The organism is Methylobacter sp. BBA5.1, from assembly GCF_000746145.1.
Classification (GTDB): Bacteria; Pseudomonadota; Gammaproteobacteria; order Methylococcales; family Methylomonadaceae; genus Methylobacter; species Methylobacter marinus.
This window is the reverse complement of record NZ_JQKS01000016.1, coordinates 1-56704: the sequence shown is the minus strand read 5'-3', so window position 1 is coordinate 56704 and position 56704 is coordinate 1. Positions and strand designations below refer to the sequence as shown.

61 protein-coding genes and 1 pseudogene (1 of these 62 cut by a window edge) are annotated in these 56704 nt (G+C 51.1%); 37 read left to right on the top strand and 25 right to left on the bottom strand.

Annotated features, from left to right (window positions below):
- The 13 genes from bioH to EK22_RS11005 all read left to right on the top strand — a co-directional run.
- Positions 1 to 464, top strand: the 3' portion of a protein-coding gene (gene bioH / locus EK22_RS11065; RefSeq protein WP_036250930.1) for a pimeloyl-ACP methyl ester esterase BioH. It extends 307 nt beyond the left edge of the window; the window shows 464 of its 771 coding nt (coding positions 308-771); the start codon falls outside the window, past its left edge; it ends in the stop codon at positions 462 to 464.
- The gene (bioC, locus tag EK22_RS11060; protein WP_036250928.1) at positions 461 to 1255 is read left to right on the top strand and encodes a malonyl-ACP O-methyltransferase BioC; all 795 of its coding nucleotides are present in this window, start codon (positions 461 to 463) and stop codon (positions 1253 to 1255) included. The genes bioH and bioC overlap by 4 nt, the downstream gene beginning before the upstream one ends.
- Positions 1256 to 1259: 4 nt before the next feature.
- Positions 1260 to 1934 carry a dethiobiotin synthase gene (gene bioD, locus EK22_RS11055; RefSeq protein ID WP_036250925.1) on the top strand — a complete coding sequence of 225 codons (675 nt, stop codon included), beginning with the start codon at positions 1260 to 1262 and terminating at the stop codon, positions 1932 to 1934.
- Between the two features lie 77 nt (positions 1935 to 2011).
- On the top strand, positions 2012 to 2410 hold the full coding sequence (locus EK22_RS11050) for a bacteriohemerythrin (protein ID WP_020159773.1): 399 nt from the start codon (positions 2012 to 2014) through the stop codon (positions 2408 to 2410).
- A 251-nt stretch (positions 2411 to 2661) separates the two neighbouring features.
- Entirely contained in the window at positions 2662 to 3396 is a 735-nt protein-coding gene (locus EK22_RS11045) for a type IV pilus assembly protein FimV (RefSeq protein ID WP_036250922.1), read from the top strand.
- The gene (locus tag EK22_RS11040) at positions 3386 to 4531 is read left to right on the top strand and encodes a hypothetical protein (protein WP_020159775.1); all 1146 of its coding nucleotides are present in this window, start codon (positions 3386 to 3388) and stop codon (positions 4529 to 4531) included. The genes EK22_RS11045 and EK22_RS11040 overlap by 11 nt, the downstream gene beginning before the upstream one ends.
- A 21-nt stretch (positions 4532 to 4552) precedes the next feature.
- Positions 4553 to 5089 carry a GTP-binding protein gene (locus tag EK22_RS11035; protein WP_027147346.1) on the top strand — a complete coding sequence of 179 codons (537 nt, stop codon included), beginning with the start codon at positions 4553 to 4555 and terminating at the stop codon, positions 5087 to 5089.
- Positions 5090 to 5092: 3 nt separating this feature from the next.
- On the top strand, positions 5093 to 5731 hold the full coding sequence (locus EK22_RS11030; RefSeq protein ID WP_020159777.1) for a hypothetical protein: 639 nt from the start codon (positions 5093 to 5095) through the stop codon (positions 5729 to 5731).
- Positions 5732 to 5788: 57 nt separating this feature from the next.
- Positions 5789 to 6151: a roadblock/LC7 domain-containing protein gene (locus EK22_RS11025; RefSeq protein ID WP_020159778.1), complete on the top strand. Its 363-nt coding sequence runs from the start codon at positions 5789 to 5791 to the stop codon at positions 6149 to 6151.
- Positions 6152 to 6314: 163 nt separating this feature from the next.
- Positions 6315 to 6872: a protoglobin domain-containing protein gene (locus EK22_RS11020; protein ID WP_020159779.1), complete on the top strand. Its 558-nt coding sequence runs from the start codon at positions 6315 to 6317 to the stop codon at positions 6870 to 6872.
- A 214-nt stretch (positions 6873 to 7086) separates the two neighbouring features.
- Positions 7087 to 7563, top strand: coding sequence for a PAS domain-containing protein (locus tag EK22_RS11015; protein ID WP_020159781.1), 477 nt, complete (start codon positions 7087 to 7089; stop codon positions 7561 to 7563).
- An 18-nt stretch (positions 7564 to 7581) separates the two neighbouring features.
- Complete coding sequence (locus EK22_RS11010; RefSeq protein WP_020159782.1) at positions 7582 to 8328, top strand: phosphate/phosphite/phosphonate ABC transporter substrate-binding protein; 747 nt, start codon at positions 7582 to 7584, stop codon at positions 8326 to 8328.
- Positions 8329 to 8499: 171 nt separating this feature from the next.
- A complete protein-coding gene (locus tag EK22_RS11005; RefSeq protein ID WP_020159783.1) occupies positions 8500 to 9264 on the top strand; it encodes an inositol monophosphatase family protein in 765 nt (254 codons plus the stop codon).
- A 12-nt stretch (positions 9265 to 9276) separates the two neighbouring features.
- Here the strand turns inward: EK22_RS11005 and rpe are convergent, their stop codons facing one another.
- Complete coding sequence (gene rpe / locus EK22_RS11000; RefSeq protein ID WP_020159784.1) at positions 9277 to 9948, bottom strand: ribulose-phosphate 3-epimerase; 672 nt, start codon at positions 9946 to 9948, stop codon at positions 9277 to 9279.
- A gap of 128 nt (positions 9949 to 10076) precedes the next feature.
- Complete coding sequence (gene rpiA / locus EK22_RS10995) at positions 10077 to 10730, bottom strand: ribose-5-phosphate isomerase RpiA (protein WP_020159785.1); 654 nt, start codon at positions 10728 to 10730, stop codon at positions 10077 to 10079.
- A gap of 266 nt (positions 10731 to 10996) precedes the next feature.
- Between rpiA and EK22_RS10990 the strand changes: the two genes are divergently transcribed.
- On the top strand, positions 10997 to 11560 hold the full coding sequence (locus tag EK22_RS10990; protein ID WP_027147348.1) for a thioredoxin family protein: 564 nt from the start codon (positions 10997 to 10999) through the stop codon (positions 11558 to 11560).
- A 54-nt stretch (positions 11561 to 11614) separates the two neighbouring features.
- Here the strand turns inward: EK22_RS10990 and EK22_RS10985 are convergent, their stop codons facing one another.
- The 5 genes from EK22_RS10985 to EK22_RS10960 form a co-directional block, all read right to left on the bottom strand.
- Positions 11615 to 12244 (bottom strand): bifunctional 4-hydroxy-2-oxoglutarate aldolase/2-dehydro-3-deoxy-phosphogluconate aldolase, encoded by a 630-nt coding sequence (locus tag EK22_RS10985; protein ID WP_020159787.1) that lies wholly within the window; start codon positions 12242 to 12244, stop codon positions 11615 to 11617.
- Between the two features lie 97 nt (positions 12245 to 12341).
- Positions 12342 to 14162, bottom strand: a complete 1821-nt coding sequence (edd, locus tag EK22_RS10980; RefSeq protein ID WP_020159788.1) for a phosphogluconate dehydratase — start codon at positions 14160 to 14162, stop codon at positions 12342 to 12344.
- 55 nt (positions 14163 to 14217) lie between these two features.
- Positions 14218 to 14928, bottom strand: a complete 711-nt coding sequence (gene pgl, locus EK22_RS10975; protein ID WP_020159789.1) for a 6-phosphogluconolactonase — start codon at positions 14926 to 14928, stop codon at positions 14218 to 14220.
- Positions 14929 to 14992: 64 nt separating this feature from the next.
- A complete protein-coding gene (gene zwf, locus EK22_RS10970; protein ID WP_027147349.1) occupies positions 14993 to 16471 on the bottom strand; it encodes a glucose-6-phosphate dehydrogenase in 1479 nt (492 codons plus the stop codon).
- Positions 16472 to 16877: 406 nt separating this feature from the next.
- Positions 16878 to 17774 (bottom strand): carbohydrate kinase family protein, encoded by an 897-nt coding sequence (locus tag EK22_RS10960; RefSeq protein WP_020159792.1) that lies wholly within the window; start codon positions 17772 to 17774, stop codon positions 16878 to 16880.
- 310 nt (positions 17775 to 18084) lie between these two features.
- On the opposite strand from EK22_RS10960, the gene dhaL reads away from it, so the two are divergent.
- Complete coding sequence (gene dhaL / locus EK22_RS10955) at positions 18085 to 18732, top strand: dihydroxyacetone kinase subunit DhaL (protein WP_027147350.1); 648 nt, start codon at positions 18085 to 18087, stop codon at positions 18730 to 18732.
- On the opposite strand, the gene dhaK is transcribed toward dhaL, so the two are convergent.
- Both dhaK and EK22_RS10945 read right to left on the bottom strand, forming a co-directional pair.
- The gene (dhaK, locus tag EK22_RS10950; protein WP_020159794.1) at positions 18715 to 19704 is read right to left on the bottom strand and encodes a dihydroxyacetone kinase subunit DhaK; all 990 of its coding nucleotides are present in this window, start codon (positions 19702 to 19704) and stop codon (positions 18715 to 18717) included. The genes dhaL and dhaK overlap by 18 nt on opposite strands.
- 101 nt (positions 19705 to 19805) lie before the next feature.
- Positions 19806 to 20639, bottom strand: a complete 834-nt coding sequence (locus EK22_RS10945) for an HAD-IIA family hydrolase (RefSeq protein ID WP_020159795.1) — start codon at positions 20637 to 20639, stop codon at positions 19806 to 19808.
- Between the two features lie 528 nt (positions 20640 to 21167).
- Here EK22_RS10945 and hxlA point away from each other — a divergent pair.
- The 5 genes from hxlA to EK22_RS10920 all read left to right on the top strand — a co-directional run bounded on the left by hxlA (position 21168) and on the right by EK22_RS10920 (position 26885).
- Entirely contained in the window at positions 21168 to 21815 is a 648-nt protein-coding gene (gene hxlA, locus EK22_RS10940; protein WP_020159796.1) for a 3-hexulose-6-phosphate synthase, read from the top strand.
- Between the two features lie 2 nt (positions 21816 to 21817).
- Entirely contained in the window at positions 21818 to 22351 is a 534-nt protein-coding gene (gene hxlB, locus EK22_RS10935) for a 6-phospho-3-hexuloisomerase (RefSeq protein ID WP_020159797.1), read from the top strand.
- Between the two features lie 239 nt (positions 22352 to 22590).
- On the top strand, positions 22591 to 24585 hold the full coding sequence (gene tkt / locus EK22_RS10930; protein ID WP_027147351.1) for a transketolase: 1995 nt from the start codon (positions 22591 to 22593) through the stop codon (positions 24583 to 24585).
- A 107-nt stretch (positions 24586 to 24692) separates the two neighbouring features.
- Positions 24693 to 25394, top strand: a complete 702-nt coding sequence (locus EK22_RS10925; RefSeq protein ID WP_027147352.1) for a hypothetical protein — start codon at positions 24693 to 24695, stop codon at positions 25392 to 25394.
- A 504-nt stretch (positions 25395 to 25898) separates the two neighbouring features.
- Positions 25899 to 26885 carry a transaldolase gene (locus EK22_RS10920; protein WP_020159800.1) on the top strand — a complete coding sequence of 329 codons (987 nt, stop codon included), beginning with the start codon at positions 25899 to 25901 and terminating at the stop codon, positions 26883 to 26885.
- Between the two features lie 368 nt (positions 26886 to 27253).
- Here EK22_RS10920 and EK22_RS23650 read toward each other — a convergent pair whose 3' ends face one another.
- Genes EK22_RS23650 through rsxA form a run of 8 tightly spaced genes read right to left on the bottom strand, consistent with a single transcriptional unit; the run spans position 27254 to position 32921 of the window.
- Positions 27254 to 27478 carry a (2Fe-2S)-binding protein gene (locus EK22_RS23650; protein WP_081917851.1) on the bottom strand — a complete coding sequence of 75 codons (225 nt, stop codon included), beginning with the start codon at positions 27476 to 27478 and terminating at the stop codon, positions 27254 to 27256.
- Positions 27479 to 27508: 30 nt separating this feature from the next.
- Positions 27509 to 27787, bottom strand: coding sequence for an RnfH family protein (locus EK22_RS10915; RefSeq protein WP_020159801.1), 279 nt, complete (start codon positions 27785 to 27787; stop codon positions 27509 to 27511).
- Positions 27784 to 28485, bottom strand: a complete 702-nt coding sequence (locus EK22_RS10910; protein ID WP_020159802.1) for an electron transport complex subunit E — start codon at positions 28483 to 28485, stop codon at positions 27784 to 27786. The genes EK22_RS10915 and EK22_RS10910 overlap by 4 nt, the downstream gene beginning before the upstream one ends.
- 11 nt (positions 28486 to 28496) lie before the next feature.
- Complete coding sequence (gene rsxG, locus EK22_RS10905) at positions 28497 to 29195, bottom strand: electron transport complex subunit RsxG (protein WP_020159803.1); 699 nt, start codon at positions 29193 to 29195, stop codon at positions 28497 to 28499.
- Positions 29192 to 30292 (bottom strand): RnfABCDGE type electron transport complex subunit D, encoded by a 1101-nt coding sequence (locus tag EK22_RS10900; RefSeq protein ID WP_020159804.1) that lies wholly within the window; start codon positions 30290 to 30292, stop codon positions 29192 to 29194. Before EK22_RS10900 ends, rsxG begins: the two co-directional genes overlap by 4 nt.
- The gene (rsxC, locus tag EK22_RS10895) at positions 30289 to 31776 is read right to left on the bottom strand and encodes an electron transport complex subunit RsxC (protein WP_020159805.1); all 1488 of its coding nucleotides are present in this window, start codon (positions 31774 to 31776) and stop codon (positions 30289 to 30291) included. The genes EK22_RS10900 and rsxC overlap by 4 nt, the downstream gene beginning before the upstream one ends.
- Positions 31770 to 32321: an electron transport complex subunit RsxB gene (rsxB, locus tag EK22_RS10890; protein ID WP_027147353.1), complete on the bottom strand. Its 552-nt coding sequence runs from the start codon at positions 32319 to 32321 to the stop codon at positions 31770 to 31772. The genes rsxC and rsxB overlap by 7 nt, the downstream gene beginning before the upstream one ends.
- Positions 32322 to 32339: 18 nt before the next feature.
- Positions 32340 to 32921: an electron transport complex subunit RsxA gene (rsxA, locus tag EK22_RS10885; RefSeq protein ID WP_020159807.1), complete on the bottom strand. Its 582-nt coding sequence runs from the start codon at positions 32919 to 32921 to the stop codon at positions 32340 to 32342.
- Positions 32922 to 33234: 313 nt separating this feature from the next.
- Here rsxA and nifL point away from each other — a divergent pair, with 313 nt between their 5' ends.
- From nifL to EK22_RS10825, 12 genes and pseudogenes are all read left to right on the top strand, one after another.
- The gene (nifL, locus tag EK22_RS10880) at positions 33235 to 34836 is read left to right on the top strand and encodes a nitrogen fixation negative regulator NifL (protein WP_020159808.1); all 1602 of its coding nucleotides are present in this window, start codon (positions 33235 to 33237) and stop codon (positions 34834 to 34836) included.
- Positions 34837 to 34848: 12 nt separating this feature from the next.
- Complete coding sequence (nifA, locus tag EK22_RS10875) at positions 34849 to 36390, top strand: nif-specific transcriptional activator NifA (RefSeq protein ID WP_020159809.1); 1542 nt, start codon at positions 34849 to 34851, stop codon at positions 36388 to 36390.
- Between the two features lie 59 nt (positions 36391 to 36449).
- Positions 36450 to 36710, top strand: coding sequence for a hypothetical protein (locus EK22_RS10870; RefSeq protein ID WP_036250912.1), 261 nt, complete (start codon positions 36450 to 36452; stop codon positions 36708 to 36710).
- Between the two features lie 161 nt (positions 36711 to 36871).
- Entirely contained in the window at positions 36872 to 37696 is an 825-nt protein-coding gene (locus EK22_RS10865; protein WP_020159811.1) for a CheR family methyltransferase, read from the top strand.
- A gap of 251 nt (positions 37697 to 37947) precedes the next feature.
- Positions 37948 to 39438: a nitrogenase cofactor biosynthesis protein NifB gene (nifB, locus tag EK22_RS10860; protein WP_036250909.1), complete on the top strand. Its 1491-nt coding sequence runs from the start codon at positions 37948 to 37950 to the stop codon at positions 39436 to 39438.
- Positions 39439 to 39575: 137 nt separating this feature from the next.
- Positions 39576 to 39830 (top strand): annotated as a pseudogene (locus EK22_RS25505) (4Fe-4S dicluster domain-containing protein); the annotation flags it as partial.
- Positions 39831 to 39846: 16 nt separating this feature from the next.
- Positions 39847 to 40275 (top strand): ArsC/Spx/MgsR family protein, encoded by a 429-nt coding sequence (locus tag EK22_RS10850; protein ID WP_036250905.1) that lies wholly within the window; start codon positions 39847 to 39849, stop codon positions 40273 to 40275.
- Positions 40272 to 41555 (top strand): FprA family A-type flavoprotein, encoded by a 1284-nt coding sequence (locus EK22_RS10845; protein WP_036250902.1) that lies wholly within the window; start codon positions 40272 to 40274, stop codon positions 41553 to 41555. Before EK22_RS10850 ends, EK22_RS10845 begins: the two co-directional genes overlap by 4 nt.
- 86 nt (positions 41556 to 41641) lie before the next feature.
- The gene (locus EK22_RS10840) at positions 41642 to 41929 is read left to right on the top strand and encodes a 2Fe-2S iron-sulfur cluster-binding protein (protein ID WP_020159816.1); all 288 of its coding nucleotides are present in this window, start codon (positions 41642 to 41644) and stop codon (positions 41927 to 41929) included.
- Positions 41930 to 41982: 53 nt separating this feature from the next.
- Complete coding sequence (locus EK22_RS10835) at positions 41983 to 42333, top strand: 2Fe-2S iron-sulfur cluster-binding protein (RefSeq protein ID WP_036250900.1); 351 nt, start codon at positions 41983 to 41985, stop codon at positions 42331 to 42333.
- Between the two features lie 11 nt (positions 42334 to 42344).
- Positions 42345 to 42911 (top strand): nitrogen fixation protein NifQ, encoded by a 567-nt coding sequence (locus tag EK22_RS10830; RefSeq protein WP_369798210.1) that lies wholly within the window; start codon positions 42345 to 42347, stop codon positions 42909 to 42911.
- A gap of 406 nt (positions 42912 to 43317) precedes the next feature.
- Entirely contained in the window at positions 43318 to 43500 is a 183-nt protein-coding gene (locus EK22_RS10825) for a hypothetical protein (protein WP_036250897.1), read from the top strand.
- 73 nt (positions 43501 to 43573) lie between these two features.
- Here EK22_RS10825 and EK22_RS10820 read toward each other — a convergent pair whose 3' ends face one another.
- The 4 genes from EK22_RS10820 to EK22_RS10805 form a co-directional block, all read right to left on the bottom strand.
- Positions 43574 to 45016, bottom strand: coding sequence for an aspartate kinase (locus EK22_RS10820; RefSeq protein WP_020159820.1), 1443 nt, complete (start codon positions 45014 to 45016; stop codon positions 43574 to 43576).
- 212 nt (positions 45017 to 45228) lie between these two features.
- On the bottom strand, positions 45229 to 45444 hold the full coding sequence (locus EK22_RS10815; RefSeq protein ID WP_152565079.1) for a hypothetical protein: 216 nt from the start codon (positions 45442 to 45444) through the stop codon (positions 45229 to 45231).
- Between the two features lie 239 nt (positions 45445 to 45683).
- On the bottom strand, positions 45684 to 46121 hold the full coding sequence (locus EK22_RS10810; RefSeq protein ID WP_020159823.1) for an NUDIX domain-containing protein: 438 nt from the start codon (positions 46119 to 46121) through the stop codon (positions 45684 to 45686).
- Positions 46122 to 46558: 437 nt separating this feature from the next.
- Positions 46559 to 47590 carry a DUF3053 family protein gene (locus EK22_RS10805; RefSeq protein WP_020159824.1) on the bottom strand — a complete coding sequence of 344 codons (1032 nt, stop codon included), beginning with the start codon at positions 47588 to 47590 and terminating at the stop codon, positions 46559 to 46561.
- A 776-nt stretch (positions 47591 to 48366) separates the two neighbouring features.
- On the opposite strand from EK22_RS10805, the gene EK22_RS10795 reads away from it, so the two are divergent.
- The 3 genes from EK22_RS10795 (at position 48367) to EK22_RS10785 (ending at position 52178) form a co-directional block, all read left to right on the top strand.
- On the top strand, positions 48367 to 50229 hold the full coding sequence (locus EK22_RS10795) for a M48 family metallopeptidase (RefSeq protein WP_036250892.1): 1863 nt from the start codon (positions 48367 to 48369) through the stop codon (positions 50227 to 50229).
- 392 nt (positions 50230 to 50621) lie between these two features.
- Entirely contained in the window at positions 50622 to 50963 is a 342-nt protein-coding gene (locus EK22_RS10790) for a hypothetical protein (protein WP_036250889.1), read from the top strand.
- 216 nt (positions 50964 to 51179) lie between these two features.
- Positions 51180 to 52178 (top strand): hypothetical protein, encoded by a 999-nt coding sequence (locus EK22_RS10785; protein WP_036250886.1) that lies wholly within the window; start codon positions 51180 to 51182, stop codon positions 52176 to 52178.
- Between the two features lie 22 nt (positions 52179 to 52200).
- Here the strand turns inward: EK22_RS10785 and EK22_RS10780 are convergent, their stop codons facing one another.
- The 3 genes from EK22_RS10780 to EK22_RS10770 are packed head-to-tail and all read right to left on the bottom strand — an operon-like array spanning position 52201 to position 54520.
- The gene (locus EK22_RS10780) at positions 52201 to 53166 is read right to left on the bottom strand and encodes a ribose-phosphate diphosphokinase (protein WP_235209292.1); all 966 of its coding nucleotides are present in this window, start codon (positions 53164 to 53166) and stop codon (positions 52201 to 52203) included.
- 11 nt (positions 53167 to 53177) lie between these two features.
- Complete coding sequence (locus tag EK22_RS10775; protein ID WP_036250881.1) at positions 53178 to 53846, bottom strand: dienelactone hydrolase family protein; 669 nt, start codon at positions 53844 to 53846, stop codon at positions 53178 to 53180.
- Entirely contained in the window at positions 53843 to 54520 is a 678-nt protein-coding gene (locus tag EK22_RS10770; RefSeq protein WP_036250879.1) for a phosphoribosyltransferase, read from the bottom strand. The genes EK22_RS10775 and EK22_RS10770 overlap by 4 nt, the downstream gene beginning before the upstream one ends.
- 166 nt (positions 54521 to 54686) lie before the next feature.
- On the opposite strand from EK22_RS10770, the gene EK22_RS10765 reads away from it, so the two are divergent.
- The gene (locus EK22_RS10765; protein WP_081917849.1) at positions 54687 to 55964 is read left to right on the top strand and encodes a CapA family protein; all 1278 of its coding nucleotides are present in this window, start codon (positions 54687 to 54689) and stop codon (positions 55962 to 55964) included.
- Positions 55965 to 56111: 147 nt separating this feature from the next.
- Positions 56112 to 56330, top strand: coding sequence for a TraR/DksA C4-type zinc finger protein (locus EK22_RS10760; RefSeq protein WP_036250877.1), 219 nt, complete (start codon positions 56112 to 56114; stop codon positions 56328 to 56330).
- A gap of 98 nt (positions 56331 to 56428) precedes the next feature.
- Here the strand turns inward: EK22_RS10760 and EK22_RS10755 are convergent.
- Positions 56429 to 56704, bottom strand: a 276-nt coding sequence (locus EK22_RS10755; protein WP_036250874.1) for a hypothetical protein, incomplete at its 5' end; no start/stop codon positions are given.

Genomic DNA, 56704 nt, shown 5'->3' with positions numbered 1-56704 from the left:
TATTGCTGGCGGGTAATCCGCTATTCGTGCAAGCGGAAACCTGGCCGGGCATGGAGGCTTATCAGCTGGATGCATTCATCGATGGCTTAAAGGCCAACTGTCAGGCAACTTTGTCACGTTTTCTGGCGCTACAGGTGAAGGGCTTGGTGGACTGTAAAACAGTATTGAAAGATCTGAAAGAAGCCGTATCCGAGTATGATGTGCCGGATCGGCAGACATTGCTGGATGGCCTGAATATCTTGAAACAGTCGGATTTGCGCCCGTCCTTGTCCAGACTGAAGTGCCCGGTATCGGTCATATTGGGCGGCAGGGATAAATTGATTCCCGTTTCTGTCGGGCAACAGCTGCCGCAGTTGAATGCCGGTTGCGAAGTCAACATTCTCGATCAGGCCGGGCACGTGCCGTTTTTATCGCATCAGCAGGAAGTTCTGGCGGTTATCGCCCGTTTTCTGGAGCAGAGATGAGCGCTGGTTTCGTGTTAGAAAAAAGCAAAATCAGACAATCTTTTTCAGCGGCCTGTGCGTCCTACGATGCTGTCGCCGAATTACAGCGCACAGTTGGCAGGGACTTGCTTGGTCGTATCGAAACGGACAGGCTGGCCGGTACTGTGCTGGATATCGGTTGCGGCACCGGTTTTCTAACCGCGGAGTTATTATCATGGCCGGGCGCTAAACATATGCTGGCGCTGGACCTCGCGCTGCCTATGCTGCAAATCACGCGCGGGAAGCTGGCCGATGCCGGCAATGTCTGGTATTTATGTGCCGACGCGGAAGCGTTACCGGTTGCGGATCATGCCGTTGATCATGTGTTCTCGAATCTGGCTCTGCAATGGTGTGAGGATCTGGAGCTTGTTTTCAATGACATCAGGCGCATTCTAAAGCCCGGGTGTCAGCTGATTTTTTCGACATTTGGGCCGCGTACTTTGCGGGAACTGAAAAGCGCCTGGGCGGAAGTTGACGATTATAGCCATGTTAACGAGTTTTTCAGCCAAGAACAGCACGGTTGTTTTCTTGAACGAGCCGGCTTTCATCGGATAAGGGCGGAAAGTCAACTGCATAGGCCGACTTATGACTCCGTCCAGGACTTGATGAAGGAACTGAAGCATATCGGCGCGCATAACGTGACTGCGGGGCGAAACAGAAGGATCACGACCAAAGCGCAGATGCAGGGCATGATTGCGGCTTATGAAGCGTTTAGAAACGGCGGACGGATTCCTGCCTCCTTCGAGGTTATCATGATTACCGCACGGGCATAATCGCATGAAAAAAGGCTATTTCATTACCGGCACCGATACTAATGTCGGAAAAACCTGGACTACTATTGCGCTGATGCGCTACTTCAAAAAGCAGGGCCAATCCGTGGTCGGCATGAAACCGGTCGCATCGGGCTGTCTGTTAACTAACCGCATCCTGAAAAACGAAGACGCGTTGTTGATTCAGGAGAATGCTTCATTGCCCGTTGATTATGAGCTGATCAATCCCTATGCCTATGAAGCCCCTGTTTCGCCCCATATCGCCGGCGCCGATAATCCGGTGCAACTGGATAAAATCGTTGGCAGCTTTAATCGCCTCAAAGAATTGGCCGATATCGTTCTGGTTGAGGGGGCGGGCGGCTGGCTGTCGCCAATTAATGCCACGGAGGATGTCTCCGATCTGGCAAAAGCACTGAACCTGCCAGTTATTATCGTGGTGGCTATCAAGCTGGGCTGCATTAATCAGGCGAAATTAACCGATCGGGCCGTCCGCTGGTCAAATCTTTCTTGTGTGGGCTGGATCGCTACATGCTCCGATCCTGATCTGTTGAACCGGGAGGAAACCATTCTAGCTGTCAAAGCTGCTCTGGATGCGCCTTTGTTAGGCGTATTGCCGTATTCTGCCCGGGCTGATTTTGATGAGCTGTCAGCGAATATATCGGGTGATCTGAATAAAAATTGATCTAGGTCAACATTTGGACAGGTGTAAAAACTATAATTTTTGTGCGGTTATTATAAAAATTATTGAGGAGAACGTATATGGCTTTAATTACTTGGACTGCTAGTCAATTTGGTACTAATGTAGGATTCGCCGATGACGAACACAAAACGTTATTTGATAAGCTGAATAAGTTGTATGATCTGGCAACCGGCGGGGCAGAACGTTCTGCTGTAGGAAATCAGTTGGATGACCTGATTTCTTATGTTGTCGAGCATTTCGCACATGAAGAGAGGGAAATGCAGGCAAAAGATTTTAATGGTTATACGGCTCACAAAGCCGAGCATGACGCTTTAGTCAGCATTTGCGCCGGGCTGCAAACAAAATTTCATGCCGGCGAGGCAGATGTTACGGAGGAAGTCGGTCAAATGGTGAAAGGATGGCTGGATCATCATATTCCTACATTCGATATGGCTTATGCTGATGCATTGAATAGTTAAGCAATAATTCAATAATCAAAAAAAAGGCTTGTGAAACACGGCTTCACAAGCCTTTTTTATGTCAACAGTAAAAAGTTATGAGATACATCTTGTTGCATGCTCTAATAATTAATTGCTTCAACAAAATAATATAAAGCTCAGTTTAATCGAATTATATTTTAAGTTTTGTGGCTCTTGTATCTGTTTTTTTAAAGAAAAGCAGCTAAAATTCATATAGAAAATCTTTCGCATGAATATTTGAGAGTTAATGCATGATTATTTGCCGGAAATTGATTACTTGCAGTGAGGGACCAAAAGACACTTCTGAATTCCCCGAGCGTAATGTTTTTTTGCCATCAGACTCGAATATCTTTCATTTTGCCGATCACGAATTACCTGAGCAAACTTTAAAAAATCTTGTTTTTCATATTGCCAGAAAACCAAGGCAATTAATCGCTCATATTCAGCGAATTTATTATTGTTACTCCGCCGATTTATCGGAACAGCTTTTTGCTGCGCTGGTTGATTTTCTGGTCATTTTAGACCGGCGCGGTGCAAAAATCAGCCGGCGTATGATAAAGGGTGCAAGATCCAAGCTCTCTCGGGAACAATATAGGTTGCTGCAGGCGTTTATGGTTAATGAAATGGATGTCGCCTTGCTGGCAGGAAACCAATATTCTATTTTTACAAGGGGATTGATTGGCACTCAAAACTTAGTGCGACTGGTTGATGCTTCAGAAGAACAAACGTATGACCCGCTGGATTTGGCTCGTGATTATATTGAATACAGTCAGCTTACTGAAGCAAAAGACGTGCTGGAAAAGGCTATTATTAGCGAACCGCACAGGCTGGAATTGCATCAGGGCTTGTTGGAACTTTATAAATCAACGCACGACGTTTCAGGATTGAAAAAAATGGTTGAGCTTTTCGCCACCTTGGATATAGCCATGCCCGATGGCTGGAATGAATTAATGGCGATTTTTATGAGCGGGAACAATGAACGATAAACGCAAAAGCCCTTTAAAAGTTGTGCTTCATGGCATGGATGGGCGCACTTATAAAACAATGGTGATGTATCTTCAAGGGCCTTGTAAAGGCGCGGCCATTGTTGTTGAAGATATAGATGCCGAAGTCGATATGATTGATGCCGACTCCGTCAATGCCAAAACGTTACTTGAGCAGAAGCAGGCTGAAAACTCGGTCAGGCCAATTATTGTCTTATCCTTAAAGGAACAGAAGCTGGAAAATGTATTATATGTAAAAAAACCGGTAAGGACAGCGGAGATGCTGGATGCCTTGGCTAAAGCCGAGGCGATGTTGACTGCACGACAAAAGTCGAGCGGTAATGTTCGGGCAGACAGGAAGTTATTTATTAATACGGATGAGCGGAAAAAAACATCCAAGCATCAAACAGCGATGCATCTTGATGAAGGGAATTTCAATGCATTTATGGGCTCTATCCCTGGTCTGGACGTAAATGATCCGAAACAATTTCCTAATGCTTTTTATAATCCCAAAGAGTATTTCCAGGGATATTTTCAGTCCGCATGCCTTATTGCCCAGACAAAAAAGCAGGTATTGCATCTCAACTCAGGTTGGAAGTTGCTGATTATTTTTCCTCATAATCATGAAGTCTGGCTTGATGCGGACGACAAACAGTTGAGATCGTTTGCCGGACTGCCGATTAATAACCTGTCAGGTGAGGGGATGTCGCTTACTCCAGCGAGTGCGCATGTGTTATCTGCCGAGAACGCGCCGGAGAAATTCCATAATCTAGACGCCTTCCTGTGGAAGCTGGCTGTATGGACGTCAAGGGGGCGTTATCCTGTAGCCCTTGATATTCATAAACCGGTTTTTTTAAAACATTGGCCGAACTTCACCCGCCTTATTGTCACCCCTCATGCATTAAGAATTTCAGCATTGCTTATAGCTGGACCAAGAACTTTGCCTGATATCGCTGAAATTTTGAAAATCAAGCCCCAATATGTATTTGCTTTCATCAGTGCCGCGTATGCACTTGGCCTGATTAAACAAGCTAAACGGCAAGCCGATGAAATCATTCAGCCTCCAGTCAGCAAAAATAATGAGCGACAAGGGTTATTTACTCGAATTATCAGCAAGTTACGTGGACATAAAACATAAAGTTGGGAACAATATAACAATATGAGCCAATACAAAATTATTTTTACCGGTCCCGTTGGCGCAGGTAAAACAACAGCTATCGAATCAATAAGCGATGTGCCCCCGGTTAAAACGGATGCGGCTGCCAGTGACATGACAAAGAACAGGAAATCATCGACCACTGTAGCCATGGACTATGGGATTATGAATCTTGCAGGTGGTGAGAAAATTCATCTTTACGGTACACCTGGCCAGGAACGCTTTGACTTTATGTGGGATATTCTGACCACGGGCGGTATAGGCCTGATTTTGCTGCTCGATAATACCCGAACGGATCCGTTCCAGGATATGAAGTTTTTTCTGGATTCGTTTCAAGAGTTTATAAAAAAAACCAATGTGGCCATTGGTGTAACTCAGATGGATTTAAGTGCTAAGCCGGCTATCAATGATTATCATATTCAATTGCAGGGCATGGGGCTTAAGCCGCCGGTATTTTCCGTCGACGCCCGGGTTAAAAATGATGTGTCTCTTTTAGTGCAGTCATTGCTGTATTCCTTGGATCCTGAACTCGAGGAATAGCACATGAGCAACTATGTCTTAACAGAGGGGGTGTATTTATACCCAACCCCGGCCGGTACTTATTACGCCGTCTGTTCTGTTAATAGGGACAAGCCTCGGCAGTTTTTAAGAGCATTACTTGCGCAGCAGCAAACCCCAGAACTCAACCTGTCGAATCTACAAAATTTAATGGACCAACAGGAAGAAGCAAAATGCCTGGAGTTATTGCATCATTGCCAAAAATTGGGCTGGGTTCAGGGGCTTGATGCAGCGCTGAATTATCCGCACGATGCCTTGGAAGATATTTTGCCTGAGCTATTAAGCAGAATTTCAGAAAATGGCAAGGTTCTTTTGGCTGATAGCCAAGGCTTCTATCTGGCTAGTCATGGGTTTCCGCATGAAGTTGCTGAGGAGTTATCGGCATTAAGCGCGGAAATTGCAATTATTCATGAACGCCGATCAGGATTATTGATGAATAATATGGGACTGGCTAGTAACGCTTGGGCTGTTATTGATGCGCGCGGTAATAGTCAGCTCGGGTTTTGGCCGTTATTTATTGGCAATAACCGCTTTGTTATTGCAATTTCGGGCATTCCCCACTTTAACCATCCAGAATTCGTTTCTCTGGTTTGGGCATTAAGTCTGCGTTATGCCACTAAATAACGCTTTATTAAAATTTGACCGTTCTAAACATAATTATTAAATAAAGGAGAGCAAAATATGCGCGCAGATATGCTGGCTTCAGTGTTAACAGAGCTTAATGGTACTTCGGCAGATATTGAAGCGTCAGGTGTAATATCAACGGATGGTTTAATGATGGCCTCTGTGTTGCCCGCCGGATTGGACGAAGACCGGGTTGGCGCCATGAGTGCCGCAATGCTGTCGTTAGGTGACCGCACCGCTCAAGAATTGACAAGGGGGACTCTGGAACAAGTTCTAATTAAGGGAGCTAAGGGCTATGTCCTGATGGTTTATGCCGGTAATGAATCCGTATTAACTGTTCTGGCAAAGCCGAATGCTAAATTAGGCTTGATTTTTCTTGACGTAAAGCGGGCCGCAAGCAGTATTGCGGAATTATTGTAGGTGCTTTGCGCAGTCAGGAATTACGGTCTTTTATAGAGCCCCAGTGTTCTTGTTCCAGGAAAATAACCATAGGATTTATATTATAAAAAATAAATAGTTATTGAAATATTATTAATTTAATACGAAATAATAGATTCAATATACTCAGCAACTGAGAAAGCTAATGCCACAAAACTTTAACGAATTGATCGATTATGCCAAGGCATTTTCCGGTTTAACGCCTGAGCTTGAGTTGTGTCTAAAAGATATTGGGCCAGAAATCACGCCGCATCTGAAAGCCGTCACTGATTCTTTTTATGATCAATTAGCGGCGATACCTGCAACGGCAAAATATCTGGAAGGCCGTCTTGAGACCTTGAAAATAGCTCATTTAAGATGGATGACAGGGCTATTTGCCGCTAATGTCGATGCTGAATTCGCTCAACATATGTTTCAAGTCGGTGATATTCACGTCAAAGTCAATCTGCCTGTTGAGTTTATGGCGGGTGCCATGACCCTGATCAATAATGAACTCATCCGTATCATTGTCGAAATATTTGGTCATGATCCTGAAAAATGCTCAAAAGCCCTGCAGGCGATCAGTTCCGTCACCGGGCTTACCCTGATGATAATGCAGCAGTCCTATCAAGAGTCGACGATTGCCGATGAACTGGAGAAATTCCTCTGTATTTCCGGCATGAGTAGAACGCTATTTGCCAATCTTGCCAAGGCCTATAAATAATCAGAAATTAACCTCATAAAATCAATGCCCTGATGATACTCATTAACGACAGGGCGTTGATTTTTACTGGCCGCGATGAAGGGCGGCACGCTTGATATGAAAATAAGAAACAGTAACGGCCCCATTATCCTGCGTGTTGATTTAAGCTGGCTGACTACAACATATAAAAACTGGTGCTCAGTTAAACTGAAACGTAACCAGATGGAGAAACACAATGCTTGATGATATGAAACCAGAAGACATAACCGGTGATTATCAGGAGGTTACTCTGAATTTATACGACGGTGCGAAGCGCAAGGTGTTATATACCCAAATTGAAACGCCTTATCCTGACGGCAAGCTGATCGTATCGACGACGGACCCGGAGGGCGTCATTACGCATGTCAATCAGGCTTTTATTGAAATGTCCGGCTATACCGAAGATGAACTGATCAATGCCCCTCATTCGATTCTAAGGCATCCGGATATGCCGCCGGCGGCTTTCAAGGATTTATGGGATACGGTGCAAAGAGGGGATAAATGGCAGGGGTTTGTTAAAAACTTGCGCAAGGATGGCGGTTATTACTGGGTCAAGGCCACCGTTATTCCCAATGTAAGAAAAGGCAAAGTAGTCGGATATACCTCTGTGCGCCGAAAACCCTCCCGGACGAAAGTGGAAGAATGCATCAGGCTTTATCCAACCTTGTTTTAATCTATACGGAGCCTAATCATGCCAAACATGTTTACAGTCAGTCCAGATTTTCCCCCCGATCATATTTCCGGCTGGTATATCTTTAATACCTGGCTTCAAAAACAGACCGGGGAAGCGATTCATTTGGAAATGTATAACAATTTCCCTACGCAAAGAGCCGCCATCGACCAGGACAAAATTGATTTGATTTATGCGAATCCATTTGATGCCGCCATGCTGGTGCGCGAAAAAGGCTTTTCACCATTAGTGAGGCCGGTCGGTGTGACTGATGAAGCTATTATTGCTGTCCAGGCTCAAAATGCAGTGGAAGATGTGGCTCATTTGTCGCCGGGTATTCGGGTAGCCGTCACAGAAGATCCTGATGTCCGTTTAATGGGCATGATCATGTTGGAACCCGGGGACTTGGATAACAGTAATGTGCAGGCAATTGTCTGCGATAGCTATATTCTCATTGCAAAACAACTGCTGCGCGGAGATGCCGATGTCGGTATTTTTCTGGCCGAAGCTTATGATAATTTATCGAATATCATCAAAAGCCAGCTGAAAGTGCTGGTCCGCAGCCAGATTAGCGTCGTTCATCATTCGTTGATGATCGGTCCGAGACTGGCGGATAAAAAAGAAGTCTTTCAAAAATTGCTGGTCGACATGAATAATGATGAGAAAGGGCAAGGGGTGTTGAAAAGTCTGGGTTTTGATGCCTGGATTCGCGTGGACGATGAAGAAATGGAATTTATGATTGATTTGATGGATACTTTGAATACATAGATGCACAATGCCGGCTTCATTAGTAAAATACTTGTCATAACATCGCCCGGACAGTAAAGTCCGCGGCCGTCAATTTATAACATTATCATTTATCTTGCTTTCGAGCTTTAGGCACTAGCATTGAGCCGATGGGTCGAATGGGTAATTCTGCTTAATTCTTAAGGTTAATCTATGTGTATTTCTCTTGCCGTGCTTGAAAAAGTGGTCCGTGAAGCCGGAACTATCGCTCTGACGCATTTCAAAAATCTGAAGGATCTGGAAGTCAGTAGAAAAAGCCCGCGCGATTTTGTGACCGAGGCTGATGTCGCTGTAGAGGCTTTTTTAAAAGAGGCTCTGGCTAGAGAGTACCCGCAATTCGGTTTTTGGGGTGAGGAAAGTGGTAAAACCGAAAATCAGTCCAGCCGCTGGGTGGTCGATCCGATAGACGGCACACATTCATTTTCGCGCGGTCAGTATTTTTGGGCGCTCAGCGTGGCACTGGAAATCGATGGGGAATTAGTGGCCGGTGCGGTGTATGCCCCGGCACTCGGTGATTATTACTGCGCCGAGAAAGGTAAAGGAGCATGGAAAAACGGTCAGCCTATCACGGTTTCATCGGAAACTGATCTTGGTTCTGCAATGGTGTGTACAGGTTTTGCCTGTTTGCGCAATTATCTGGAACAGAACAATCTTGAACGTTTCTGCCGTATCGCGCGGGTTACGACAGGGCAGCGCCGTTTTGGTTGTGCGGCGATGGACGTATGCCTGGTCGCCGACGGTCAGATCGATGCGTTCTGGGAACAGGAATTGAACCTGTATGATATTGCTGCAGGCGCTTTAATTGCCAAAGAGGCTGGCGCGACCGTGACCGACTTTCAGGGTAACGCGGGCGTTTTTCCGAAGCAGATTTTAGTCACAAACGGGAAGATTCTCGATCAAATCCTCCCGCTTATGTAAGGCCTTAAGCGGTTATTCCGCTTTAGCTATTTCAGCACGCATCGCGTCGATCACGGCTTTATAGTCAGGCTGGCCGAATATCGCCGAGCCCGCTACGAAGGTGTCGGCGCCGGCCGCTTTGATGTCGCGGATGTTGTCGACTTTAACGCCGCCGTCGATTTCCAGTCGTATATCCAGTCCACTGTCATCGATGCGTTTTCTGACTTCACGCAGCTTAGGCAGTGCGGACGGGATAAAAGACTGACCGCCAAAACCCGGATTGACCGACATCAATAAAATCATGTCGATTTTATCCATCACATAATCCAGATAATGCAACGGTGTGGACGGGTTGAATACCAGACCGGCTTTGCAACCGCAGTCATGGATCAATTGCAGGGTTCTGTCGACGTGAACCGATGCTTCCGGATGAAAAGTGATATAGCTGGCACCCGCCTTGGCGAAATCGGGAATAATGCGGTCCACGGGCTCGATCATTAAATGTACGTCGATGGGTGCGGTAACGCCGTGTTTTCTTAAGGCCTCACAGACCAACGGACCGATAGTCAGGTTAGGTACAAAATGATTGTCCATGACATCAAAATGCACGACATCGGCGCCGGCTTTTAGAACATTGTCGACTTCTTCGCCCAGTTTGGCGAAATTCGCCGATAGAATGGAAGGTGCAATCCAGTTTTCATTCATTTTTTTACCCTCTTAATATTGTTTGAATAATTATTTTTTTGATGGAGGCCGCCTGAAGCTTGGAGCGGCCGTGTACTATGGTCTAATGGCGGGAGAAAGGCTCAAATGGTAGCCTTCCGGCATGATTTTTATAAAGTAACGACTTCGTTGCCTTTGCCGACCAATACGATATCGGCACCTCTCAATGCGAACAAGCCGACGGTCACAACGCCCGGAATATTGTTAATGGTTTTTTCCAGCTCGATAGGATCGGTAATATTCAGGTTGCGGATATCAATGATTTCATTGCCGTTATCGGTAATAAAGTTTTCTCTCCAAACCGGCTGGCCGCCCAGCTTGACCATTTCACGTGCGACAAAGCTGCGAGCCATCGGAATGACTTCAATAGGCAGCGGGAACGCGCCCAATACATCCACGCATTTGGATTCATCGGCAATGCAGACAAATTTTTCGCTGGCTTCGGCGATGATTTTTTCCCTGGTCAAAGCACCGCCGCCGCCCTTGATCAGTTTTTTGTCGGGATTGACTTCATCCGCCCCGTCTATATAGATTTTAAGATCGTTAACGGCATTCAGGTCCAGAACCGGAATGCCGACTTTTTTCAAACGCTCGGTAGTGCCAATGGAACTGGAGACAGCGCCTTCGATATCGGCTTTATAGTCAGCCAGCATTTCGATAAAGAAATTAACCGTTGAGCCGGTGCCGACCCCGATAATGGGAATATCTTTAACATATTGCAGGGCGGCTTCGGCAACTTTTTTTTTCAGTTCGTTTTGAGTCATAGGTCGTTTTAATGTTAAGGGTTAATGGTGTCGCGTTAAGGCGATTCGTATTTAAAGCAATAACCATAAGAGTGGCTATTGAAAAAGCAATGGCAGGAAATTATATAAAAAATAACACCGATTGAGTAATGCTAAGTAAAAGGATAATAAACATTTATAAATGATTATGGGTCTTAAAGCCGATATCCCGGTTATTATGAAAACCGATAGCGCTTTATAATCACAAGCTTTATTCAGAATTTTCATAACTATTTTAGGAGGAAAACATGGCAGCAACCCCTTCAAACATGATGCCCTTGGGCACTATCGCTCCCGATTTCGATTTGTTCAATCCCGTCACGGGTTCTCACAACAGTTTGCAAGAATTAAAAGGTAAAAAAGGCACGGTAGTGATGTTTATCTGTAATCATTGTCCTTATGTGCTGCATGTGAAAGATCAGTTGATCGATATTGCCAGGCATTATGCGGCGTTGGGCATCAGCACTATCGCCATCAGTGCCAATGATATAGCAAATTACCCGCAGGACGCGCCGGACAAGATGAAGGAAATGATGGATGCCTGGGGGCACCCTTTCGCGGCATACCTGTATGATGAAAGCCAGGACACCGCCAAGGCCTATCAGGCGGCTTGTACCCCTGATATTTATGTGTTTGATCAAAACCTGGCCTGCGTTTATCGCGGCCGCCTGGATGGCGCGACGCCAAAAAACGATGTGCCGCTGACTGGCGAGGATCTGCGCAATGCGCTGGACAATCTGCTGGCCAATAAACCTATCAATACCGAGCAGATTCCCAGCATCGGCTGCAATATCAAATGGAAGGAAGCATAGCGCCCGGCGACTGGCTACAGGACCCGAATAGGATCCTGTAGCGGTTGACTGGTGTTATTTTTTTAGCGCGGCCGCTTCTGTGGCGCGGCGTTTGATTTCGTCCCAGTCTTCCTTGTCCACGAGATCGGCAGGCGCCATCCACGAGCCGCCGACACAGGCGACATTGCTCAACGCCAGATAATCGGCCGCGTTTTTTGGGCTGATGCCGCCAGTCGGGCAGAAGGTGACCTGCGGCAGCGGACCACCGATCGATTTCAGCATCGGGATGCCGCCGGCGGCTTCAGCCGGGAAAAATTTCATTTCCGTGATGCCTTTTTCCATCAGACGCATGACTTCGCTAGGGCTGATGACGCCAGGCAGGATAGGCACACCCGACTGAAGCGCGGCATCAATCAGGCTTTCGGTCACGCCGGGGCTGACCAGAAACTCAGAGCCGGCATCGATGGCCTGCTTTAATGTTTCCAGGTTGATAACGGTGCCGGCACCGACGATGGCCCCCGGCACCTCGGCTTTGATTCTTCTGATCGCATCCAGGGCAATCGGTGTGCGCAGGGTAATTTCCAGCACTTTCAATCCGCCTTCAACCAGTGCATGCGCCAGCGGCACGGCATGTTCCAGTTTGTTGATAACCATCACCGGCACGACCGGGGACGTGTTCATAATGTCTTTAATGGATGCAGTCATTAATAAATTCCAATTTATAAACTAAAAGATAGCCATTCTGGCTGGAGAAATAATAGACCCGGCCCGGAAAAATCCGGACCGGTGCAATCAGTACCGATTAATCTTCAACCCATAGGTTGGATGCCCCGGTTTCAGATGACGATGCGCCGCGGCGGAAAGCGCCGAACAGCTCGCGTCCCATGCCGCAGTGATGGTTCGTGGCCGTATTGACGGCCGGTGTGCGGGCATTGAATTCGGCTTCATCCACCCGGACATTGATTTCGCCGGTTTGTGTGTTCAAATAAATGATGTCGCCGTCGCGCACTTTGGCCAGCGGGCCGCCGTCGGCGCATTCAGGGCACATGTGTATCGCGGACGGTACCTTGCCGGAAGCGCCGGACATGCGGCCGTCGGTCACTAGCGCGACTTTGAAGCCCTTATCCTGGAGTACGCCCAATGGCGGCGTCAGTTTGTGCAGCTCGGGCATGCCATTCGATTTGGGCCCCTGGAAACGGATGACCGCGATGAAGTCTTTTTCCAGTTCGCCGCGTTTAAACGCCGCCATCATATCGTCCTGATCATCAAATACGACCGCGGGTGCCTCAACGATCTGATGCTCTTCCGCCACGGCGGAAATTTTGGAAACGCCGCGGCCCAGGTTGCCGTGCATCACATGCAGGCCGCCGCTGGTCGCGAACGGCTTGGCAACGGTGCTAAGCACTTCCGTATCCAGCGATGCCTCGGGACAAGGCTCCCAAGTCAATTTGCCGTCAAGCAAGCGAGGTTCCTGCGTGTAATTTTTCATGCCATGCTCGTCGGCGACGGTTAGAAGGTCTTCGTGCAGCAGACCGTTCCGCAACAGCTCGGCAATCAGGACGCCCATGCCGCCGGCGGCCTGGAAGTGGTTGACGTCGGCCTGGCCGTTCGGATAAATGCGGGTCAGCAGCGGGATGATGCGGGACAGTTTGTCAAAGTCATCCCAGTTGATGATGATGCCGGCGGCGCGCGCGATGGCAATCAGGTGAATCGTATGATTGGTGGAACCGCCCGTGGCCAGCAGCCCAATGATGGCGTTCACAATCGCTTTTTCAGTGATCATATGCGCGATCGGACGGAAATCGTTGCCTTGGGAAGTGAATTTCAGAACCTGCCTGGCGGCGGCTTTAGTCAATTCATCGCGCAATGGCGTGTAAGGGTTGATGAATGAGCTGCCCGGCAGGTGCAGGCCCATGATCTCAACCATCATCTGGTTGCTGTTGGCCGTGCCGTAGAAGGTACAGGTGCCGGCACTGTGGTAAGACTGCGATTCCGATTCCAGCAGTTCCTTGCGGCCGACTTTGCCTTCCGCGTACAGCTGGCGGATGCGAACCTTTTCTTTGTTAGGCAGGCCGCTGGGCATCGGCCCCGCCGGCACGAATACCGCCGGCAGATGGCCGAAACTCAGGGCGCCGATCAGAAGACCCGGTACGATCTTATCGCAAACGCCCAGATACAGGGCGCCGTCGAACATGTTGTGGCTCAAGCCGATTGCGGTCGCCATGGCGATCACGTCGCGGCTGAACAGCGACAGCTCCATGCCGGGCTGACCCTGCGTGATGCCGTCGCACATGGCCGGCACGCCGCCGGCAAACTGGGCGACGCCGCCCGCTTCCTTGATGGCTTGTTTAATCAGCGCTGGCGCGTCTTTAAACGGCTCATGGGCGGAGAGCATGTCATTATAAGAAGAGATAATCGCAATATTGGCTTTCTCGCTGCCGGCCAAGTCGGTCTTCTCGCCGGACGCACAGGCGGCAAAGCCGTGCGCCAGGTTGCCGCAGGCCAGTTTCGCGCGGTGCGGACCTTTTTCAACCGCGGCGTCGACGCGCGCCAGATAGGCGTCACGTGTTGCACGGCTGCGTTCAATAATTTCTTCAGTAACTTTTTCTAATATAGGGTGCATAATATTCTCTTCCTACGACTGCTTGTGATGACGGCTTAACATTAGTCAATATACCTCAAGGTGCCCAATACAGTTCAACCGGCACTTTATTCTGCCGTAGCACAGCGCGTACTGGCATGTCTTCTACTGGGCCTTCGGTCATGGCTCGACGGAATACGGCGAGCTTTTCCACGCCGGTCAACAAAATGATCAAGCGCTCTGACTGTAGCAGGCCGTTCAGCGTCAAGGTTAAACGTTCGGTATTAGGGCCGGTAACATCGCTCTGCTTGGCCATGATGGCGGCGGTGAGTTGCTGATTGTTTTCTGCCAGGGCATCAGTCAGGCCGTCCGCATGCGGGAATAAGGAGGCGGTATGGCCATCATTGCCCATGCCCAGTATGGATATCGCGAACGGTTTCGGTAGCGCCTGATACAGCGCTTCTGTTTCGGCGCAGCCTTCAGCGGCGCTCGCTGCCGCGTTTTTCATGCCGACGAATGAAGCCCTGGCTGCGTTATTAGTCAGGAGCGAGCAATCAATGAGGGCTTCATTGCTGGCGCTGTGCTCTTTGTTTACCCAGCGTTCGTCGACCAGGGCAACATTGATGTTGTCCCAGTCCAGGTCGGACAGGGATAACGCTTCGTACAATGGCGCCGGGGTGCTGCCTCCGGATACCATGAAGGTTGTCGCGCCTCTGTCGCTCAGGGCTTTTGCCAGATGGGTCCGGCAATCGCTTGCCAACGCCGCGAATAAACTGGCGCGGTCTTCAAACAAAAATTCTTTAACCATGGCTGTGCTCTTTAATTCTATTTTTTGTAGCCCTCTCCATGGCGGAAAGGGCGTGAAATATTTATTATTTATAACATGGATCTTCCCAGGCCCTGCCGTCCCGGGCAAGCAGTTCATCCGCTTCGGCCGGTCCCCAGGTGCCTGCGGGGTAAGGCTTAGGGGCTGTATCAATATGCGCCCAGGCATCTTGTATCGAATCAATCCATGTCCAGGCCTGTTCGATTTCTTCACGGCTCAGGAACAATGTCGGATTGCCGCGCATGGCTTCGAGCACCAGTTTTTCATAGCCTCCGAAAAGACTGCTCTTTTTGAAGGATTCATCAAAACTTAAATCCAGCTTGGTCTTGTGCAGCTTAATGTGTTCATCAATCCCCGGGATTTTGTTCAGCATCACGATATCGATGCCTTCATTCGGCTGAAGGTGAATAATGAGCTTGTTGGGGGGCAGGACGTCGTAACTGTCTGTAAAAATATTGTGCGGCAAGCGTTTAAAGTAAATGACAATCTCGGTGCGCTTGCCAGCCATGCGTTTGCCCGTGCGCAGGTAAAAAGGCACATCCGCCCAGCGCCAGTTATCGATATCGACGCGCAAGGCGACAAAGCTTTCCGTCGTGCTGTCCTTATTGGCGCCTTCTTCTTCCAGATAACCGGGTACTGCTGTGCCTTTGATAACGCCGGATGCGTATTGTCCACGCACCGTTTTTTCTTCAACGTTGTCAATGGTAATGGGACGCAGTGCTTCAAGCACTTTGATCTTCTCTCTGTGTATGTTCTGGGCCTCCAGGTTGACCGGCGGATCCATGGCAACAAAAGTCAAAATCTGCAACAGGTGGTTCTGCAGCATGTCGCGTAACTGTCCGGTTTTATCAAAGTAATCCCAGCGGCCTTCAATGCCGACCTCTTCACCGACCGTAATCTGAATATGGTCGATGGTGTTATGGTCCCAGTTAGAGGTGAAAATGGAGTTGGCGAAGCGCAGTGCCAATAAGTTGAGTACCGTTTCCTTGCCTAAATAATGATCGATACGGAACACTTGCTCCTCGCTGAAAACCTCAGCGACGGCATCGTTGATTTCCTTGGAGGAATTAAGATCGTGACCGATAGGCTTTTCCATCACCATGCGTGATTCTTTGTTTAAAACCCCCGATTGGTCGAGGCCCTGGCAAATGTTTTTAAATAAAAACGGTGCGACGGCAAAATAATTGACCATAACCCTGGTGCTTGGATCGAGGACGTCATGTAACTGTTTGTACTGGTCCAGTTGCGTCAAGTCTATTTGCAGGTACGAAAGCCTCGCGGAGAAGGTTTTCCATACGCTGGCATCGATTTCTTCATTCAGAAAATCCTGCAGGCTTTTGTAGGCAATGTCGATATAGGCGGCGCTGTCCTGGGCAATTCTGTCGATACCTATGATCCGGGTGTCGGGCTCAATTAAATTGGCTTTTTCAAGTCGGTATAAAGAAATGAGCAGTTTGCGGCGGGATAAATCTCCCATGGCCCCATAAATGACTAAATCGCAGGGTTTAAATGTTGTCGTTTGCATTTTTGTTTTGTTAAAAAATTAAGATGAAGTTTAATGAATGTCAGTTGTATTTAGGAAAATCAGGCTGAACACGAAATAGTTGTGTCCGCGGGTGAAAAAACAAATAGAGTGCGCTTTCGAGAGTCATCCCGAAATGAGTTGGAAAAAACTGAAAAGCAGTATTAACCCTGGTGTTTTGGCCAGTAAGCGGATCGCTATTGCTTGTCCGTCGGGCAATGAGGGAAAACAGTTGTTTCATACGTTCTTTGACAAGCAAATGGTCAGTTATGGTTCCTGGGAATAGTTGATATATCAATGTTTTTCAACTCTTTGCTGTTTCTTGGCGTTTCGATCGTTAAATAATAGCGGGTGGTTCCATGCCGGTGACTGGAGAATCCATGCTTCAGGCTGCGGATCAACTTGAATATTATACATGAATGTCTCGATGCTGCTCGAGCCATGTGCGATGTTCTTCCTTTGATGGAATGCCCAGGCGAGCACCTGTTCTGGTGCAGCAAAGGGCTCCGGCGGCACTGGCATAGCGTAAGACATCGAGCCACTCCAGGCCTAAAGCGACAGCGGCGGCGAAGGCGCCATGAAAGGCATCGCCCGCGCCAGTGGTATCGACCGCGGCAACCGGAAAAGCCTGCAGAACGCCGCGCTCTTTGCCGCGTTGCCAGAGCAGTCCTTTTTCGCCTAGCGTGATGACGGCGGTAGGCGCGGTCTCCGCCAGGCGCATCAGGGCCGTTTCTTCGTTGCCGGCAAACTGGCGGGCGAATTTTTCCGAACAGACCAAATAATCGACCTGATCCATTAAGGCTAAAGTCCCTTCATGTAAAGAGCCCGCATCCAGTACAGTAGGAATGTTATCCCGCTGTGCGCGCTTCGCCAATGCCAGAGACAGATGGGGTTCGTGGCCATCGAACAGCACGACTTTGGGTTTGACTGAAGAGAAATCTACAGCGTCTGCCGGCAAGGCCCGGGTATCGCCTTTGTAATTGATCAAGGCTCTGTCCCCGTCCGGTTTGACCAATATTGTCGACAGCGGCGTAGGGGATGAGCCTCGTACGATAAGTCGGGTATTGACGCCGTATTCTACGAATTCCTCATTATGCTTGTCGCCATAAAGATCCAGGCCCAGATAGCCGGCGAAAGCGGCGTTAAGGCCCAGTCGCGAGACCATGACGGCGGCATTAGCGGCAGGCCCGCCTCCGCAGCTGATAAAACCGTCCGCAAAAAGTTTTTCATCCTTGGCGGGATGATGCGAAACCGAGAAAACCAGATCATAAGATGCATGACCGATGCAAAGTACATCCACTCTCATTAGATCAGCCGCCATGAAAGATTAAAATGATTTGAGCTCAAAGGTGAGGCCCTCAAGTAAATCGGCAAGGGTAAGGGTAAATTTTCGAAGATTATCATCATGGTGTATTTACTGGCAAGCCGGACTCGGCGGAGCGATGGAGTTTTCGGGTCTTAATTCGATTGATGGAAAGTATTCAGCCGGCAAAATCCACGACTGCTTAAGACGGAATGATCGGATTCCGTTTGTCATTGTCAGGTTGGCTGACTGGACAGCATCATAAATTGCGCGCTATTCTCCTGTTTTTCAATATTCTGGATTGGAAACCATTATGCAACTTACTCCTCAATTATTGCCGGGCCTGATTCAGGCTATCGCCGATGTAATCGAAAACAATGCCGAAGAGATAACCATTCTGGACCAGGCTATTGGCGACGGCGATCATGTGATTAATTTGCAGCGCGGCATTCAGGCCTTGATGGTGCAAAGCGCTGAAGTAAGTCAATTGGATTGGGATGCTGCCTGGCAGAAAATCGGTATGACATTGATGTCGACGGTAGGCGGTGCATCGGGTTCGCTATATGGCACCTTGTTTATTGCTATGAGCAAAGCGGCCCGCGAGCGGTTTCTGGATTTGTCCGGTTTTGCCGAGGTTTATGCCCAGGGCGTGGAAGCCGTCAAGCAGAGAGGAAAGGCGGATGTTGGTGAAAAAACCATGCTCGATGTTCTGGTTCCTGTAGCGGACAGCTTGCGACAATCATCGGCGGAGGGTGCCGAGTTGACTGTCGCGTTAACCAGGCTGGCAGAGGTGGCGGTCGCGGGTATGGAATCCACCCGCGATATGCTGGCCACCAAGGGTCGCGCTTCCTTTTTGGAAGAGCGGAGCAGGGGGCATATTGATGCTGGCGCTAAAACCGCTCAGTTAATGATTTGCGCGATAGTCGCTGTGCTGATCGAGCGCTTAACATCCCCAGCGTAAAGCCGCGGTATGAACCGGCGCATCCCATAACCGAATCAATTCCTCATCAAACAGCGTCAGCGTAACCGAGGCACCGGCCATGTCGAGTGATGTGGTGTAATTGCCGACCAAGGAACGGCAAATATTGATGCCGCGTTTTGCAAAGAAGTTGGCGGCCAGATCGTAAATCAGATGCAATTCCATTAACGGCGTTGCGCCAAAGCCGTTGACATGCAGCAATGCCGATTGGCCTTTTTTCGGATTCAGTTCTTCATCAATGGCTTGGGCGAGATGCTCGACAATTTCCATAGCGCTGGCTAATGCCATTGTCTCGCGGCCGCGTTCTCCGTGTATGCCGACGCCCATTTCCATTTCATTGTCGTCGATAGTAAATGTAGGGTGGCCAAGGGCCGGCACCGTGCAACTGCTCAGGGCCACGCCCATGGATGCCGTCGCCAGGTTGACGCGCTCGCCGAGCGCTTTGCACGTCGCCAAGTCGGCGCCGTTTTCCGCCGCGGCGCCGACGATTTTTTCCACGATTAAGGTGCCCGCGACACCACGTCGCCCGGTACTGTGGGTTTTGGGCAGCGATACGTCATCGTTTATCAAAACCGTTTCGTTCGGGCAGTCCAGCATTTCCGCCGCGATTTCGAAATTCATGACGTCCCCAGCGTAATTCTTGACGATAAACAGGATGCCGCCGCCATTTTCGACTGCCTGGGCGGCGGCCAGCATTTGGTCAGGGGTGGGCGAGGTGAATATCTGGCCGGGACAAGCCGCATCCAGCATGCCACGACCGACAAAACCGGTATGCAAAGGTTCATGGCCTGAGCCGCCGCCGGAAATCAAGGCCACTTTGCCGGAAACAGTCGGGGTGGCGCGCCTGATAAAATGCGGCTGAAGATTGAGCTGGATAATATCCGCATGGGCTTTGGCGAAGCCGCGAAGACTTTCGTCGAGCAATGTGTCAATACTGTTAATGAATTTTTTCATGGCGGCGACTCCTGTATTTTATAGTTATGTTTTCATGGTAGCGTGTGTCGGAAATGCGATCAATCGACTTGTGAAAGTCACATTCCCGGCTATATCGACAATCAGGAACAATCCCGCAATGCCTCGGTCACGGCCCGGATATCGGGCATCACCCAGGTTGGCTGGTAATTCGATTTTTTTACATCTTCTTCGGTGGATATGCCTGATAAAACCAGAAGGCTACGTATCCCGGTACGAACGGCGCCCAGAATATCCGTCTCCAGCCGGTCGCCAATCGCTACCGTTTCCGAAGGTTTTACACCCAGCAAGGCGAGGGCTTGCTGATATATGATCGGTTCCGGTTTGCCGATTATGGTTGGCGATATGCCGGTGGCGACTTGCAGGGCGGCCAGGATGGCGCCGTTGCCATGGGTGACGCCGTGCTCTGTCGGCAATGTCGTGTCACCATTGGTGCCTATAAAGTCCGCTCCCGCCCGAATATTCAATGTTGCTGTCGCCAGCTTGTCCCAGGTCAGCGTCTGATCCTTGCCGCAGACGACAATATGAGCGCCCAGGTTTTCTTGCGTGTCGGTATTTACCTCATACAATCCTGTAAGCATGAAGCCCTGGTCTAAAAGAGGTTGTCTTAAGCCATCCTCGCCGACAATAAATATTCGGGTGTTCTCGGGGGGATTACGTTCAGCGAGATACAATGCAGTTGCCGTGGCTGAAGTCAGAATATTGCTACGGTCCACTGTTGTTATCCCCATGCGTGCGAGTTTCGCGACATATTGCTCCGGAGTCAGGCTGGCGTTATTGGTGGCCAGAATGAATCGGATTTGATTGTCATGCAAGGCTTGAAAAAAGTCCTGTAATCCAGGTTGGGCTTGTTCACCATGCCATAAGACGCCATCCATATCGATGATGAATGCGCGAATATTAGTAAAGGATTCCATCAAAAAGGTCTCTCGGATAATTAAATTATGTTGGATTGGGTTTTGCAATCTTGAAGAAAATAGTCTACCGTTTCGCCGTGAGACATGGCGGGTTTAATTTTATGAAGGCGAGCCCGGTTGTTCCTGTCTCCACCTGTTGACTCAAGTCATCGATTAACCTCGTAAGCTGTCTGCCTGGATATGCAATACGACTAACTTTAACCCGGATTACATTTTAATGCTGTTTTGACTCATTATTCAAAGGCTTATGCGCTGGCCTTGTCTGGTTTGCTGACATGAAAATATATTCTAAAAGGCATCGGTCCTAGCTCGTCAGGGCTTATCACAATAGCTGACATAATAAAGTCATTCCATATATATAACGCATAATGGCATGTCTGAAATTGACCGTATGAACAGGCTCGACCAGTTCTCATCCTTGCGCTGACGTCGGGATTGGGCATTGACAGCCGTCCCCTTTCTAATTTACAGTTAGCATCGCATTAAATTATGTAACCAACTATAAATAAAACATATCGGAGCACGATCATGGCAAAACCATTAATTCAAATGGCATTAGATTCACTGGATTTCAACGCAACAGTTGCGCTTGCAGAACAAGTAGCGCCTCATGTTGATATTTTTGAAATCGGAACACCATGCATTAAGCATAACGGCATCAATCTGGTTAAAGAATTAAGAAACAGATTTCCAGATAAACTGCTTTTAGTTGACCTGAAAACAATGGATGCTGGTGAGTATGAAGCAACACCTTTCTATGCGGCAGGTGCTGATATTTGTACTGTTTTAGGCGTATCAGGTCTTGCGACTTGCGCTGGCGTTATCAAAGCAGCGAACGCACACGGTGCGGAAGCACAAATCGACTTGATTAATGTTGAAGATAAAATAGCATGCGCGCGCGCTACTGCTGAAATGGGTGCTCATATTATGGGTATTCATACAGGTCTTGATGCACAGGCTGCAGGCCACACACCATTTAGCGACTTGAACGATATTGCTAGATTAGGCTTAAACGTCAGAATCTCAGTTGCTGGCGGTATTAAACAATCTACTGTTCAAGATGTTGTAAAATCTGGCGCAAATATTATTGTTGTCGGTGCAGCGATCTATGGTGCTCCTTCCCCTGCTGAAGCGGCTCGTGAAATCCGTCAATTGGTTAATGCTGTAAGGGTATAAGTATGCATCAGCAACTTATCATAGAAAAAATTTCTGGTATTCTGGCGGCTACAGATAATTCATATGATGAAAAGCTGACTGGAATGCTCGATAAAGCATCCCGCATCTTTGTTTCAGGCGCAGGTCGATCAGGTTTGATCGGCCGGTTCTTCGCCATGAGATTGATGCATAGTGGTTATGATGTGAGTGTCGTTGGTGAGATCGTCACACCGAGCATTAAAAAAGGTGACCTGCTGATCATTATCTCAGGCTCCGGAGAAACTGAACAATTGGTGGCCTTCACCAAACGCGCTAAAGATATAGGCGCTGAAATTGTTTTAATCTCGGCGAAAAGCGACTCAACTATTGGTGATATGGCAGATGCGGTATTCCAAATCGGTAACCCTGAACAATATGGTAAAGTTGTCGGTATGCCGATGGGAACAGTGTTTGAACTGTCCACATTATTCTTTTTGGAGGCCCTGATTTCGCATGTGATACATGAAAAAGGAATTCCTGAAGAAGAAATGCGGTCTAGACACGCTAACTTAGAGTAGCACCAAAAAAACGAGTGGCTTACAGTCACTCGTTTTAACCGTATCAGATGTCAGGTATCGAAATTATTTCGTGACAAAGTTGATAGGGCTGATTAATTCATCATTTATACTCAACGCAGATCAAAATTCGGATACTTTGCCTTCTTTATCATAACCGCGAAATAAACGGTAAGAGGATGCATAATGATTCGGGCTTTGGTCTGTAAACATTATAAAAATTTATCTCTAAGGAGAAGATTATGACTTCGCGCCGAGAATTAGCGAACGCCATACGCGCTTTGAGCATGGATGCCGTACAGAAAGCAAACTCTGGTCACCCAGGCGCCCCTATGGGCATGGCGGACATTGCTGAAGTTTTGTGGAATGACTTCATGCGTCATAACCCCAACAATCCAAAATGGTCAAATCGCGACCGTTTTGTTCTTTCCAACGGCCATGGTTCGATGCTGATTTATTCACTGCTGCATCTGACCGGGTATGATCTGTCTATCGAAGATCTGAAAAATTTCCGTCAACTTCATTCTAAAACAGCAGGCCATCCAGAATATGGCTATGCGCCGGGTGTTGAAACCACTACCGGTCCATTAGGCCAAGGTATTACAAATGCCGTTGGCATGGCGATTGCCGAAAAAGCATTGGCGGCTGAATTCAACAGACCCGATCATACAATCGTCGACCATCACACATATGTGTTCATGGGTGACGGCTGCTTAATGGAAGGTATCTCACATGAGGCGTGTTCCCTGGCAGGCACCTTGGGCTTGGGTAATCTGATTGCATTCTGGGACGATAATGGCATTTCCATTGACGGCCACGTTGAAGGCTGGTTTACCGACAATACGCCAATGCGTTTTGAAGCGTACGGCTGGCATGTAATTCCTGATGTTGATGGTCATGATTCTCACGCTGTTCTAAAAGCGATCGAGATGGCTAAAGCGATGACCGACAAACCTACGTTGATCTGCTGCAAGACAACCATCGGTTTCGGCTCTCCTAATAAAAAAGGCAGCCATGCCTGCCACGGTGCGCCTTTGGGCCAAGATGAAATCAATCTGACCAAAGCTGCTTTAGGTTGGGATCATGATGCGTTTGAAGTGCCTGCCGATATTTATGCCGGCTGGGACGCCAAAGCGAAAGGCGCTAAAGCGGAACAGGAATGGAATGAGAAATTTGCCGCTTATAAAGCCGCTCATCCTGAATTAGCCGCTGAATATGAGCGCCGCATGGCCGGTGACTTGCCGGAAAACTGGGCTGCGGAAGCAGACAAGTTTATCAGTGCTGTCAATGATGAAGCTAAAACTACGGCTACTCGCCTTTCTTCATTGGCTTCCATTGAAGGTTATGCAAAAGTATTGCCTGAAATTTTTGGTGGTTCAGCCGATTTAGGTTGCTCTAACATGACCGAATGGTCCGGTTACAAACCGATGCGTGCGGATAAGCCGCATGCTAACTATGTTAACTACGGTGTACGTGAGTTCGGTATGTCGGCCATAATGAATGGCTTGGCACTGCATGGCGGGGTTATTCCATTCGGTGCGACTTTCCTGATGTTCTCCGAATATGCGCGAAATGCGTTGCGTATGGCTTCATTAATGAAGATCCGTTCGATCTTTGTTTACACCCATGACTCCATCGGTTTGGGTGAAGACGGTCCAACGCATCAGCCGATTGAGCAAACCGCAACGTTGCGTCTGATTCCAAATATGAATGTATGGCGTCCATGCGATGCGGTAGAAACCGCCGTATCATGGAGATCTGCTATTGAACGTAAAGACGGACCATCCGTTCTGGTATTTTCACGTCAAAACCTGCCACATGTACCTCGGAGTCAAGACCAAATTACCGCAATTTCTCGCGGCGGCTATATTCTGAAAGACAGCGATGGACAACCCGAAGCTATCATCATCGCTACTGGTTCTGAAGTTGAACTGGCATTGAAAGCTGCGGAAGAGTTGGCAGCTAATGGTCGGAAAATTCGTGTTGTCTCTATGCCTTCTACTAATATTTTCGACGCTCAAGATGCCGCTTACCGTGAGTCGGTATTGCCATCTGCCGTGACCAAGCGTGTGGCCGTGGAAGCGGGCGTGACCGATGTTTGGTGGAAATACGTAGGATCCAACGGCAAGGTCGTGGGTCTTGATCGTTTCGGTGAATCAGCGCCAGCAGGCGTACTCTTTAAAGAGTTCGGTTTCACCGTTGAAAACGTAGTCAAACACGTAGAAGCAGTACTTTAATCTATAAATAATATATATTATTTGGCGAGGAAACTCCTTGAACTGGATGGTATCAGCATCCAGTCCTGGAGTTTCTAACCGCTTATTACGACTCATAGGGGAACAACGTGAAAATGAATAATTTGACGACAGGTGTATTAGCAGCATTGCTGCTAGCCAGTCCCATAGCGGGAGCAGAAACGGAGTATCCAGCAGCTGATTTCCAGCCGAAGGTTCTTTACAAGGATGCAGAGTACAAACATGCTGAGTCTGCTTCGGCCGAAAAATCCAAGTCAGCTACCGCGGAAACAGCTCAACCTGATGAAAGATATCCCGCGGCAACTTTTAAACCGGAAGTTGTTTATCAGGATACTGAATACAAACATACTCAATCCGCTCCTGTTGCTCCAACATCAAAATCAAAACCAGCTGCTCCAAAATCGGTTTCTACCGAAGAATCAAAATCAACTGGTGCGGTAGCTACTACAGAAAAGAAAGAAGAGAAATCAATGACAAATTACTTACTTGGTTTAGGTGCTTTTGCTGTGGCGGGACTATTTTTCTTCGGCAGAAAACCTAAAGCGCCTGCTGAAAAAACGTATCCTGTCTATACCAGAGATACAACAAGCGGACTTACTGGAGTTGAAAAATATTTGAAGGAACAGGAAGCGGCTTCGGCAACCGGCGTTACCAAATACCTGGAAAGACAGACTGAATCAGAAGAAGTTGCAGAGGCTGCCGCTCCAGCAACCGGAGTGGCTAAGTATCTGGATAAAAAGGAAGAAGAATCAGCCACCGGAGTAGAGAAGTATCTGCGCAACCTGGGTTAACACATACCTGAAAATCCGGGGCATATTCCATCCGCTGCCCCGAATCCAAGAGAAATAGGCCCCCTACTTATGCTGAACCTTTATATTAAAGGTGTACATTAGAAACGCAACTGCGCAAAGGGCTCCGGGTGAATGACTGCCCCCGTATATGCGAGGGCAGTAGCCTTTTTCTTGACGTGAAGCGGGAAATAAAATACAAAGCAATCGAATGACTTAGAGCGGTCATTAACCGATCTGATTTCGAATTAGTAGCTTTAAAAATAAAAAACAGATTTGAAAATTTTTTCCCACAATTCGGTCTGAAGTCGGGTGGATTCTAGAGGTCCGATAAAAATTGCGACTCTTCTATGCGTCTCCTCCTCGGATTAAGGTAATATATACGCCCGGATTTACTTCAATGATGAGTTCTCCGCTCACGGTCTAATTGCTGCTATCTTACTTAATATTTGAATATAGTAAGTGCGCCTGCGGATTTTTTTAATTTGAAAACGAAAGGTACCATTTATGGCAAAGAATTTACTTGAACAATTGAGGGAAATGACCGTGGTTGTAGCCGATACCGGCGATATCCAGGCTATTGAAACTTTCAAACCACGCGATGCCACGACTAACCCCTCACTGATCACGGCGGCCGCGCAAATGCCGCAATATCAAGGTATTGTCGATGATACATTGAAAGGCGCCAGGGCAACATTAGGTAAGAGCGCGTCGGCAGCAGAGGTGGCAAACCTTGCTTTCGAACGTCTGGCGGTTTCTTTTGGGCATAAAATACTCGAAGTTATTCCAGGTCGTGTTTCTACAGAAGTTGATGCGCGTCTTTCTTATGATACCGAGGCCAGCATTGCTGTCGGCCGTGAATTGATTAAGATGTATGAAGAGCAAGGCGTTTCCCGCGAGCGAGTGCTGATTAAAATTGCTTCCACCTGGGAAGGGATTCAGGCTGCGGCGGTTCTGGAAAAAGAAGGTATTCACTGTAACCTGACTTTACTGTTTGGCATGCATCAGGCGATTGCTTGCGCCGAGAATGGCATTACGCTGATTTCTCCGTTTGTGGGCCGTATTCTTGATTGGTACAAGAAGGACACCGGCCGCGATTCTTATGCGCCTGCTGAAGATCCAGGCGTATTATCAGTTACCGATGTATATAACTACTATAAAAAATTCGGTTATAAAACCGAAGTTATGGGCGCAAGTTTCCGCAACATTGGAGAAATCACAGAATTGGCGGGCTGCGACCTGCTGACGATTGCTCCGGCTTTATTAGGCGAATTGCAGGCTACCGAAGGTGAATTAGTGCGCAAGCTGGATCCACAAAAAGCAGCTAATGCCCCTATTGAAAAAATCACTATGGATAAAGCCACTTTCGATCGCATGCATGCTGAAAACCGTATGGCTTCCGAAAAATTGTCTGAGGGTATCGAAGGCTTTACCAAAGCATTGGAAACACTTGAGAAACTGCTTGAAGACAGACTGGCGGTGCTTGAAGGCTAGAAAACATCCGGGCTATTTCTCTGGGGGAATTTTTTTTAAAATGACCAACAGTCGGATGACGACAGTTTGATTGTCCGGAAAATTTTTCATCGTTCCCATGCCAATGCATGGGAACGATGGATGATATCGATCCGACAAGTCCATAATCCAAAATTAAAAGTAATAAATGTCTTGACAATTAGGCTCAGGCACATTTTTACTGCTGATAAAGATCAATAATAAGCTTGGTTCCGTCCTCGGGCCAGCGTTGCAATGATTCTTAAGGCTGTGAGTAGTTCTGCACGCTGAACCATCAATCAATTTAAGCCTGGCTTCCGGTGGACTCATATTTCCTGCTTATTTTCCACTGCCTTAAATATGCTGCCAGCTTAAGTGCCGAATTCACTTAATTCCCTGGCACTTCTGTTATAAGAAGAGGGTGAGAATAAAGGTTGTATGCTTTGCTCAAGCATGGCTTTAACTTCTTTATTACATTTCCCGCAGTCTTTACCGACACCGAAACATTTGACCAACTGCCTGCGACTGCACATACCCATAGCGATAGCGGCCTGAATTTGCGAGTCGGTTACAGCTTTACAAACGCAAATATACATAGTCGGTCGTTTATGGTGATATCAGCATCGTCACGATTGTGCCGAAGGTTCGATTCTGCGGCGCTTAACCTGCTTAGGGTCCGCAGTGATCTGACGATAGATTTCCACGCGGTCGCCTTCTTGCACGGTGACATCCAGTTTGGCTATCTTGCCGAAAATGCCGACTTTTTGCATGGACAGGTCGATTTCAGGATACTGGGTTAATATGCCGGAAAGGCGGATAATTTCTTCTATGGTACTGTTCTCAGGGACTTCCAGACGCATCCATAACTGTTTATCAGCCTGTGCGTAACAAACACCTACATTCATGCTATTTCCTCCGGTATCGCTTGCTCGGGTAGTAAATCTACCTGAGGCTTGTTGGCGGCGCGCTTCCGGTCCAGCAATCGTTTACCGGCAATAATAAACGCCAGCATGATGAATCCGCCCGGTGGCAGCGCCATCAACAGAAAGCCTTTATAGTCAGGAATCAGGGTCAATTCGATGAACTTGAATCCATCGCCAAGCAGCAGTGAGGCATTGGCGAATAATGTTCCGGTCGAGGCGATTTCCCTGGCTGCTCCTAATACGACCAGGGCCATGGTGAAACCTAATCCCATCATCAAACCATCCCATAAAGAAGGCGAAACAGGCTGTCTGGAGGCAAATGATTCGGCACGCCCCAGGATGGCACAGTTAGTGACGATAAGCGGGATAAACAGACCTAATACTTTATGTAATTCGTGCAGCCAGGCATTCATGACCATATCCACAACGGTAACTATCGCGGCAATCAACAATACGAAAATCGGAATACGGACTTCCGAAGGGATGAGTTGCCTGGAAAGCGAAACTATGCCGTTAGTGCTGATCAGTACTGCCAGAGTGGCCAGCCCCATGCCCAAGCCGTTGGTCGCCGTTACGGTCACAGCCAGCAAAGGGCACAGTGCCAGATATTGGCTAAATACGATATTATTGTCCCAAATGCCGTCCCGCATTATTTTTCGATAGCTATCAGAGATAAACATATTACCGCCTTCTATTTTGAGTCGATTAATTCGTTACGGTGCCGGTTAAAAAACTGCAGGCCGCGATGGACTGCTTTTACGACCGCGCGCGGCGTAATGGTAGCGCCGCTAAACTGATCGAAAACGCCGCCGTCTTTTTTGACTGCCCACTGGACATCGGTCAAGTTAAGCAGGGAGCGGCCATCAAAATCCATTATCCAGTTTGACTTGGCTGTCTCAATCTTATCGCCCAAGCCGGGTGTTTCGGCATGACTGATAATGCGTACGCCTAAAATTTCCCCCTCGCGGCTTACGCCCATGACCATGTTAATTGCTCCCGAATAACCATCAGGCGCGGCAAGTTTGAAACAGACTGCGCTGACTTGTCCGGCTTTCCTGGCGATATAGACGATGGTTTCATTAGCGCCCAAGTTGTCCTCCCTGGATGGGATAGTCAACGTATCCTTTAACAGATCATTATCATGCAATGCCGCGGGCATTACTTCTTCCAGCGATTTTTTTAAATCTTCGTCCAGTCGTTGTTGAATGGCATCCTGAGTGCCTAAATTGGTGATGCCGAGCAAAAAGCTGGCAATCAGGGCAAATCCCGCCAAAATGCCTGTTTGAAAAGTCAGCCTGGATCTCAAGCGTTCCAGATTTGACAGTTCCAGCCAGTGTTTCGGGTTTTCCTTTTCCATCGCCCCTTTGGATTCGGCAGAGTCGAGCTTCATGACTTACGCTCCTGTTCAACAGTTTTAGGCTCCAAGGGTTTTCCGTTACGATAGCGGCCGTATATTCTCGGCTTAATGTAATGGTCTATCAGCGGTGTCGCCGCGTTCATCAGCAGCACGGCAAAACCGGCGCCTTCAGGGTACGCGCCCCAGGTGCGGATAACAAAAATCAGCAGCCCGCAGCCCATGCCGAAAACGAGCTGGCCGGCCGGCGTGTTAGGTGACGTGACATAATCGGTAGCGATAAAAAACGCGACGCACATCAGAGCCCCCGAGTTCAAGTGCACTAAAGGAGTAAGGTAATGATGGCTATCCATCAGATGAAAGAAACCCGACAATACCGTGACGGTTAATAATAACGAGACGGGGATGTGCCATTTGATTACGCCTTGCCGGATCAGCCAGAGTCCACCCAGGCCAAGCAACAGTGCCGAGGTTTCGCCCAGGCTGCCGCGAGTCCAGCCTAAAAAATCAAAAAATAAGGAATAATCCGCCAATATATCGGGCAATAAATGCTTTTGTGAAAATTCGGTTTTAACGAATCCCAGCGTGGTTGCGCCGGTGATGGCATCGATAGGCGCCATAGTATCCAGGCCGGAAAAAGTAATTGACCAGCTTTCGCTGAAATTGGGAGCGTGCGATGAATTGATCGGCGCCACGTTTGCCCAGGTCGTCATTTCAATCGGAAAAGAAATCAACAACGCGACCCTGGCCAGCATGGCCGGATTGAACAGGTTTTGTCCCAGGCCGCCATAAACCTGCTTACCTAGAATAATCGCAACTCCGGAACCGGCAACACCTATCCACCAAGGTGCCCAGGGCGGCAGCGTCATGGCCACCAGCCAGCCGGTCAACAGTGCGGAACCATCCAGAATGGCGGATATGGCGACCTTGCCCGCCAGGCGCAGACAGAACGCCTCAAACAGTATGGCGGACAGGATGGTAATAATAAACAGGTTCACGGCGGGCCAGCCAAAATAGAAAAGTCCCAATGCAGTCGCCGGCGTTATGGCCAATATCACCTGCCACATAATGCGCTGGACCGTGACGTTGGTCCCGGTATGAGCACCGCTGCTAAGCTTTTTAGTTGCAATCATGCTAATGTCCCTTGTTCATTTTTTAAGCGTTCTCTTTCCGCCTTGGCCGCCAAGCGCGCTTCTTCCTCTTCCTCCTGCTGCTTTTTGATGCGGGCTATGCGGGCATTACGGTCATCGATCAACCGCTTGGTCTGTTCTGATTTGTGTTGGGCTTGCTGTCTGGCGACCAGTTCGCCAGTGGCATACTTGAAATAATGCACCAAAGGAATGTTGGACGGGCAGACATAAGAACAGGAGCCGCAACTGATACAGTCTTTAAGGCCAATGTCGACGGCGGCATCCAATTGATTGTTACGGATACGGTTAGCCATGTCTAACGGCAGTAGTCCGGCGGGACAGGCGCTGACGCATTGGGCACAACGGATGCAAGGCTGCTGGGCCGTGGATCTGATCTCCTTCCGGGTCAACGCCAGAATACCGCTGGATGCTTTGACGATCGGCAAATTGCTATGCGGCAGGGCATCGCCCATCATGGGGCCGCCCATGACGATCCGCTGTGTGGCATCCTGGTCGACGCCGCAGAAAGCAAACAATTCGCTAATCAATGTACCGATAGGCACCTCGATATTCATAGGCAATGCCACGGCACCGCCGGCAACCGTGACAACACGGTTGATCAACGGCTGATTGAGGCGGATTGCTTTATGCACCGAATAAGCCGTGCCGACATTATGCATGATCACGCCCACATCGGCGGACCGCCCGCCGGCCGGCACTTCATTGCCGGTGAGATAGCGAATCAGTTGCCTGTCCCAACCCATGGGATAGCGGGTCGGCACCTGTTCCACTTTAATAAACGGATAGGGAAGGCTGGCATCCTGCATGGCTTGATAGGCCGCGGGCTTGTTGTCCTCGATGCCGACAATCGCCTGTCCGGTCTCCATGCCGTGCAGCATCAGCCGTATGCCATCGATAATCTCTACGGCCCGCTCCTGCATCAGACGGTCATCGCAGGTTAAATAAGGTTCGCATTCGCCGCCGTTAATCAGCAGCGTGTGTATCTTGTTTTTGCGTCCCAGATTCAATTTGACCGCCGAAGGAAAGGCTGCTCCGCCCAGGCCCACGATGCCGGCGGCGCCGACGAGCAGGCTGATTTCCTCGGGATCGAGTTGAAATGGATCACCGGCCAGAGGCTGTTCGAGCCATTTGTCCTCGCCGTCCGTTTCCAGTACGACGGTGCGTATCGGCAATGCGGAAGGATGCGGGGCCGGGTAATCATTGATATCGACAATCATGCCCGAACTTGAGGCATGCACCGGTGCGGAAATCATGCCCTGACTGTGAGCCAGTAGTTGACCTTTCAACACCCGGTCGCCAACCCTGACTACCGGTTCCGCCGCTTTGCCGACATGCTGTTGCAGTGGAATATACAGTTTCTTGGGCAGCGGAAAATCAACCGCGATAGGCTGGCCGGACGTGGAGGCTTTATGTTCTTCGGCATGAACGCCACCGCGGATGCGACGCTTTTTGAATAGTTTCAGCATGTGGCGACCTCTTCGGAAACGGACGGTTTAGGCCAGCGCCAGTTGCGCAAGGTGACCTCGACCGGATGCATTTGCAGGCATTCGGTCGGACAGACGGCCACGCATTTCTTGCAGCCGATACAGGCATCGGCCACCACGGCATGTATCTGTTTCGGCGCGCCGACGATCGCATCGGTCGGACACACCTTGAAGCAGCGCGTACAACCGGTGCAGGTGTCTTCACTGACCCGGGCGACCAGCAGTTCAGGGTCTTTTACATCGCTCAGGTCGATTTCCACGCCCAGCAATTTTGCCAGTTGTTCGGCCAATGAACTGCCTCCGGGCGGGCACAAGGTAGGGGACGCTTCGCCGGCGGCCAAAGCCTCCGCGGCCGGTCTGCAGCCAGGATAACCGCATTGCCCGCATTGTGAACCGGGCATCAATGCTTCCAGTTCATCGACGATCGGATTGCTTTCAACTTTCAGATACTTGGCGGCGATACCCAGCATTAAACCCAAAATAAGTCCTAACGTAGTCAAACTTACAACGGCAGTTAAGATAAACATGATTTCCCCTTAAATAGACTATTTAGTGTACAGTCCAGCGAAACCCATGAACGCCAGTGATAAAATCCCAGCCGTAATGAAAGCGATCGGCGAGCCGGCAAACAAGACCGGCACGCTCATCAAGGCCAATCGCTCGCGCAGGCCCGCGAACAATACCATGACCAGCGTAAAACCGACGGCGGACCCGAAACCGAAAGTCATGCTTTGCATGAACCCGTATTGCGCCTGCACATTCAGCAAAGCCACGCCCAGGACCGCGCAATTCGTGGTGATCAACGGCAGGAAAATCCCCAGGATCTGATACAGAACCGGGCTGGTTTTATGGACCACCATCTCAGTGAACTGAACGACGGCGGCGATCACCAGAATGAAGGCCAAGATGCGCAGAAACTGAATATTGAACGGTGCCAGAATGAAATGCTCGATCAGCCAGCTGGCGATGGCCGCCAATGTCAAGACAAAGGTGGTCGCCAGTCCCATGCCCAGGGCCGTATCCAGCTTGTTGGACACGCCCATGAACGGACAAAGCCCCAGGAATTTGACCAGCACCACGTTATTGACCAGCGCTGTACCTAATAAAAGTAACAAATATTCGCTCACTGTTTTTTCCAGGCTGTTTTTTTACTCACCTACAGCATCAAACATGCCAAATTGATAAAAATGCCGATTCAATAAGACCTATGGCCAAAACAAGTGCGTCAATGCACTAATATGGTGCAAAAATACTGTCGCAATTAAGACATAGCGACATAGACAGGAATCCCTGTGTCGTAAACCTTACATAATTTAGGGTTGAAAATAAGGCTGCAAGGGAGATTTCGCATCCCGGATTCTGCCTATTTTTATTTCCTTACAAAATTTGGCTTTATTTTTGCTTGAGTATCGGCAGAATTCTTAATTTACGATATGACGTATGAAAAAGACCTCGTTGCAATACCTGTGGACTCATAGCAATAAAGGCAAGTGCATCAATGCAGAACTTGAAGCCATTATGCTGGGAAATGACATTGATAACAGGGGGCCGTGCGGGCTGTTTATCGAAACGGTCGAGCAGGCGCCCATCGCTATTTCCATTACCGACAAAAAAGCCCGGATCCTCTATGTGAATGAAGAATTCACCCGGGTCACCGGCTACACGCCGGTGGATGTTCTGGGCGAAAATGAATCCCTGCTATCGGACAAATCCACGCCGCGGCATGTTTATTATGATTTGTGGCATACCATCAGCAGCAAGAAGATATGGCACGGCCGGCTGATCAACCGGCATAAACAGGGGCATCGTTATCTCGCCGACCTGACTATCACACCCATGCTGAACAGTGAAAAGGAAATCACGCACTATATCGGCATGCACCGGAATGTAACCAACGACTACGAGTTCGAGAAAAAAGTCACCAACCAAAAACTGCTGATTGAATCCGTGATCAATTCATCGCCGATCGCCATGGTCGTGCTCGATGAACATGACCGGGTCATTCTGGATAATCAGCTGTATAAGGCGCTGGTCAGCGATCTGGACAAAGGCGAGCCGGGGCTTTATTTCCTGGAGCTGTTGCGCAATGAGATGGGCGACATGTGGGAGCAGCTGCAACTTGCTGAACAAGGCTTCAATAACCGGGAGTTCCGGGTGGAAACCCGGGGCCATCAGGGCGTGCGCTGGTTTTCCTGCGCCGGCAACTGGTTCGTGGAAAAAGAAGTCAATGCCGATGCTTTTTTTGAAGACAATTCAAAACGCTATCTGATACTGACCCTGACCGATATAACCAAACAACGCCGGCAAATGGAGGAACTGCATATCCAGACCCTGAAAACCATGATGGTCGAGGATGAGCGGGTACGCGGTATCAGGGAGACATTGCTGGGCGCCATGCACCAGATCCAGATGCCGATGAACCAGATCCGAGCCGCGGAGCAGATCTTTCGGCATAAGGGCGATGCCCAGCATCAAGGGCTGCTGCAGATTTTGCAGCAAATACAGAAATCGGGCGAAGAAGCGGTTGCGACCATGCAAAAATGCATCCCCGAGATCTATCAAACGGCCATTATTCCGGTCAATCTTAACAAAATCCTGCATGAGATGATGCTGCTTAGCGAGCAACGTTTCATGAGCCATGACATCGAAGTGCATTGGCATCCCATGCAGGCGCTGCCGACGATCCTGGGCTCGGAAAATCGCCTGCGCATCTTGTTCAAGCAACTCATCGATAATGCGATCGAAGCCATGAGCGAATCCGGTTCCGGGGAGTCGCGGCTTAAAATCACTACCGATTCCGATGCCGACCTGGTCTACGTCTGCATAGAAGATAGCGGCCCGGGCATTCCCCCCGATAAGCGCTCCAAAGTATTCGAACCTTTTTATACCACGCGACCCATGGGCGGTAACCAAGCCGGTATGGGATTGGTCATGGTCAAGGAAATCATCAACCAGCATCAGGGATTGATCGAAATAGACCCGAATTATCATCAGGGTTGCCGCTTTATCATCAGTTTCCCCATGCGCAGAGTGTCGGAATAGCGAGTAAGTATAATGATTGAGCGTACCGAATTAATAGAAGCCGAACTGGACACCTTATACTTGATCAGTCAGGTCTTGAACAGCACTCAAGACTTGCACGCCAAACTGCAAGGCGTGCTGGAAATTCTGCATAAAAGATCCGGCATGCGTTCAGGCATGATTGCATTGCGGGAAACCGAAAATAATGCCATGGTCGTCACGGCCCTGCACAGCGACGGCCCCGTCAAACCGGCCCAACCGGTCAGATACCAGCCGGGCGAGGGACTGGTCGGCACCATACTCGATGCCGGCAGCACCATCGTGGTCGAAAAAGTAGCCGAGGAACCGCGCTTTTTGGGCAGGCTGGGGCTGTACGATCCCGAGTTGCCGTTCATAGGCTCACCCATTTATGTGGAAAAAAGCGAGCTGGTCGGGGTACTGGCGGCGCAGCCCACCAACAGCCTGTTCCTGGGTGAGCGGGCCCGTTTTATGGAAATGGTCGCCAATCTGATCGCGCAAAGCGTCAAGATGCTTCGGGCCATGGAGCGCAAGCAGCGTGATCTGCTCAGCGAGCGGGATCATCTGAAACAGGCCCTGATCAAGAACTACAGCTTTGAAAATATCGTTGGCCATTCGCCGCCGATGCTGAAAGTGTTCGACTTGATTCGCCAGGTCGCCAAATGGAATACCACTGTCCTGATCCGCGGCGAATCGGGCACCGGTAAGGAAGTCGTCGCCAATGCCATCCATTTCAACTCGGGCTGCGCCAGCGGACCGTTCCTGAAGCTCAATTGCGCGGCCCTGCCGGATACCCTGTTGGAATCCGAATTGTTCGGCCATGAAAAAGGCGCCTTCAGCGGCGCCCTGACGCAACGCAAAGGGCGCTTCGAACTGGCCGACAACGGCACCCTGTTTCTGGACGAGATCGGCGAGATATCGGCCTCGTTCCAGGCCAAGCTGCTGCGCGTGCTGCAGGAAGGCGAATTCGAACGCGTGGGCGGCACCAAGACCATCAACGTCAACGTGCGCATCATCGCCGCGACCAACCGCAATCTGGAAGAACTGGTCACCGAGGGCAAATTCCGGGAAGACTTGTATTACAGGCTGAATGTCATGCCCATCCACATGCCGGCCCTGCGCGACAGAACCGAAGACATCCCGCAACTGGCCGAGTTTTTGCTGGGCAGGATATCAGCCCAGCAGGGCGGGCGTTACCTGGAAATCAAGGACAGCGCTATCCGCATCCTGATGAAGCACAACTGGCCCGGCAATGTGCGGGAACTGGCCAACCGGCTCGAGCGGGCCGCAATCATGAGTCCCAACGGCGTGATCGACAGGGACGTCATGGTCAACACCGGGCTAGAGGATGAAATCGGTCACCAGGCCGTGCTTAAACCCCAAAAAGCCCTGCCAGTCGATGTCAACGATGAAACGCTCGATGACCGTGAGCGGGTGATCGCCGCGCTGGAGCAAAGCGGTTGGGTGCAGGCCAAGGCCGCAAGGCTGCTCAACATGACGCCGCGCCAGATCGCCTATCGCATCCAGGTGCTGGATATCACCATGAAGCAAATTTAACCGAGGTCGGCTGGGTTGATAAACCCGGCATTCGAGGACTGCCTGCAAGGAAAAAAACAATGACTATTTTATACGTGCAACACGATTATGCCGTCTTCGGCTTCGGCGAGGCCCGGCAAGAAGCCATTGCCATGGCCGCGCAATGGCTAACAGACGCCACAGGCAAACAAGGCTGCTCGATAGAGTATGCCGAAAGCCTATTGGTGACTTCACCCAAGCCTGGGCAAATGACACTCTACGAAACAGACGAAACCATCCCCGCCGAAGCCGAAAACTGGGGTGGCGAGGAATTGCTGGAATGGTATTACGATGTGGCTTGAAGTTGGATGACGAACGGGATCACTGCGACCATTTTGCGGTCTGATTTTTATTCTCAGCTCTTATGAAAACGGTATCAAAAACCTGAAGGCAACGGAGATAGCATGATGACAATGACCGCTATGCCGACGGCGCGCTTCGGTCACGGCCGCCAGACTCATCGGTGACCGAGCCGGAGGCGCGATGGCTGGACTTTCTGCAATGGGCCTTGCCGCGCCTGGGACTGCGCTGGCCGGGATTCCGGAAAGTGCGGCGCCAGGTGATCAAGCGCGTGGCGTGCCGTATCGCAACATTGCAATTGACTGATCTGGAAGGCTACCGCCGCTATCTCACGACTCACGAGCAGGAATGGCAGATACTGGACACGTTCTGTCGGATCACGATCTCGCGTTTTTACCGCGATCGCCAGATGTTCGATGTGCTCGCCCGGGAAGGCTTGCCGGAACTGGTCCGTCTATGTCGACATCGCAATGGGCTCCGGCTCTATGGCTGGAGCGCAGGCTGCGGCGCTGGCGAGGAAGCCTACACGCTGGCCTTGATCTGGGCGTTGCAAATCGCGCCGCGGGTTCCGGATATCTCGTTTTCACTGACCGCCACGGACGCCGATCCGGCCCAGATCGCGCGAGCCCGGCGCGGGTGCTACCCGGCCAGCAGTCTCAGGGAATTGCCTTCGATTTGGCGCGAGCTCGCCTTTACCGAGGATCAGGGGCAGTATTGCATCAAGCCGGAATACCGCCGACCGGTAAGCTGGAAGGTGCAGGACCTGCGTAAAGCCATGCCGACCGGACCCTTCGACCTCATTCTCTGCCGAAATCTGGCGTTTACCTACTTCTCGGCCGACCGGCAGCAGGAAATCCTGCATCATCTCGATGCCTGCCTGGCGACGGACGGGCTGCTCGTGATCGGCGTGCATGAATCGCTGCCCGAGTGGCCTCCGGGCTGGAGTGCCTGGCGGCCGGGACTGCCCATCTACCGTAGAAGCCGGTAGGGAGGGCGGCATCCTGTGCTGGGCCGCGGCACTCGACAGCGCGAGCAAGCAGGCGAAATTGCCCCGGCTATTACCAAAGATTGCGTGATTGATTCATTGTCCGATTGATTACAAAACTCGCCTATATACCTGTTGTGTTTGCGACATCGTCCGCATAAAACTAACTAAATGCATTAAAAATCAATAACATAATATATTGGCACGGCCTATGCATTTACTTTATGCAAACATAACTTACGAGGTCAAATATTATGGAATTGCCAGTACTCAATGATGCACCCAAAGCAGCAGGCGGATGTTCAGCAGGTTCCTGTGGTTCAACCGATGATCAAATGGATCAACTGCCCGATTCAATTCGGGAGAAGGTCCAGAACCATCCCTGCTATTCGGAAGACGCCCACCATTATTTCGCCAGAATGCACGTGGCTGTGGCGCCCGCCTGTAACATTCAATGTCACTATTGCAACCGTAAATACGATTGCGCCAATGAATCGCGTCCCGGCGTGGTTTCGGAACTGTTGACGCCCGATCAGGCCGTTAAAAAGACCATGGCCGTGGCCGCCACCATTCCGCAAATGACGGTATTGGGCATTGCCGGCCCCGGCGATCCGCTCGCGAATCCGGAACGTACGTTCGAAACCTTCCGCCGGCTGAGCGAGGAAGCGCCCGATATTAAATTGTGCGTATCCACTAACGGCCTGGCTCTGCCCGATGCCGTGGAAGAGTTGTCCAAACACAATATCGATCATGTCACGATTACCATCAATACGGTCGACCCTGAAATCGGTGCGAAAATCTATCCCTGGATCTTCTGGAATAACCGCCGCATTAAAGGCGTAAAAGCCGCGAAAATCCTGATCGAACAGCAACAGAAAGGCCTGGAAATGCTGATTGCCAAAGGCATTCTGGTTAAAGTCAACTCGGTCATGATCCCGGGCGTCAACGACAAGCATCTGGCTGAAGTCAGTAAAGTCGTCAAATCCAAAGGCGCGTTTTTGCACAACGTCATGCCGCTGATCGCCGAAGCCGAGCATGGCACGTTCTACGGCGTGATGGGGCAGCGCGGTCCTACGCCCGATGAATTGCAAGACCTGCAGGATGCCTGCTCCGGCGACATGAACATGATGCGCCACTGCCGTCAATGCCGCGCCGATGCCGTAGGCTTGCTCGGCGAGGATCGCGGCGATGAATTCACGCTGGACAAGATCGAGGACATGGAAATCGATTACCAGGCGGCGATGGAAAAACGCAAGGTCATCCATGAAGCCATTCAGGCCGAGATGGACAGCAAGCGCCTGGAGAAAGCGGCCAAGGTCGAGCAGTTCAAGCAAGAACCCAAGCTTGATACGCGTCCGGTATTGATGGCGGTTGCGACCAGCGGACAGGGCGTGATCAACATGCACTTCGGCCATGCCAAGGAATTTCTGATTTATGAGGCCTCGCCGGACGGCGTGCGCTTTATCAGTCATCGCAAGGCCGATCAATATTGCGGCGGCGATACTACCTGCGGCGAAACCGAATCGACCCTGATGCGCACGATCCGGTCGCTGGAAGGCTGTGAAGCGGTGCTGTGTTCGAAGGTCGGCTATGAACCTTGGGAACAGCTGGAAGCGGCCGGTATCCAGCCGAACGGCGAGCATCCCATGGAACCGATCGAGGAAGCCGTCATGGCCGTTTACAAGGAAATGGCCGCGGCGGGCAAGCTGGATGCCAAGCCTGAAGCTGCCAGAGCAAGTGCATAAAAGCTGCACAGTAACACAGGGTGGCAGTGTTCTTGCTCCCACCCTGATCATTGGAATATTTAGGCATGCATGCCTGCAAGGCATGCATGCCCCGCGATTCTTAGGAGCCTGATATGGCGGTAAAAATTATTTAATCCTGCGTTAACTGCTATGCCTGCGAGCCGGTCTGCCCCAGCCAGGCGATCTATGAAGCCAAACCGCATTTTCGGGTCAACAGCAAGAAATGCACCGAATGCGAAGGCGACTATCCGGTTTATCAATGCGCCAGCATTTGCCCGATAGAAGGGGCCATACTCAATTCGCTGGGCGAGGCGATCAATCCACCCGGATCCCTGACCGGAATTCCGCCGGAAAAAATGGCCGAAGCGATGGCCGAGTTGCAAGCCCACTAAACACAGGACAACAGCCGTGGCTACGGTCTATTTCTACGAAAAACCCGGTTGCATCAACAATACCCGGCAGAAGAAACTGCTGACGGCGGCAGGCCATCAGGTGATTGAGTGCAATTTATTGACCGAGCCCTGGCTGAAGGAACGCTTGCGTGCCTTCTTCGGCAACGAACCCGTGCATCAGTGGTTTAACTACAGCGCCCCGGCCATCAAAAACGGCCAGATTGATCCGCTTGCCATCAGTGAAGATGTGGCCTTGACGCGGATGCTGGAAGAGCCATTACTGATTCGCCGCCCCCTGCTCCAGGTCGGCGACGAAAGGATGGTCGGCTTTGATCAGCAGAAAATAGACAACTGGATCGGCTTGCGCGAGATCAACATCGACAGCGACCTGGAAAGCTGCCGGCGAAAACCGGTCGAAGGCTCAACAGCCAAGTTGCAACCATGAGCAAAGTTCCGCAGTTGATCAAGGATGGACAGGTTCAGGCGGTGGCCTTATCGGAGCGGGTGCACTGGATAGGCGCGCTCGACCCGACCCTGCGTACCTTCGACATCATCCTCAAAACGGCCAATGGCACCAGCTATAACGCCTATGCGGTGCGGGGCAGCGAAGGTGTTGCCATTATCGACACCGTTAAGGAAAATTTTGCCGGGGATTTCTTTGCCCGGCTGGAAACCGTGGCGCGCTATGACGAAATCAAAGTCATCGTCCTGAATCATCTGGAGCCCGACCATACCGGCGCCTTGCCCGAACTCATGCGGCGGGCGCCCCAGGCGCAGCTGTACATCTCGCAGAAAGCCCAATCCATGCTCAAGGCCCTGCTGAAGCAGGATAAATTTGAATTTACGCCCGTGTTGACCGGCGACCAGGTGACCTTGGGCGACCGGTCGCTTGAATTTTTCCATACGCCGTATCTGCATTGGCCCGATACGCAATGCACCTATCTGCCGGAGGAACGCATCCTGTTCTCGGGCGATGTCTTCGGCTGCCACTTTTGCGACCTGCGCCTGTTCAATGACGAAGTCGGCGATTTCCGTTTTTCCTTCGAATATTACTACGCCCATATCATGCGGCCGTTCAAGGAGCATGTAAACCGCGCCCTGGACCTGATCGAGCCTCTGCTGCCGATCAGCCAGATTGCCCCGGCGCACGGCCCGCTGCTGCGCGACCAGCCGCAACGCTATGTGCATCGCTATCGCGAACTGTCGCGGGCGGTCCAGCAAAGCGAAGTCGGCGAAGGCCCCAAAACCCTGCTGATTTTTTACATCAGCTCGTACGGCAATACCCGGCGCATGGCTGAAGCCATTTACGAAGGCGCCATGACCGTCAACAACGTGCGCGTGTCCCTGTATGACCTGGAAGGCGGCGAGATAGCCCCTTTCGTCGATTTGATCGAGGGCGCGGACGGATTGTTGTTCGGCACGCCGACCATCAACGGCGATGCCGTCAAGCCGGTTTGGGATTTATTGTCGTCCCTGGCCGTCGTCAATCTCAAAACCAAACTGGGGGGCGTGTTCGGGTCTTACGGCTGGAGCGGCGAGGCGGTGAAAATGGTTGAGGATCGCTTGCGCGGTCTCAAATTGCGCGTCCCCATTCCGGGGCTGCGCGTTAAATTAATTCCGACCGAGGAAGAAATCCGGAACTGCCGCGAATTTGGTCTGGAATTGGCCCGGGAACTGACGGGGGTGCGGCAATCCAGAGTGATTGACATGGCTGATCTGGCGTAGGGTACGCATCGCGTACCTTTTATGGTTTGGCAATGGTACGCGATGCGTACCCTACAATTTTTTAACCACATTAAAGAGATACCACCATGGCGAAAGCAAGCATAACGTTTGAAGACATCAATATCACCGTATCGGCGCCGGCCGGCACCCGGATTATCGAAATCTCGGAAAAAGTCGGTTCCGGCATTACCTACGGCTGCCGCGAAGGCGATTGCGGCACCTGCATCATGAAAGTCACCGACGGCTGGAACAATCTGACCGAACCATCAGTGTTGGAGGACAAGGTCCTGCGCGAAAACATGGCCGGCAAGCATAACCGCCTGGCTTGTCAGGCTCAGGTCCTGAGCGGGAAAATCTCCGTCAAGCCGGTATGAACGGATCCGTCCGTAAATCGTGATAATCAACTCAATTTTTAAGGAAACGTGTTATGGCCTTAGTTACTTTTTCAAGCCCTGAATACCGGGACAAAACCGTCTATGCTGTCGCTGGCAGCCATACCCAAACCGTGCTGAAACTGGCGCGGGAAAACAAAATTCCGATCAATTTTGAATGCGAAGACGGCGAATGCGGCACTTGTCTGGTTAAAGTCAGCAGTATCGATAAAAAACTCGAGCGCATGGGCGGCCCTTTAACGGAAAAGGAAAAAACCGTATTAAGGCAATCCGGCAAAATCACCAAGGAAGAGCTGGAGCAGATGATCGTCGATGACCTGCCATCGCCCTGGCGTCTGGCCTGTCAGATGATCGTTCGCGATGAAGACATTCTGGTCGAATATTGATGATGGCTGCCATGCCCCGGCTCCAGGATGACAGGGAAAGGTTGTATTCCCGGCTGAAATCGCAAGCGATAGCGACGCCCAACCACGAATGGCTGGCCTGCATCGTGGCCAGCTGGTGTGCCGGTGCAAGCGCCTTGCCCGACTATCTGGGCCTTGAGCCCTTGCAGTTTAACGAACTGGTCGGCCACTTTTTTCCGGATTGCGACGTGCCCGAACAGGCGCCTTCGGGCATACGGCCGGATTTCAGCCGCATGCTGGAACGGGACGATCTGGTCAATCTGCTTAAGCAATACAGTCAGGCCTACACCTTTGAAAACAACTGTATCATTTCCATTATCGTGGCCGGGTGCCTGGGCAGCGATCACTTGTGGCAGGATTTGGGGTTATGGAGCCGCGGCCAGTTGAGCGACATGCTGGGCTACAATTTTCCCGGGCTGGCCGCCAAAAACGACAAGGACATGAAATGGAAAAAATTCCTGTATAAACAGCTCTGCGAGGCGGAAGGCCTGTACCTTTGCCGCGCGCCGTCCTGTGATGTCTGTGCCGATTATGCCAAGTGCTACGGTCCTGAAGACTGAGCAATCGATTCGCCTGAATATTTCACCACGAACGACTACAGGAACAGGAAATGACCCCGTCATTTCTCTGCATTCACCCCATCCATGGGGATTATGCAGGAGGTAGGTAGAAAACTGCTCCTGCTCACGCTAAGTACCTACATCCCTGTAGGCAACGCAGGAGCAGCGTAGCGGTGTGTCGAGGACGCGAAGGCTTTGAAATATGCTTTCGCTTGCTGCCGTAAAGGAGACTGCTGATAGAAGGCGCTCCCGCACGCTATCCCTACCGGCCTCGCGCCAAAAATAGACTTTCAACAAATGCCGCATTTATCGTAGACTTTTGCCTGTTGGAGATAACCTCTTACAGCAGGCGGCCTGCCTGCTAAACCGATCAATAACCCGTTCTGACCTTTTGGAGCGATAAATAGTGGACAGAGAGAATTTACAGACAAAATTAGCGGAATTGCTGCCGATGATCGAGTCTTTCCGGTTCGACGAACAATATGACAACGAAGAGCTTTACACCACGCTCAACATCTTGGAAGCCGATATCCGGTCGGTATTGAAAATACTGGCCAATCCCAAGCCCAACCCCTTCATGGTGATCTAACGCGCCGCCGCGTAACGCGCCTTTTCCGGTGCGTTACACCCACCCGCCGATAGCCGCAACGGCGGCAATGGCGCTATGAGGCAAGACAGATGGCCCGACCATGATCATGGACCTCAACCAGGCAGCTATGCAGACTTTTAATCGCCTGTTCATAATCATCGACATTGATAATAAACTGCATATCGACTTGGCGCATGGATTGATGCATGGCCAACACACTGATATTGTGGCTGGCTAAAGCCCCCACTGTTTTGGCCAGAATGCCAGGCACTTGCATATCGCTGCCGATTGCCGAAACGATGGCCACTTTCTGCTGGTCGATTTCCGAGTCAGGAAATGCCTCTTCAAGCACCCGTCGAATCCGTTCTATCGTTTTCAGGTTCGTGGACAGATAATGCGTAATGGTGTTGGCATTAATGTCCTTGGCAATGATACTGGCGTTGAAGCGGCGTATCGCGGTCAGGATTTCGCGATCGTATCGATCAATATTACCCGCCATGTCCTGATCGAAAATTTCCAGGGCATAAGCGCTTTTGCAACCAGCGATAATTTCCACGCACGGGGTATCGCTGACGTAGTCACCGGTAATCAATGTGCCGCTGTGGTCCGGTTCAAACGTATTTTTGACGCGCAAAGGAATATTGTTCCGGCGAAGCCCCTTGGCAGCCTTGGGGTGTATCGCCTCCATTCCCAGGTTAGCCAACTGGTCCGCGACATCATAGTTAGTGCGGCCAATGGGAACCGTGTTTTCTTCACCTACCACCCGCGGGTCGGCACTGCTCAGGTGAAACTCCTTGTGTATGACGGCTTCCTGGGCCTGGGTCAATACCGCAATCCGGCTGAATGTCATTTCGCTGTAGCCCCGGTCGAAACTGGACATCAAACCCTCCTCACTGTGCGCATAGCCGGTGACGATGGGCAGTTGGGTATCGAAATCAAGCCCTTCAAAAGCCAACTGAATATGATCGTCCAAAGCAAAATGCCGCGTGGATCTCCAACCCGTTAAATCAATGAAACAAGCATTAACCCCGTCACATTTTAACAGCTGCGCCATGTTCCAGGCGCTATGCGCTTCGCCGATACTGGCAAGCATTTCCCGGACTGTAGCCAGGTGAGAATCCAGGGCAAAATGGCCATGCTGGCAGAGACGATGCAGGTCCGTTAAACAGCGTTCGGCATCATCGAGTCGTTCGCCGATAAAGGCATCAGCTTGCGCCAGCAGGTCGCCGTTTTCAAAGAGAGCGGCATTAATGCCTTGCATTTTTGCTCTTAAAGTCTGCAGCGCTTGACGCCAGCCATCATCGTCATCATTGTTGGCGAACAAGGAAAAAACGCCGGGTTGCCCTGTTTTTTTATGCTCCAGCAGGTCGTTGGTGACCCCGGCATAGGCCGAAACAACAAAGATGCGCTGATAAGGCTGGGCGCTTCGTGTGGGTTTGAAAATAATGTTGTCGCGTACCGCGGCATAATTGCTCATGGAGGTGCCGCCAATTTTTTCTACACTATGAAAATTCATGTTGCTGTTCTCTTGGTTCCTTTTGTGCGGGTTACTGATAATCGTGTTCGGAAAGGGCTTTACTGTAGTGGCGCAAAACGCTGGCGAAACCCATGGTGGCCAGGGGGGCGCGCAAAAACTCACCCGTCCGGTGGCTCGGCTGTCGCGGCTTTAAAGCGTCTGTAGAAAAATAAGGAAGCTAAAAAACCACAGGTAATCCAACCTGTCATTAGTTAGTTGGCGGCAAGCCCGGCGTTACGGGTATAACCGGTGCCGCCGATAATTATAGGAATGATGTTGCCTGTTGCCATCGTGGATAAGGCTGCCAGCCTGGGTTTGATACGGGCGCCGGCGGGGTGAGGGTTTTGCGCGATATCGCGGTTTTGCCTGACGGACAATAAGTCCGGCACAGCAGATACAAATAAAGAGCGGACAAAGAAAATAATCATAATTGCAATCTGGGTGAAACCCACGCCCACTAAGGGTTGTAGGCGTACGCAGCGGAGTCTGTAGTTCCTTGTTTAAAATATTTTATTTATCAATATGTTACAGTACAAGCTTGGCTGTTTCAAATTTTAAGGGGCAATTAAGGCCGCATTCGGTCGGAATTTAAAGTGCTTACCACCCACTTCATGGGGGTCAAAAATGCCGCCGTGCAAGGTTCCGATCAGTGCTTTGCGACCGCTTCCTATAGCCGCAACGGCGCGACCTGGCCGGTCAGACGGTAATTACGGTAATCATCCAGCACCATCGCATGATCGAAAGCCAGTTCGGCGGGAAGGTTGTCGAATGTAAAAATCCCGCAGTTTTTGGCATCGTCCGCCGCCACGGGCGTGCCGTGCGCTTCGGCGACATAACAGGCCGTCACGGTATGATTGCGTGGATCGCGCTTGGGATTGGAATAGAGACCTAACAAAGCCGTCAGCCGGATATCGAGGCTGATTTCCTCCTTCGCCTCGCGTATGGCGGCATGCTCCATGGTTTCGCCGACATCGACAAACCCGCCCGGCACGGCCCAGCCATAAGGCGGATTGGCACGCTCAATCAAAACAAACGGCCGTCCGGGCAGATCGATCAGTTCAATCAAGGTATCGGCGGCAAGCAACGGCGTAACGGGTTTGTACATAATGGCTCCTGACAATAAACGATAGTGGATAACGGCCGGCTTGACCGGGCCAATTGGAGAAATGTTGAGTATAAAGCATTCGTAACAAGGGATTAATTTTTGGAGTCGGGGCAGGGGGATGGCGCTTTATACTAATCTGGATATTTCATAAAACCACAGACGACCCCCGGGACAGATATTTGCTCCTCGGCAACTGCTCATGCGTTGCTCTACCTCCTGCATAATCCCCATGGATGGGGTGAATGCAGAGAAATGACGGGATCATTTCCTGTCCATGCAGTCGTCGGCAACTGCTCCTGCGTTGCTCTACCTCCTGCATCCATGCAGTCGTGCTCACGTCCCTTACCTACATCCCTGCAACGCCGAAGAGGGACGGCAAGACAAGTCAGTTGCGGGCGTTATAAAATTCACGTTCCTTAGGTTGACTTATTTGAATTCTAAGTCGCATTTGATGTTTGAGCATTCTGGCGCTTAAAATCTTCTTGTCGGTTCGCTATTTTTTGAATAGCGGAAATGTAAGAATCAAACCTCTCCAGATCATTATCGTTGTTAAATGATATATGCTCACCGTCAATGACCCAAGCCCCTTTTCTTTCGGATAATAAGTCTATTATGTTCTCGAATTCATCGATGATTTTATCTTCCAATGGCAATAATGTATCTAGATCCTTCTTTGCCATTTCCATGCCTTGATTAAAGTTCGATAACATTTTGCTCTTTGTACGTTCGCTAATATTCAAAGCAGCTATTTTTTCATCGAGGTTTCCATAAAGAATATCTGTTTGTTCTTTAAATCTTTTGACATTCTCTCTGGCTTTCCGGATTTTAACTCTACTTTCAGCAAATGTTTTATCTGCTTTTAAGCGATTCATATCCAATAAGCTATCCCATCCAATGGCTTTCGCCTCGAGCAAATAGTCATTCCTCTGTGACACGAATTGATTCAAGAATTCCTTAACGAATCTTTCCATTTCGCCAAACTCGCCATGTGCTTTGGGTATTGTATTTATTGGTTTTTCTATAACTTTAGGCACATTTTGTGAGTCAATCGAGGCGTTAACAAATTCCAAATATTGATTTTGTATTTCTGAATGCGCCCGCATTGCTTCAGAACTATGTTTTAAAAAACCGAAAAAACAACTTAATTCCAGGCAAACAAATATGGCTATGAATGAAAAGCCTTTTATTACGGCTCCTCGCTTTCTGATGATGAGCGCATAGAAAATACCCCATATAATCAATCCATTCACAATGCCATAACTAACCAAGTATCCTAAATTCTCCGGAGATACAATGTTATCCAGGTATTCAAAACTAGCCGTTGGAGTCTTTGCATAGATAAACCCATAGCCAATTATTCCTGCACAAACAAGAGCAAGACAAACAAGAGCGAATGCTATTTTCCAGATAGCATATATTTTTTTCCAGATACTATTATCCGGTTGCTGCAAGGTTTCTATTTTTTCCATAGGATTCTCCTTATTATTGCAAACCTAACGAATGTGATATGTAAACGGCCGCGCAAAAGCGCAACTCCTTCACGGCTTTGTTGATAGAATTAACCGGCTTGTTCAACACCAGCCCATAAACAGGAATTGCCCCCCCCTTATAGACGATGCCCAATGTGAGAATGTTGAGGTTCTTGTCGCCCCACTTGTGCCCCCGGGTATTTCCAGTCCACTCGATCCGGCATTAATCTGCTTTTAGTCGCACTAACGCCAATAGCATTCTAACAAAACAATTCAGTCGGCACTTGCTCCAGCCTAAATGTCCTTTTAGAATCACGCTTCACCTCGTGTTTGGTCGCAGGAGAGTGAAATCGATTAGCGATGGATTTTCAAGTCTTTCCTTGTAGATCAATAAGTTAACTTTTTTGTCGTGTACAGAGAGGAAATTTAAAGAAAAACAAATATGAAAAACTATAAGAGTCTGTCGCATACGCGCTGAATTATTTTAACCCAATTTAATTCTTTGCATTATATGATGCAAAACTGAATTTATAGAGAGCAAGGATGTTGAAAACTATATTGAAACCGATTCCCCTTAACCAGCCGTTCAGGCTGACTGTTGTCCCCGTTGCGCCTGGCAATGTCATCTTACCCTGGTCGCTCAACCCCACGGGCGATGCGAAAATGACAGTAATATTCGATCACTTTTTTATCCCAACAATAAATGAACTCATGAGCAGGAACGTAATGGTCACATGCCATTCTCACGAGGCTCTGAGCGTTAGGCGGGAGGCTCGATGACCAACGAACAGTTTGAAGCCCTGGTCAGCAGGCTTGAGCACCAGGCGCAGAGCAACCCGGGACGTTACCGGTTCAAGGTGTTTTTACTGGCAATGCTTGGCAACGCCTATCTTGGCGTGATGCTGTTATTGATCGTTGTGCTGTTTGGGATGTTGCTCGCATCAGTCATGGTGCTCAAGCTTCTCGCCGTGAAGCTGATCATCATCGTCGGCTTCTTTCTGTGGATGATTCTCAAGGCCCTGTGGGTTAGGATCGATCCGCCGGAGGGGACCGAAATCAAGGCCGGACAGGCGCCTGGGCTGTTCGCCATGATTGGCCGATTGCGCTGCCAGTTGGGCGCGCCGCGCTTTCACCATGTTCTGATCACGGATGATTTCAATGCCGGTGTGGTGCAATCGCCTCGCCTGGGCATCTTCGGCTGGCATCGCAATTACCTGCTGATCGGCCTGCCGCTGATGAAGTCGTTGACCGAGGAGCAGTTCAAGGCGGTGCTCGCGCATGAATTCGGCCATCTGGCCAAGGGGCACGGGCGGATGTCCAACTGGATCTACCGTCAGCGTTTGCGCTGGAGCCGTCTTCTGGCCGTTCTGGATGCCTGCGAGAGTCAGGGCGGCTTTCTCTTCAAGCCCTTTCTGAACTGGTTCGCCCCCTACTTCAATGCCTATTCTTTTCCAATGGCCAGGGCCAATGAATACGAGGCCGATGCCACCTCCGCCAGACTCACCTCGCCGCAGGTGGCTGCCGAAGCCCTTACCAGCGTCAATGTCGTCGGCAGCTATCTGGCTGAGCAATATTGGCCGCAAATCCATAAACAGGCCGATGAACAGCCGATCCCTAACTTCGCTCCTTACTTTGGCATGGGGCAGGGGGTAGCCACGGAACTGGACGAAATATCGACCCAAGAATGGCTGGATCAGGCGATGGCCTTGCAAACAGATTCGGCTGATACCCATCCTGCACTGAGTGACCGTCTGAAGGCGATTAACGAGTCGCCGCGCCTGGCCCTTCCAGGCATAGGGCAGTCCGCCGACCGGCTTCTCGGCTTCGCGTTGAAAGCCATTACCGAAAGTTTTGATCGGCGTTGGAAGGATAATATCCTGCCTTCCTGGCAGAACCGTTATCTGCAGGTTCAGAACGACCGCCGCCAGCTGGCCGAGTTGAACAGGTTATTCGAGAGCGATGCGGAACTGACGGTGCAGGAGGCATATGATCGCGCAAGACTCACCGAAACCACCGGCAATGACTTCGATGATGCACTGGCCCAGTTCCGGGCCCTGCACGAACGCGCCCCGGATGATCCGCTGGTCTGCCTCAGCCTGGGCGCTCGCCTGCTGGGTCGAAATGATGCCGGCGGCTGTAGGTTGATCGAACAGGCTATGCGCCTCGATGAGAACACCATCCTGGAAGGCTGCGAACTGCTGCGCGATTACCACTGGCACAACGGCGGAAAAGAAGAGGCCCAAACCTGGCACCAGCGGCTGCTCGAGCGTTCGCAATTACAGGAGGCAGCCCATAAAGAGCGCAACCAATTATTGCTGACCGACCGCTTCGAGCACCATGGGCTTTCTGATGCCGAAGCCGCTGAACTGCGCGCCGCACTGGCAGCCATACCCGGCTTGCGCAAGGTTTACTTCGTAAGAAAGCGCGTCAAGTACCTCATGCATCTGCCCTGCTATGTGTTGGGTTATCGCGTCACCCGTTTCTTTCAGTTGCATAGCCAGCGGCGTTCGGCAGAGGTCTTGCAGCGGATTCAGGAATCGGTGCCTTTTCCGGGCGAGACAATACTCATCAGCGTGGAGGGCGAAAACTACCGGTTCGGCAGGAAGTTCCGATGGATGCGAAGATCAAGGATTCTGTGACTCCGACACAAGAGTTCAGCCGGCTTGCGGACATGCCGCTCATTGGATTTAGCCTGAAACTGGCTGTAAACAACCGATGATTTAGCCGTCTGATGCATTCTGTCGGTCCGGCTGCAGAGGACGCGGAGAAAATAATGCAAGTTGTTGAAAACTCCTGCCGGACGGGGCATATTGTCCCGTTTAAAACGTTTGATACTGTTTAATCGCAGCCGCCTGGCTCAGATATCGCTGGAACGTTAGGGGCGGGGTTGCAAACGCTTTCCCGCTTCAGTACTGTGGCTGACGATTACTTCCTGCCAATGCCGGAGACGCATTGCAGCTCCCAGTACCTAATTGATGCATGGGCACGGTTGAACCAAGTGGTTAAACATTAATAATAAGGAAAACATGTTATGAACGAATTCACAGAAACAGCCGGACGCCCAATCGCAATAACAATCATCTGTGTGCTTGGCTTCATAGGGGCATTGTTAGCGGTGCCTATGATTTTCTCACCGGTAGCGCAGCAAATCGGCTCCTGGTATCCAATCTACATAGGCCTTACCTCTCTTATAGGGCTAGTGTGCATGATCGGCTTGTGGATGATGAAAAAATGGGCTGTTTATACCTATACAGGTTTAGTGGCGCTCAACCAGATTGTTTTGCTTGCCATGGGACTATGGAGCAGCATGGCACTGCTTATGCCGGCAGTTGTTATATTTTTTGGGCTAAAGCATGTATCCAAAATGTCATGATCAAACTCAGAAGCCGGGTTGATAACCCCGGCGATTCCTTGTTCAGATAGCCGGGGATACAGCAAATCTCCAACTCCGGCTATCTCCAGGGCAGCACTTTCCCTTCAGCCCCTTGTCTTAACAGTAATTAATGATACCGGAGGCGAACAATGAAACGCATAGTGAGGTATTCGAACCCGGCTTACTGAATGCGGTCGCTACAGGAAAACATGCACCATGCATATTGATGAAAAAGTAGCCTTTCTCCGGCAACCGGACAGCTATCCGGACAAGCCGGCGCGCGTCGAGGTCGTCAAAACCCATATGTCCTGGGTTTTTCTGACAGAAAGGCTGGTTTACAAGCTGAAGAAACCCGTTAAGTATGACTACCTGGACTTCAGCACCCTGGAAGCCCGGCACAAGAACTGCGAACGCGAGATACGTCTCAACCGGCGGTTAGCCGGGCACGTTTATCTCGGCACCGTGCCGCTCACGCTGGAAGCCGATGGCAGCCTGAGGCTGGACGGCGAAGGCCAGGTGGTGGATTGGCTTGTCCGGATGCGCCGCCTGCCTGAAGAGCGCATGCTCGACGTTGCGATTCGTGCGGGAACGGTCGATGCCGAGGATGTGCGGAAGGTGAGCCAGGTGCTGGCCCGTTTCTATCGGGATTCGCCAGCCTTAACGATAAGCCCGGCCGAGTATCGACGCCGGTTCGAGGCGGATATCCAGAGCAACCTGACCGAGTTGAGTGACGCCGGATACGCTTTGCCCGGCGCGCAGGTGGCGCAGCTTGCGGCGGCGCAAAGACGGTTTCTGACGGAACAGGGCCGTCTTCTTGAACAGCGGGCGAGGGACGGGCGCATCATCGATGCGCATGGCGACCTCAGGCCGCAGCATATCTGCTTGCTGCCCGCGCCGGTGATCATCGATTGCCTGGAATTCAACCGGCAGTTCCGCATCCTCGATCCCGTGGACGAATTGGCCTATCTGGCCCTGGAATGCGAGCGTCTCGGCGTGCCGGCTATCGGTGACCAGGTGCTGGCGTACTACACGACAGCGACAGGCGATGCTTGTCCCGCTGAACTGATAGGGTTTTACAAGGCTTTCCGCGCCTGTTTGCGCGCCAAGATCGCGGTATGGCACACCGTGGACCACGACATTCGGGATCATCGGCGTTGGCTCGATCTCGCCGGCTCCTACCTGGCTCTGGCAGAACAGTATGTACGTTGTTGGTGACGTGCTTTTTGCGTCTGACTCGTTACAGGAGTTCCACGAGGGAACCGCTGTTATGGATATGCCAGATGGCATCCGCCAATAGCGGCGACACATCCAGCACCGTCAGCCGGCTGCGCGCCAGTTCCGGGTCGAGCCGGAACGGCGGCAGCGTATTGGTGACCACCAGACTGTCCAGGGCAGGATCGGCCGCGACCTGATCGGCCTTGCCCACGAAAAGGCCGTGGGAGGCGGCGGCATGAACGCTTTGCGCGCCCCGGTCGCGGCAGGCGTGCGCGGTCCGTGCGATCGTGCCGCCGGTGCTGATCATGTCGTCGATGATAATAGCGGTCTTGCCGTTGACATCGCCTACCAGCGCTTCGCCGCTGACGATGCCGGCGCTGCGCTGTTTCTCCATGAAAGCGCTGCCGGCCGGCCGGCTCAAGCGCTGGCTCAGCGCCTCGCGAAACAGTTCCGCCCGCTTGACGCCACCGACGTCGGGCGAGACCACGACCAGCTCGGCATCAGTTATCCGGGCCGCGAAATGCTCGACGAACAGCTTTTTGGCTTCCAGATGGTCCGTGTGGCAACGGAAAGCATTCTGAAAAGCGGCCAGGTTATGCACGTCGAGGGTCAGCACCCGATCGGTTCCCACGGCCTCCAGCAGTTGCGCCATATAGCGGGTGGTCACCGGATCGCGGGTCTTGGTTTTCCGGTCCTTGCGCGCATAGCCGAGGTAGGGCAGGACGGCGGTCACCGTCCGCGCCGAGGCATCCTTCAGGGCGCCGATGAAAAACAGCAGACGGCACAGCTTGTCGTTGACGCTTTTTCCAGGCTCGCTGTACAGCGACTGGATCACGAACACATCGCAGCCGCGCACGCTTTCCAGCGGGCGCGTCTTGTGCTCGCCGTCTTCAAAATCCCGTTCCTCGTGCGGAGTCAGCGGTATGCCGAGCGCGGCGCCGATGCTTGCCCCGAGCGCCCGGGTCTCGCTCAGCGCAAACAGTCGCATCGCGTCGAGATTCATAGGCCGGCCAGATAATGCAGGAACCAGTCGCGCGTGAGCCGCGCGACCTGTTCCAGTTTGCCCGCTTCCTCGAACAGATGCGTGGCGCCGGGAACGATCTCCAGGCGATGTTCAACCGTCAGTTGCCCGGCCGCCTGTTGATTAAGATCGATGACCACAGTATCTTCACCGCCCACGATCAACAGCACGGGCGCCTTAACCTGTGCCAGATGGCGTGCAGCCAGATCCGGCCGGCCGCCGCGCGAAACCATGGCGGCCACCTTGTCGGCGCGCTCAGCGGCGGCGCCCAGTGCCGCGGCCGCGCCGGTGCTGGCCCCGAACAGCCCGATGGGAAACCCGGCTGTCGTCGCATTCCGGCCGGCCCAGTCGATCACGCCAATCAGCCGCTCGGTCAGTAGGTCGATATCGAAGCGAAACTCGCGCGTGCGCAGATCGATGTCTTCCTCGGCCGGGGTCAAGAGATCGAAAAGCAGCGTGGCAAGATCGGCCTCGTTCAAGAATTCTGCCACGAAGCGATTGCGCTGGCTGAACCGGCTGCTGCCGCTGCCATGGGCGAAGATCACCAGGCCCTTCGCATGTTCGGGAACAGTCAGGTAGCCGTCAAGGGAGAGGTCTGCAAATGCCATGTTGATATCGACGGAGAGTGAGGAAGCGGGATGAGTCATGGTTGCTCCATTGGGTTGGGATCGGATTCCATCGCCCAGGCGCGCGCGAGGAACGCTTTGACATCCTCATCGCTGGTCTGGGAAAAATCCTCGTACCAGCGGCCGACGGCCAAAAATGGCTCGGGCGTGGCCAGGCAGACCACCTCATCGGCTTGCTCTTTCAGAATCTCCACCGTATCAGGCGGGGCCACGGGAATGGCGACCACGATAGAGGCTGGTTTGCGTTGCTTCAGGGCGGCGACGGCGGCACGCATGCTGGCCCCGGTGGCCAAGCCATCATCGACCAGAATCAGGCAGCGATCTTCGATGGCGGGAGCGGGATGATCGCCCCGATAGGCCCGTTCGCGCCGCTCCAGTTCCTGCTGCTCTTCTCTGGCGACGGCTTCGATGAGCTCTTGACTGATATTAAACGCCGCCACCAAATCGGAATTGAGCACGCACACGCCGCCGCTGGCGATGGCGCCCATGGCCAGTTCCTCGTTTCCGGGCGTTCCCAGTTTGCGCACCAGCATGATATCCAGCGGCGCGTTGATTGCCTGGGCGACCTCGAAGCCTACCGGAACGCCGCCACGGGGCAGGGCGAGAATTGTCACGTCCGGTCGTTTGGCATACTTATGCAACGCTTGCCCCAGCAAGCGCCCGGCTTGGATTCGATCTTCAAATCGCAGTTTCAAGGCGGTGTCCTGATGTCTACGTAGCGTAAGATTATTCTTATGACCGCCATGCCTTATGGATCTATCCCGACACCCGCGAAACTTATCGGCGCGCTTTTGAACTAATGTTTAACGCTTTTACTGGAGTGACGGGCAATGACGCATCAACCAACCCCTATCGCCGGCGATGAATGATCAGCGGCCAAAGCCGAGAACGCGAAGGGAGTTCCTGAGACTGGCCGGATTCACGGCGCTTGCTTTGGGCGCGATTGAAACGCGTTCGGCGACGGACAGGAAAGCAACGGGATTCGATCAAGGCCTTGAATCATCCGGGACGGGTTCCCGCGCCAACCAAACGATCACACTGTTTCTGTGCGGTGACGTGATGACCGGCCGGGGCATCGACCAGGTACTGCCTCATCCTTCCGTCCCGCGGATTCATGAGTTTTACATGAATTCGGCCCGAGGCTATGTGCAGATCGCCGAGGAAGCCAACGGCCCGATTCCGAAACCGGTCGGTTTCGACTATATCTGGGGGGATGCGCTTGAATCGCTCCGGCGCGTCGCCCCGGATGCCCGCATCATCAACCTTGAAACGGCGGTGACGACCAGTTCCGAATTCTGGCCGGGGAAGGGCATTCATTACCGGATGCACCCGGAAAACATGCCCTGCATTACGGCAGCGGATATCGACTGTTGCGTGCTGGCCAACAATCATGTCCTGGACTGGGGACATGCCGGCTTGAAGGAGACGTTGACCACGCTGGCCGACGCCAGTCTCAAGGTGGCGGGAGCGGGCCGGAACCAGCAGGAAGCCCAGGCGCCGGCGATTATTGACCTGGCAGGGAAAGGCCGCGTGCTGGTGTTCGGTTTCGGCGATGACAGCAGCGGCATTCCCTGGGAGTGGGGCGCCCGCAGCGACAGTCCGGGCGTGAATCTGCTGCCGGATTTATCCGAGCACACGGTGAGCCGTATCGCCGAGCGGATCTCGGGTCTCAAGCGGAAAGGCGATTGTGTGGTGGCCTCGATACACTGGGGCGGCAACTGGGGCTACAAGATATTGCATGCGCACCGGGAATTCGCGCATCGGCTGATAGATCTGGCCCATGTGGACGTGGTGCACGGCCATTCATCGCATCATCCCAAGGGCATCGAGGTCTATCAGGGCAAACCGATCATCTACGGCTGCGGCGACTTTCTGAATGATTATGAGGGCATCTCGGGCTATGAGGAATTCCGGGGCGATCTCTCTTTGATGTACTTTGTCACTCTGGATCCGGCGACAGGCGAGTTGGCCGACTTGATGATGTTGCCCATGCAAATCAAACGCTTCCGGTTGAATCACGCATCGCCCAAAGATGCGCTATGGCTGCAGCAGGTAGTGGACAGGGAAAGCCGGCTGCTGGGCGCGAGGGTCGAGCTGGTCGATAGCGACCGCCGTCTGGCCTTGTCGGTCAGGCACTGAGCACGCAGCGGTTGACAGTTAAACGCTGCAAACTTTAAAGTAATTTTGAAACAGCGGGTTGATTGACGCGTCTAAATGGTGCAAAAAGCTGAACGCTTAAAACAACCTGTTATCAATTCCATAACTTAATTAATAAGTGAAATCAATATGTCATCAGCATGGGCAGGCGGAACCGACGCCATCATTGAGCGCATGGATCAAATGACCACGCTCTTTATCGAAGAAACGCGAAAGTCGATCTATACCGGCGAGTCGGCTGTCGAATGTGAAGAATGCGGTGAGCCGATACCGGAAAGCCGCCGCAAGGCTATTGCCTGCAAGTATTGTCTGGCCTGCCAGACGGCACTGGAAAAAAATGCCAGGTAGCGCCGGGCGCATTCAGTTAATCACTGATGTTACGCAGTAAGTTGAATTCAGATCGGTTTAGCAAGGTGTCGCTAGCGCGACGATTATTTGAATCGGGTTTATCGCACCCGAAGGCGAGTTACTTTCTTTTGCGCGGCCAAAAGAAAGTAACCAAAGAAAAGGCCGCCCGTTGCCGCTTTTCCCTTGCGCTCCTCGCTTTCGACGAGGGTTGCCAAAAGGGACTTCCTGTCCCTTTGGCAACGCGCTGCATCCATGCAGCGCCCCTTCGGGCTGCTCACTCGGCACATCCCTGTGCCTCGCCCTTTGGGTGCGATGCATGCAAATCGGCTATCCTGCCGATTTGTCTCGCCGAAAGCTGCGGTGCTCGGCGCGGC

What these genes read in the sequence shown, in the direction of transcription:
- bioC (WP_036250928.1), top strand. Translation starts at nt 461, where the DNA reads ATGAGCGCTGGTTTCGTGTTAGAAAAAAGCAAAATCAGACAATCTTTT.
- bioD (WP_036250925.1), top strand. Translation starts at nt 1,260, where the DNA reads ATGAAAAAAGGCTATTTCATTACCGGCACCGATACTAATGTCGGAAAA.
- EK22_RS11050 (WP_020159773.1), top strand. Translation starts at nt 2,012, where the DNA reads ATGGCTTTAATTACTTGGACTGCTAGTCAATTTGGTACTAATGTAGGA.
- EK22_RS11045 (WP_036250922.1), top strand. Translation starts at nt 2,662, where the DNA reads ATGATTATTTGCCGGAAATTGATTACTTGCAGTGAGGGACCAAAAGAC.
- EK22_RS11040 (WP_020159775.1), top strand. Translation starts at nt 3,386, where the DNA reads ATGAACGATAAACGCAAAAGCCCTTTAAAAGTTGTGCTTCATGGCATG.
- EK22_RS11035 (WP_027147346.1), top strand. Translation starts at nt 4,553, where the DNA reads ATGAGCCAATACAAAATTATTTTTACCGGTCCCGTTGGCGCAGGTAAA.
- EK22_RS11030 (WP_020159777.1), top strand. Translation starts at nt 5,093, where the DNA reads ATGAGCAACTATGTCTTAACAGAGGGGGTGTATTTATACCCAACCCCG.
- EK22_RS11025 (WP_020159778.1), top strand. Translation starts at nt 5,789, where the DNA reads ATGCGCGCAGATATGCTGGCTTCAGTGTTAACAGAGCTTAATGGTACT.
- EK22_RS11020 (WP_020159779.1), top strand. Translation starts at nt 6,315, where the DNA reads ATGCCACAAAACTTTAACGAATTGATCGATTATGCCAAGGCATTTTCC.
- EK22_RS11015 (WP_020159781.1), top strand. Translation starts at nt 7,087, where the DNA reads ATGCTTGATGATATGAAACCAGAAGACATAACCGGTGATTATCAGGAG.
- EK22_RS11010 (WP_020159782.1), top strand. Translation starts at nt 7,582, where the DNA reads ATGCCAAACATGTTTACAGTCAGTCCAGATTTTCCCCCCGATCATATT.
- EK22_RS11005 (WP_020159783.1), top strand. Translation starts at nt 8,500, where the DNA reads ATGTGTATTTCTCTTGCCGTGCTTGAAAAAGTGGTCCGTGAAGCCGGA.
- rpe (WP_020159784.1), bottom strand. Translation starts at nt 9,948, where the DNA reads ATGAATGAAAACTGGATTGCACCTTCCATTCTATCGGCGAATTTCGCC.
- rpiA (WP_020159785.1), bottom strand. Translation starts at nt 10,730, where the DNA reads ATGACTCAAAACGAACTGAAAAAAAAAGTTGCCGAAGCCGCCCTGCAA.
- EK22_RS10990 (WP_027147348.1), top strand. Translation starts at nt 10,997, where the DNA reads ATGGCAGCAACCCCTTCAAACATGATGCCCTTGGGCACTATCGCTCCC.
- EK22_RS10985 (WP_020159787.1), bottom strand. Translation starts at nt 12,244, where the DNA reads ATGACTGCATCCATTAAAGACATTATGAACACGTCCCCGGTCGTGCCG.
- edd (WP_020159788.1), bottom strand. Translation starts at nt 14,162, where the DNA reads ATGCACCCTATATTAGAAAAAGTTACTGAAGAAATTATTGAACGCAGC.
- pgl (WP_020159789.1), bottom strand. Translation starts at nt 14,928, where the DNA reads ATGGTTAAAGAATTTTTGTTTGAAGACCGCGCCAGTTTATTCGCGGCG.
- zwf (WP_027147349.1), bottom strand. Translation starts at nt 16,471, where the DNA reads ATGCAAACGACAACATTTAAACCCTGCGATTTAGTCATTTATGGGGCC.
- EK22_RS10960 (WP_020159792.1), bottom strand. Translation starts at nt 17,774, where the DNA reads ATGAGAGTGGATGTACTTTGCATCGGTCATGCATCTTATGATCTGGTT.
- dhaL (WP_027147350.1), top strand. Translation starts at nt 18,085, where the DNA reads ATGCAACTTACTCCTCAATTATTGCCGGGCCTGATTCAGGCTATCGCC.
- dhaK (WP_020159794.1), bottom strand. Translation starts at nt 19,704, where the DNA reads ATGAAAAAATTCATTAACAGTATTGACACATTGCTCGACGAAAGTCTT.
- EK22_RS10945 (WP_020159795.1), bottom strand. Translation starts at nt 20,639, where the DNA reads ATGGAATCCTTTACTAATATTCGCGCATTCATCATCGATATGGATGGC.
- hxlA (WP_020159796.1), top strand. Translation starts at nt 21,168, where the DNA reads ATGGCAAAACCATTAATTCAAATGGCATTAGATTCACTGGATTTCAAC.
- hxlB (WP_020159797.1), top strand. Translation starts at nt 21,818, where the DNA reads ATGCATCAGCAACTTATCATAGAAAAAATTTCTGGTATTCTGGCGGCT.
- tkt (WP_027147351.1), top strand. Translation starts at nt 22,591, where the DNA reads ATGACTTCGCGCCGAGAATTAGCGAACGCCATACGCGCTTTGAGCATG.
- EK22_RS10920 (WP_020159800.1), top strand. Translation starts at nt 25,899, where the DNA reads ATGGCAAAGAATTTACTTGAACAATTGAGGGAAATGACCGTGGTTGTA.
- EK22_RS23650 (WP_081917851.1), bottom strand. Translation starts at nt 27,478, where the DNA reads ATGTATATTTGCGTTTGTAAAGCTGTAACCGACTCGCAAATTCAGGCC.
- EK22_RS10915 (WP_020159801.1), bottom strand. Translation starts at nt 27,787, where the DNA reads ATGAATGTAGGTGTTTGTTACGCACAGGCTGATAAACAGTTATGGATG.
- EK22_RS10910 (WP_020159802.1), bottom strand. Translation starts at nt 28,485, where the DNA reads ATGTTTATCTCTGATAGCTATCGAAAAATAATGCGGGACGGCATTTGG.
- rsxG (WP_020159803.1), bottom strand. Translation starts at nt 29,195, where the DNA reads ATGAAGCTCGACTCTGCCGAATCCAAAGGGGCGATGGAAAAGGAAAAC.
- EK22_RS10900 (WP_020159804.1), bottom strand. Translation starts at nt 30,292, where the DNA reads ATGATTGCAACTAAAAAGCTTAGCAGCGGTGCTCATACCGGGACCAAC.
- rsxC (WP_020159805.1), bottom strand. Translation starts at nt 31,776, where the DNA reads ATGCTGAAACTATTCAAAAAGCGTCGCATCCGCGGTGGCGTTCATGCC.
- rsxB (WP_027147353.1), bottom strand. Translation starts at nt 32,321, where the DNA reads ATGTTTATCTTAACTGCCGTTGTAAGTTTGACTACGTTAGGACTTATT.
- nifL (WP_020159808.1), top strand. Translation starts at nt 33,235, where the DNA reads ATGAAAAAGACCTCGTTGCAATACCTGTGGACTCATAGCAATAAAGGC.
- nifA (WP_020159809.1), top strand. Translation starts at nt 34,849, where the DNA reads ATGATTGAGCGTACCGAATTAATAGAAGCCGAACTGGACACCTTATAC.
- EK22_RS10870 (WP_036250912.1), top strand. Translation starts at nt 36,450, where the DNA reads ATGACTATTTTATACGTGCAACACGATTATGCCGTCTTCGGCTTCGGC.
- nifB (WP_036250909.1), top strand. Translation starts at nt 37,948, where the DNA reads ATGGAATTGCCAGTACTCAATGATGCACCCAAAGCAGCAGGCGGATGT.
- EK22_RS10845 (WP_036250902.1), top strand. Translation starts at nt 40,272, where the DNA reads ATGAGCAAAGTTCCGCAGTTGATCAAGGATGGACAGGTTCAGGCGGTG.
- EK22_RS10840 (WP_020159816.1), top strand. Translation starts at nt 41,642, where the DNA reads ATGGCGAAAGCAAGCATAACGTTTGAAGACATCAATATCACCGTATCG.
- EK22_RS10835 (WP_036250900.1), top strand. Translation starts at nt 41,983, where the DNA reads ATGGCCTTAGTTACTTTTTCAAGCCCTGAATACCGGGACAAAACCGTC.
- EK22_RS10830 (WP_369798210.1), top strand. Translation starts at nt 42,345, where the DNA reads ATGCCCCGGCTCCAGGATGACAGGGAAAGGTTGTATTCCCGGCTGAAA.
- EK22_RS10820 (WP_020159820.1), bottom strand. Translation starts at nt 45,016, where the DNA reads ATGAATTTTCATAGTGTAGAAAAAATTGGCGGCACCTCCATGAGCAAT.
- EK22_RS10815 (WP_152565079.1), bottom strand. Translation starts at nt 45,444, where the DNA reads ATGATTATTTTCTTTGTCCGCTCTTTATTTGTATCTGCTGTGCCGGAC.
- EK22_RS10810 (WP_020159823.1), bottom strand. Translation starts at nt 46,121, where the DNA reads ATGTACAAACCCGTTACGCCGTTGCTTGCCGCCGATACCTTGATTGAA.
- EK22_RS10805 (WP_020159824.1), bottom strand. Translation starts at nt 47,590, where the DNA reads ATGGAAAAAATAGAAACCTTGCAGCAACCGGATAATAGTATCTGGAAA.
- EK22_RS10795 (WP_036250892.1), top strand. Translation starts at nt 48,367, where the DNA reads ATGACCAACGAACAGTTTGAAGCCCTGGTCAGCAGGCTTGAGCACCAG.
- EK22_RS10790 (WP_036250889.1), top strand. Translation starts at nt 50,622, where the DNA reads ATGAACGAATTCACAGAAACAGCCGGACGCCCAATCGCAATAACAATC.
- EK22_RS10785 (WP_036250886.1), top strand. Translation starts at nt 51,180, where the DNA reads ATGCATATTGATGAAAAAGTAGCCTTTCTCCGGCAACCGGACAGCTAT.
- EK22_RS10780 (WP_235209292.1), bottom strand. Translation starts at nt 53,166, where the DNA reads ATGCGACTGTTTGCGCTGAGCGAGACCCGGGCGCTCGGGGCAAGCATC.
- EK22_RS10775 (WP_036250881.1), bottom strand. Translation starts at nt 53,846, where the DNA reads ATGACTCATCCCGCTTCCTCACTCTCCGTCGATATCAACATGGCATTT.
- EK22_RS10765 (WP_081917849.1), top strand. Translation starts at nt 54,687, where the DNA reads ATGAATGATCAGCGGCCAAAGCCGAGAACGCGAAGGGAGTTCCTGAGA.
- EK22_RS10760 (WP_036250877.1), top strand. Translation starts at nt 56,112, where the DNA reads ATGTCATCAGCATGGGCAGGCGGAACCGACGCCATCATTGAGCGCATG.